Below are 57,671 nucleotides of genomic sequence, written 5' to 3'. Positions count from 1 at the left end.
AATGAAAATGACAACGTTTACAAAAATGTTGCGTCCGGCATCCGGTGCTGCACGCCATCCAGAGGTTGTACCTGATGATACTGCGGTCATTTTATATACGTCAGGAACAACGGGAAAACCGAAAGGCGCGATGCTGACCCACCAGAATTTGTTCAGTAATGCAAACGATGTCGCCGGGTATTTGGGAATGGATGAGAAAGACAATGTGGTTTGCGCTCTTCCGATGTTTCATGTTTTTTGCTTAACTGTCTGCATGAACGCTCCGCTGATGAGCGGCGCATGCGTGCTGATTGAACCGCAGTTCAGCCCCGCTTCTGTTTTTAAACTTGTAAAGCAGCGGCAGGCAACCATTTTTGCCGGCGTGCCTACGATGTATAACTATTTATTCCAGCATGAAGAAGGCAAGGCAGATGATTTCTCTTCTATTCGCCTGTGCATCTCGGGTGGTGCGGCCATGCCGGTCGCGCTGCTTACGGCATTTGAAGAGAAATTCGGCGTTACCATTTTGGAGGGCTACGGGCTTTCGGAAGCATCGCCTGTCACGTGCTTTAACCCATTTGACAGAGGGAGAAAACCAGGTTCCATCGGGACAAGTATTTTGCATGTCGAAAACAAGGTCGTTGATCCGCTCGGCCGAGAGGTCCCTGATCATCAGGTGGGCGAATTGATCGTAAAAGGGCCCAATGTGATGAAGGGCTATTATAATATGCCGATGGAAACGGAGCACGCTTTAAAGGACGGGTGGCTTTATACGGGAGACCTGGCAAGGCGGGATGAGGACGGTTATTTTTACATTGTTGACCGGAAAAAAGACATGATTATTGTAGGCGGCTACAATGTGTATCCGCGTGAAGTGGAAGAAGTGCTGTACAGCCACCCGGACGTAAAGGAGGCTGTGGTCATCGGCGTGCCTGATGCTGAAAGCGGCGAAGCGGTAAAGGGATATGTCGTACCGAAACGGTCTGGTGTCACAGAAGAAGAAATGATGGCGCATTGCGAAAAGCATCTGGCAAAATACAAACGGCCTGCCGAGATCATCTTTCTTGATGAGATTCCGAAAAATGCGACAGGCAAAATGCTCAGACGGGCGCTCAAAGATATGCTGCCTCATTAATGTGAAAAAAGCGAAGCCAGTGAGCTTCGCTTTTTTCATTGTTAATCCTTTGCTTCTTTTTTAATGATAGTTTGCAGCGCTTTGGTATCGTTTCGCGTTAATTTGTAATACGTGCCGTCTTTCAAAAAAATGGCCTGCTGGCTGTCGTCAATCCATAATCTGAATGAGTCAAATCTGTCTTTATGAAATTTAATCGTGCCTTCGTAATCAGGAGCTGATGTTTTTTCAGTTTTCAGCTGTTTTCCCTGATTCATAATGTCCAGCATATCTTTGACGTGCTGTCTTTTTTCGATTTCAATCTTTTCCCGCCCGTCTGCAGACAGGGTGATCAATTCCGCATCAACCGATTGATATACATCGCCTGACCGGCTGTAAAGGTAGAAAAATGCAATAAACACAAGACCGATAACCACGATGGCTGCTACTATTTTTTTCATCTGCATCACTCCAAACATTTGCTAGTTTCTCCAGCAAAGGGCGATTCCATGCGAAAAAGTCCGAACTCACAGCTTGGTTCTAAGAAATTGAATTTATGATTACAATAGAAGTAATGGGTCTAGATGTGAGGAGTGAGGCGTTATGCGCAAGTGGATTGCGGGTGCAGGGCTTGCATATGTGCTGTATGGGCTTTTTTTCTATTGGTATTTCTTTATGTCCGGCGATTCCGCTGTGCCGGAGGCCGTGAAAGGAACACAGGCTGACCCGGCTTCTTTCATGAAGCCGTCTCAATTGGCTGTCGCCGAACAGTATTCTGACGTGAAGAACTTTTTATTTTTTATCAGTATTCCTCTTGATTGGTTTCTGTTTTTTGTATTGCTGATCAGCGGTGTTTCAAAGAAAATCAAGCAATGGATGGAAGCGGCTGTGCGTTTTCGTTTTTTGCAGATCATCGGTTTCGTGTTTGTGCTTTCGCTCATCACGGCTCTGGTGACACTGCCTTTAGATTGGATAGGCTATCAGGTATCACTTGATTACAATATTTCGACGCAGACAGCCTCCAGCTGGGCTAAAGATCAAGTCATTGATTTTTGGATCAGTTTTCCGATCTTTACACTTTGCGTGCTGGTGTTTTATTGGCTGATCAAAAAGCATGAAAAAAAATGGTGGTTTTACGCCTGGCTGTTAACTGTGCCGTTTTCGCTGTTTCTGTTTTTTATTCAGCCGGTGATTATTGATCCTTTATACAATGATTTTTATCCGCTGAAAAACAAAGAGCTGGAAAGCAAAATTTTAGCACTGGCCGAAGAAGCCGATATTCCGGCTGATCATGTATATGAAGTGAATATGTCAGAGAAAACAAACGCGCTTAATGCCTATGTGACAGGAATTGGGGCTAATAAGCGGATTGTTCTATGGGATACGACGCTTAATAAACTCGATGATTCGGAAATTCTCTTTATTATGGGGCACGAAATGGGCCATTATGTCATGAAGCACGTGTATATCGGATTGGCTGGCTATTTAATTGTGTCGCTAGCGGGATTTTATGTGGTTGATAAGCTTTACAAGCGGGGGGTACGCTTTGCACGCCATCTGTTTCATGTAGAGGACCGGCGTGATCTTGCGGCATTGCCGCTGTTATTGCTTATCGTGTCTGTTTTGAGCTTTGCTGTTACGCCTTTTTCTAATGCTGTTTCCCGCTATCAGGAGAATAAGGCTGACCAATATGGGATTGAGCTGACAGGGGACAGCGAAGCCGCAGTCAGAACGTTTCAGGATTTGGCTGTTACGGGGCTGAGCCAGGTTGATCCGCCTTTTCTCGTGAAACTTTTCAGAGGGAGCCATCCTTCGATCATGGAACGGATTCAACATGCGGAAACCGAAGAAAATACCTCAGAACACCCGGCCTCAGAACAGGGGGACGACCAATAAAAAAAGAAGCAGGTATGGAGTGACCTGCTTCTCTTTTATCTTATTGTGCAGCTGCTTGTACGTTGATTAACCCTTTTCCATAGTAGAAAGAGCTGCCAAGGTTTGTCGCAGTGCTTTCTAAACGATCACGGACTTGTGCATTTGACCAAGTCGGATGTTTAGAAAGGATTAAAGCTGCTGCTCCGGCAACGTGAGGAGTCGCCATTGAGGTTCCGTTGTAAGAGCCGTATGTGCCGCCAGGAAGTGTGCTTTGGATCGACACGCCTGGAGCCATAACGTCAAGCTCAGAACCTGCGCTTGAGAAAGAAGCTCTTTGGTTGCTGCTGTTTACTGCGCCTACTGCAATAGTAGAAGGATATTTTGCAGGGTAGCCGACTGTGCTTGTGCTTCCTGAACTTCCTTCGTTTCCGGCTGCGGCAACAACGACGACACCGCTTGCAACCGCTTTATCGACTACTGTTTTCAACGCTGTAGACCCAGAAGGTCCGCCAAGACTCATGTTGATGACATCCATGTTGTTAGAAATCGCCCATTCAATGCCGTTAATAATCCAGCTGTATTGGCCGCTTCCTGTAGAATCAAGCACTTTTACTGCATATAACGATGCGCTAGGCGCTACGCCCAGAACACCAATTGTGTTATTAAGAGCGGCAACAGTACCGGCTACATGCGTGCCGTGAGAACTGCCGTCTTGGTATGGGTTTGTTTCAGAAGGTACGAAGCTTGCTCCGCCTCGAACGTTTAAGTCAGGATGAGAAGAGTCAATTCCGCTGTCGATGACAGCTACTTTAACATTAGAGCCTGTGTAGCCTTGAGAGTGAAGAGCCGGCGCTTTAATTTGAGAAATGCCGTAAGGAACAGATTGCGCATATTCATGTGCAACATGATCTTCTTCCACATAAGCAACACTCGGATCTTTTTTCAGTTCTTTTACAGCTTTTTCATCCAATGTCGCTGTGGCTGCATTTACATACTTAAATTGCTTTTGAACTTTCCCGCCTTTTTCAGAAATAACATCTTTTTTCTTGGCGGTGCTCATAGCTCCCATTGTCTGTTTAAACCCGACAATGTACTTCTTTTCTTCACTGTTTTTTCCGGCAGCCTGTGCAGACATGTTGCTGAATGCCATCGTGAAGATTAGCGTGAACGCAAACAACAAGCTGATCCACAATTTTTTGCTTCTCACTCTTTACCCTCTCCTTTACAATTTCAGAGCAGCCTATTAATAGACTATTCTGTGAATTTATTGTAATAGATTGGATACTATTTTAGTAGACCCATTTTTTTGAGATTGTTTTATTTCTATTTAGGTATATCATCTCTCGTTATTTCTATAGAGACTCGAAATAACTGCATTCATACAGAAAAGAACGAAAATAGACATGAGTAAATAATCATTATGTTGAAATTTCATGTTTTTTCAGGTTAAATCCTCCCGCGACCAGAAAAAAACCTGTCGAATAAATCAGTTCCATTGACCTGCATGTTTTTCTATGAGATCAATGGATATTATCGTGATATTTTTTCCATGCATGCTGAAAAAAGTATTCTGATCAATATGGTTTACAGAAAATTCTATTAAATATAAAATCTAATTCTTAACAGCATATAGAGAGAAGGAAACGAGATGAACATTCGTCAAGCTTTACCGGCAGATGCGGCAGCTATAGCACCGCTGTTTAATCAGTATCGGGAATTTTATAAGCAGGCGTCGGATCTGGAAGGAGCAGAGGCTTTTTTGAAAGCTCGCCTGGAAAATGAAGAGTCTGTTATTTTTATCGCAGAAGAAAATGGGAAATTCATAGGTTTTACACAGCTTTATCCAGCCTTTTCTTCCGTGGCTATGAAAAGAATCTACATATTAAATGATTTATTCGTCGCTTCTTCTGTACGAAAAAAGGGAGTTGGCCGGCGGCTGCTTTCCGCTGCAAAGGATTATGCCGCGGAAAACGGAGCGAAATGTTTAAAGCTGCAGACGGAACATCACAACCGGACGGCAAGAAGTTTATATGAGCAAAACGGCTATGAAGAGGAAACCGCATTTGTGCATTACAGCCTTAATGTGCCGGAGAAGTGAAAATAGAGGCCTCATGATTTGGTTTTTTGGCCGATGTTCGGTTACGATAAAGATGAAAAGGAGTGTGCCGAATGTCAACGTTATTTCAAGCATTGCTGGCAGAAAAAAATGCAGATGATGTTTCAGTCAATATCAAAACCATATCAACAGAGGATTTGCCGAAAGACGGCGTGCTGATTAAAACAGCATATTCAGGCATCAACTACAAAGACGGCTTGGCCGGAAAAGCGGGCGGCAATATTGTCAGAGAATATCCGCTTATTTTAGGCATTGATGCTGCAGGTACGGTTGTCTCTTCAAATGATCCGCGTTTTGCCGAAGGGGATGAAGTCATTGCGACAAGCTATGAGCTTGGTGTCTCACGTCATGGCGGATTAAGCGAATATGTTTCAGTGCCTGGCGACTGGCTGGTGCCTTTGCCAAAGAACCTTTCGCTGCAGGAAGCGATGGCGTACGGAACGGCGGGGTTTACAGCGGCGTTATCTGTGCATCGTCTTGAACAGAACGGACTCTCTCCTGAAAAAGGGAGCGTGCTTGTCACCGGAGCAACCGGCGGTGTCGGCGGAATTGCAATAACGATGCTCAGCAAACGCGGCTACAACGTGGTCGCAAGCACAGGAAACCGGGAGGCGGCTGACTATTTGAAGCAGCTCGGTGCTAATGAAGTAATCAGCAGGGAAGATGTCTATGACGGTAAACGTAAGGCGCTGTCCAAGCAGCAATGGCAAGGAGCCGTTGATCCTGTCGGCGGGAAGCAGCTTGCCTCGCTTTTAAGCAAAATCCAATATGGCGGATCTGTCGCGGTGAGCGGTTTAACGGGCGGGGGAGAGGTTCCTGCAACGGTGTATCCGTTTATTCTTCGCGGAGTCAGCCTGCTGGGGATAGACTCAGTCTATTGTCCAATGGATCTTAGAGCGGCGGTTTGGGAGCGCATGGCATCCGATCTTAAGCCTGAACAGCTTCTGACAATCATAGACAAGGAAGTCTCATTAACAGAAGCACCTGATGCGCTAAAAGATATTTTGCAAAATCACATTCAAGGAAGAGTCCTTGTAAAACTGTAAAATTGAAGTTTCAGCTTGCAGAAAAAACGATGCTTTTTCTGCAAGCTTTTTTGTTTGATTCTAGAATATGCAAGTGCATCTAGCAACAGAGAAACGTTCCTTCGATGTGAAACTTTCTATACTGATTTTCAATAATAATAGTGATAATGATTATCATTCCGTGTTATACTATCTTTTGGACATCTTAATTGAGAAACTACATACAGGAGAGACTGGAATGTTATGAAAAAAACACTGATTATTCTTACAGTTTTACTTCTTTCTGTTTTGACTGCGGCTTGTTCTTCTTCAGCCGGCCATCAAAACAGTGAAGAAAATAAAGCAGCGGTAACACATGATTTAGGGAAAACGAACGTGCCTGAGCATCCGAAGCGGGTCGTTGTGCTTGAGCTTGGCTTTATCGACACTTTGCTTGATCTCGGCATTACGCCTGTTGGAGTGGCGGATGACAATAAAGCGAAGCAGCTGATCAACAAGGATGTACTGAAAAAAATTGACGGCTACACCTCTGTCGGCACACGGTCGCAGCCAAGCATGGAAAAAATCGCTTCGCTAAAACCGAATTTGATTATTGCAGACACGACCCGTCATAAGAAGATATATGATCAGCTGAAAAACATCGCGCCGACGATCGCGCTTCATAATTTAAATGCTGATTATCAGGATACAATTGACGCTTCGCTTACCATTGCCAAAGCAGTCGGCAAAGAGAAGGAAATGGAGAAAAAGCTGACAGCGCATGAGGAAAAAGTAAATGAAACAAAGAGAAAGATCAGTGCGAACAGTCAATCTGTGCTTTTGATTGGAAATACAAATGATACAATTATGGCCAGAGATGAAAATTTCTTCACATCGAGACTTTTAACACAAGTCGGCTATCAATATGCGATCAGCACGTCCGATAACAAAAAAACCGATAATGGCGGCGACTCTGTGAACATGAAAATGACACTTGAGCAGCTGCTGAAAACAGACCCGGATGTAATCATACTGATGACAGGAAAAACAGACGACATTGACGCGGACGGCAAACGCCCGATCGAAAAAAATGTTCTGTGGAAGAAGCTGAAGGCAGTGAAAAACGGGCATGTGTACCATGTTGACCGTCAGGTATGGTCTCTGCGCCGCAGTGTGGACGGAGCGAATGCGATTTTAGATGAGCTTCAAAATGATATGGCAGCAGAAAATAAATAAGAAAAGACAGGCAAACGCCTGTCTTTTCTTATTGAATAAAACCGGATAAGTGGCTATTGATGTTATAATCTTTAATTTTCCATTTTTCTTCTGCAAATTCAATGTTACTGAGGCAGGCATTGACAAGGCGCGTATTTTGAAGCTCGGCATCACCGCCGGAAATCTCTGTCAGCAGTGCGTGAATCGCTGCGCCGTGCGCGACAATCAGTACCTTTTGATTTGGATATGCGCGGTTTACTTTCACCAATCCGCCCATCAGCCTGTCCGTGAGCTCTTTTAGCGTTTCCATGTTTGGGTAGTTCTTGTCCGGATAGCGCTTTGTCCGTTCTTCAAGCGGCATGCCCTCCGCGTCCCCGTAATCACGCTCCTTAAAGTCATCCATCTCGACGATAGGAAGATTGAGGTATTCATTAATAATGTCCGCGGTTCTTCTGGCTCTTTTCAGCGGGCTGGTGACAATGATATCCCAAGAGAAATCTTTTAAGTATTCTCCGGTTTCTTTTGCTTGGCGTTCGCCTGTCGCGTTCAGCGGGATATCTGTTTTCCCTTGGCATTTTTGCTGCAGGTTCCAATCGGTTTCTCCGTGTCTTACTAAGCAAACGGCTGTCATAAAATCCCCTTCCTGACTTTGATCTTATCGCTATTATACTAAATCAGAGGCATGCATCCTATGAAAAAGCCTATGCCAAAACCTCAAATAATAAAGCCAAGCCGATTCCGCCGCCGCTTCCGATGGCGGCAACAGCATATTGACAGCCTGTCCGTCTCTGCGCTTCATAAAACAATCTGGTGACCAGTGCCGCCCCGGAAGCGCCGTAAGGATGGCCGAGAGCTAACGCGCCGCCCCGCACATTGATCTTCGTATAGGGAATGCCAAGTTCTTGTGAGCAGACACATATTTTAACGGCAAAGGCTTCGTTGATTTCGTATAAACCGATATCGTCACTTGTCAACGCGTTTGCAGCTAAAAGCTTTTTGATCGCTTCAATCGGCGCAGCGGACGGATAGTTGGGATGAATGCCGCTAACGGCGCTTCCGATAAAGCGCAGCACAGGTTTATAGCCGAGGGATGCAGCTTTTTTCTCTTCCATGACAAGGAGTGCAGCCGCTCCATCTGAAATGCCGCTGCTATTGGCGGCTGTAACCGTTCCGGAGCTGGTGTCAAACACCGGCTTTGCACGAGAAATGATCGATTCCATCGGCCGTCTTTTCAGAAAAGCTTCGTCTGTTTCCAACTCCCCGAGAGGAACAATCTCTTCACGGTACAATCCTTCGGTATGAGCACTCCAGCTGCGTTGATAGCTGAGAAGTGTGTATTCGTCCTGCATGTTTCTTGGGATGGCATAGCGTGCTGCTGTATATTCGGCCGCCATGCCCATATCGGGATCACCAACAGTGTCCGGCGAAAAGCGGGCTCTTTCTGAAAAAGGCGACCGGCTGCTGCTTTCTGCGCCGCCTGCGATATAAATGTTTCCGGCACCCGCTTTGATAAGATTGCATGCGGAACGCACTGCTTCAAGCCCGGAGCCGCATTGTCTGTCAATCGTCATGCCGGGAACAGATAAAGGAAGTTCAGCTTGAAGTGCTGACAGCCGGGCGAGGTTGCCGCCTCTGCCAGTGGCGTTTCCCAAAATCACCTCGTCAATTTGATCCTCTAACTTTCGGCCGAGACAGCTGATGAGAGGAGCGGCCAAATCCTCCGGCAGAAACTGCTTCAGCAGTCCGTTTTCTTTTCCGAAAATCGTTCGTTTTGCATCTGCAATAACCGCGTTCAATCCACCATACCCCGCAGCCATTTTTTTACGCTGGAACGGGCGATTTTGCCGCTGCTTGTTTCCGGCATACTGTCAGTGAATACCCATTTTTTCGGGATTTTGTAGGATGCCAGTTTTTGCTTGCACCAGGCTTTCAGCTTTTTGGCGTCTGTATTCCCGCAAATGACGGCCGCGGGGGTTTCTCCCCAATACTCGTCCCGAATGCCTGCCACAGCTGCTTTTTCAACCTCTGGGCAGGAGAGAAGCACGCGCTCAACTTCTTCAGGGAAAATATTTAATCCGCCATATACGATCATCCCGTTTTCCCGTCCTGCTATGTACAGAAATCCCTCTTCATCAACATAGCCCATGTCATCTACTGTCATCCATTCCGGTTGATCTGGTGTGCGGCTGTTTACATAGCCTGAGAACTTCATCGGGCTTTTGACGAATATTTTCCCGATTTCCCCCGGCTGACAGAGGTCCCCTGCGGCGCTGCGGATCTCTATGCGGACATTATGAAAAGGGCGGCCCGCTGAATGAGGTTTTCGTTTGCTGTCTTCTGGTGAGAGATACGCAACAAAGCTAAGCTCAGATGTGCCGTAAAAATCGTACAGCTTCAAATGAGGCCATTTGGATGCAAGCTTCTCCTTGGATGCTGCCGGCCAGTCCGCTCCCGAAGAAATGATTTTAACGGAGCTGTCAGGAAAAGCGTGAATGTTGGCGAGGGCATCTGTCATTGTCGGTACGGTATAGAGTACGCTGATGGATTTCTGTGTTAGCCACTCCTTCGTTTGAGCGGGAATGAATTTTTTAAGCAAACAAACGGTTCCCCCGAGATACAGAGTGCTGACAGCACCGTATAAAAAGTGAGAGGACAGTAATGTTCCCGGAATCAGAACTTTGTCATTTGAAGAGACCAAAAAATCAGTTTTTGTACAATGAAAGCTTTCAACCCAAGAGCGATGAGAGCGCGTAAATGCTTTCGGCTTGCCTGTTGAGCCTGACGTAAAACCCATATAAAAGGGAAGCTCCGGATCAACGGCTGGGGCCGGGGCAGCGGATGTCTCAGCGATATGCGCCATACAGTCTTCCAGCCAAACTACGGGTGTCAGACAATCTGTCAGTTTGTTTTTAAAAAGAGATGAAGCCACCACAAAATCAGCACCGCTTAATGCCAGCCGCTCACCGCATTCAGCCGCACTCCAGCGTGTATCAATGGGAACCGCCGTACATCCGGCCGCGGCAGCTCCGGCAAACAGCTGTAAAAATGCAAGGCTGTTTGGGAGCAGGATGGCTACACGTTTTGGAACGTTTGGCTGCGCCCGCAGCCAATTGGCAGTTTGGGTGACGAGCCGGTTCCAATCCCGATATGTAATATGTTCAGATTCAGTCTGGATCGCAATCCGGCTTGGATTTTTATCGGCAAAGGATAGATATGTATGTGTAATGGTCACAGAATGTCAACCTCCTCTTGTATACATCGTATCAGAAAGAGACAAGGCTTGGGTGATCTTAATAGCAAGCAGCGCAGATGCTGCCGCTTTTAATAAATCGCCTGGCACAAATGAAAGACTTATAAAACCGGCCTGTAACAGATCAATATGCATGATAAAAGCCTGTACAGGAATGCCAAGCAGGTAAATAAAGAAGATGCCGAATACAATATGAATGAAAAAGAGACGGAACACTGTCACCTTACGCAGTCTGTGAACGGTTAGGCTGATCAGCCATGAGGCGAACGGATAAGCAATCAGAAAACCCGCACTCGGTCCGAAAAAAACGCCAAACCCGCCGCGGCCGCCGGGCAATAGCGGCGCTCCAAAGGCGACGAGCAGCAAAAAGACAAGCTGGCTTAAAAAAGCGGCTTTGGGTCTGAGAATGCTGCCGGCCAGCATGACACCGAGCGTCTGCAGTGTAATGGGAACAGGTGTAAAGGATAAGAAAAGAGGGGGGATAAAACCAAGCACTGCCATCAGTGCAGTAAAGATTGCAATGTGCATCATGTCTAGTAATTTCATATGAAATCCTCCAACTAACGAATAAAATATGGTTATACAATAAATGCAGACAGCTTTTATGTCAACTTAATTTTAATGGAGGTTTACAAACGAGTCGCAAAAAAACCGGCCCTGCTGCGGTCGGCCGGTTTTTGATGATTATTCTTCTGTAAGAATGACAAGCGAATCAACAGAAGCAGCCACATGAGAAACGGCGCGGCTGACCTCCTGGAGCCCTCCGAGAAAGGCCTGCAGATCGACGTCAATTTTCCCTGATTGTTCTTTGCTGACTTTCATGCTGTGAACGATTTCATCGAATAAACGGTTAATTTGTGTCATTTTTTCTTTGCTTTCGCTGACAAGCCCGTTCACGTCTTTAATATGCTTCGACACGATGTTGATTTGTGTATTGGTGTTGTTCACAAGCTCGGACACTGTAGAAACGGTTTTTTTCGTATCTTCAGACAGCTTTCGCACCTCATTTGCCACAACGGCAAAGCCTTTGCCGTGTTCGCCTGCACGGGCTGATTCAATAGATGCGTTTAGCGACAGAAGATTCGTTTGTTCGGCGATGCCTGTGACGATGCCGAAGATTTTTTCAATTTGCTGTGCGATTTCATCCAGCTTGACCATTTCTTTTTCGATTTGGACGAGGCTTGTATCGATCTGGTTCATCTGTTTTTGCTGGATTTCAAGCTCTTTTTTCCCGCCGATCGACTTTTCTTCAACGGTGCTGGATGTCACTGTGCCGGCTTTGGATGCTTCGGAAATGCCTTCAGATTTGTCAACAAGCTCTTGAACGGATCGGCTCGTTTCTGAAAACAGATTTGCGATCGACCCGGAGGTTTCTTGGATTCTCTGATGCAGAAGATTTTTCCTTTCTTCTTGTTCATCTCGGGTTTGGTTGTACTCATTCTGAAACGCTTCAAGGACAAGCTGCTGTTCTAAGTTCAAGATTTTAGTTGTTGCTTTGATTGCTTTCAGCAGTTCCTGGTGATCTGTTATTGATTTTTCATAAATGTCAATCATTGATAGAAGCAATTCCTGAAACGCCCCCATGTACCATTTTGGCAGAAGGCCGATTCGTAAATGGATAGAAGCAATTTTATTTCGTTTTTCAATAAATTCATCATCAATGACACCGGCAAACATTTCTTGAATATGCCGTTTTAACGTTTGTTTTAAGCGGTCAACTGAGCTGTGGTCGTTAATGATATCCATTAATGAGCTTTCATGATCGAGATTTTTATAGAAAGCGTCAACGATGTAAACAATGTTTTCTTGGATTAAGGGCTGTAGCTCCTGCAGCACGTGCAGCTCTGGATCTCCCAGTCTGACCATTTTGAGCTGTTTTTTCACATCTGAGAACTTGTTTGTGAGCTGAATGCGGTTTTTTTGCTGGTTGTTTGAATCTGAAAAATAAGCCGTTTCTTTTTTTCTATCTTTTTTAAATAACAATACAGTGATCCCCCTTGGGAAAATATAATTTTATCTTTTGGCTTTTTAAGCCTTTTTCTTTTTTATCGGTCAAGGGAAGCACGAATGAAGACGGCAGATAGAAATTATTTATAAAAAAACCGTTCAGTTATATGAACGGTTTAATCAAGGTCAATTTGTTTTAGTGGTTTGATGGCCGGTCCTTCGACTACCTCGCCAGTTGGTTTAAAGCGTGATCCGTGGCACGGACAATCCCATGTGTGCTCTCCATCGTTCCATTCCACTTCACAGCCTAAATGGGTGCAGGTTGTATCAACAAGATGCAGGCAGCCCGTTTCATCTCTGAATGCCCCCGCGCGTCTGCCGTTAATGGTGACGGCTTTTCCTTCACCTGGCGCGATCTCTTCAAACTCGACGTCCGGTTTTTCAAGCTTCCCTTTAATGAAATGCTTAGCCACATCTGCATTGTAAGAAATCACCTTTTGCAAGCCGGGATTCAGATGGAAACGAGATGGTGTAAAAATGCTCTCATATGGATTGTCTTTTTTCTCCACAAGGTCTGACAAAAGCTGAGCTGCGACAGCTGATGATGTCATGCCCCATTTTTTGAAGCCGGTCGCAACGAGAATATTGTCTTCGTTTTCAGACATAGGCCCGATGAATGGGATTTTATCGATTGTCACGAGATCTTGTGTGGACCAGTAATAGGGAATGCTTTCGATTCCAATTGTGCTTTCTGCCAATTGTCTCAGCGTTTCGTAATGGGTCGACATGTCTTTGCCTTGGCCTGTTTTATGGCTTACTCCGCTGAAGAGAATCAGCTTTTCTCCGTTTACAATGGTGTAGCGAAGCGCAACTGACGGCTGGTCTATACTTAAATACATGCCCTCAGGATAGTCGATCTTCGGCTTGACGGCGAGGACATAGGATCTGTCAGAATACATTCTTGTTGCATATAATCCGCCCCCGTCATAAAAAGGGAAATGGGAGCAGCATACGATAAATCGGCTTTTAATGGCGTGCCGGCTTTTTGTAACAACTTCAGGCATTTCTCCTTTTTTAATATCAAGCGCAACAGTCTCTTCATAAATCCGTCCGCCTTTTTGCACGATCTGATCAAGGAGCGCGGTTAAAAAGTGAAGCGGGTGAAATTGGGCCTGATTCTTCATCACGAGCGCCAGCTTAGAGCCGACGGGAAGCGGAAGATCTTTTATGAGATCCCTTTCAATCCCGAGTTTTGTGTATGCCTCATGCTCAGTGCGGATTTTTTGTACAGCATCTTCACTTGTTGTGTAAAGGTAAGCGTCTTGTTCGGTCCATTCGCAATCGATCTGAAGTTCATCAACAATTCCTTTTATATAATCAATTGCATTCTGGTTCGCTTCATAATAAAGCCTTGCGTGGTTTAGTCCGAAATTGCGGATAAATTCATCATAAATCATGTCGTGCTGCGCTGTAATTTTTGCCGTTGTGTGGGCCGTTGTGCCATTGAGAACCTGATTCGCTTCAATCAGAACGACACGGAAGCCTCTTTTGGACAGCTCATAGGCCGTCGTGATTCCTGTAATGCCTCCTCCAATAATGGTGACATCACATTCCGTATCTTCTTGCAGCGCCGGAAAAGAAGGCAAGTCCGCCGATGTTCTCCAATATGTTTCGGGAGCTTCTTTTGAAAAAGGTTGATTAGCCAAACCATTGTACCTCCAATATCATTTATTCTTAATTTTTCCATTTTCTATCTTTTCATACATAGGAAGCAGGCTTTGTTCATACCATAATAGGGTTGAAAAGGAGTGATTGCATTGGCGAATGAGAAAAAGAAAACATTGCCGCCGCAGCATCAGGACCAGCAGCCGGGATTCGAATATCTGATGGATCCCCGTCCGGTATTTGATAAGCCGATGAAGGCAAAAAAACTAGCGGGCAAAACGGCCATTATTACAGGCGGAGACAGCGGGATCGGACGCGCTGTATCGGTGTTATTCGCAAAAGAAGGGGCGAATGTGGTCATTGTGTATTTTAATGAACATCAGGACGCCGAAGAAACAAAGGAGTATGTGGAGAAAGAAGGGGTGAAGTGCCTGCTGATTGCAGGAGATGTCGGAGATGAAGCTTTTTGTAATGAAGTGGTAAGACAGGCCAGCCAGGCTTTTCCAACCATAGATATTTTGGTTAATAATGCCGCTGAGCAGCATGTGCAGCCGAGCATTAAAAAAATCACTAGCCACCAGCTGATCAGAACCTTCCAGACGAACATTTTCTCTATGTTTTATTTAACGAAGGCTGTGCTGCCTCATTTGAAAAAAGGAAGCAGTATTATCAATACAGCATCGATCACCGCGTACAAAGGCAATAAAACACTGATCGATTACTCAGCGACGAAAGGAGCCATTGTCTCTTTTACGAGATCTCTTTCCCAATCGCTTGTCCAGCAAGGCATTCGTGTCAATGCGGTTGCGCCGGGGCCAATCTGGACACCGCTCATTCCGGCCAGCTTTGCTGCAAAAGATGTGGAAGTGTTTGGTTCGGATGTGCCGATGGAACGGCCGGGCCAACCGGTGGAAGTGGCACCGAGCTATTTATATCTTGCCAGCGATGATTCTACTTACGTCACCGGTCAGACCATTCATGTCAACGGGGGAACGATTGTAAATGGGTAATTAAAAAAGCCAATCCTTAAGGATTGGCTTATTCGCTCTGTTTGAGCGCTGCATATTCTTTAGAGAGCGTAAGAAACGCATCTTTATCTTTTTCGTCCAAGGCTTTGTTGATTTCGTCAGTCAGCATGGTCAACCGACGCTTAAACAAGGATTCATCGAGCACCATTTGAATGTAAATATCCATCATTGTTACATCAAATTCTTTTGTTTTTTGCGTGTTGCGGGACTTCATGAGCTCAGTGTACGACTTTTTCTCTTTCATAAAGAATCCCCCCAATGCCTTTTTTATAGTATATGGATAACGGTCGAAAAAATCAATAAATTTTTATAATCTTTAGACAACTAATACTTGGCAATCTACCGACATATCCTGCGAAATGCTGTGATCTGAAATCATGCAGTAAAGTAAAATCGGGTTATTACTAGTAAAATAGAACTAAAAAATATAAATAAAAGATGATTTTAGTTCATTTGTTAAAAAATCCTGTCGTTTTATAAACACAGATGATAGATTATTAGTATAAATTTTGCAGAAAAAGGATGGAGGCCATAACATGAGTCAGAAAACTGACGCACCATTAGAATCGTATGAAGTAAACAGCGCAACAATTGCCGTTTTGCCAGAAGAAATCGACGGCAAAATCTGTTCAAAAATCATTGAAAAAGACTGTATGTTTTACGTCAGCATGAAGCCGCTGCAAATTGTCGACCGAAGCTGCCGATTTTTCGGATCAAGCTACGCGGGAAGAAAAGCGGGAACTTATGAAGTGACAAAAATTTCTCACAAACCGCCAATCATGGTGGACCCTTCGAACCAAATCTTTTTATTCCCTACACTTTCTTCGACTAGACCCCAATGCGGCTGGATTTCCCATGTGCATGTAAAAGAATTCAAACCGACTGAATTCGACGATACGGAAGTGACGTTTTCAAACGGAAAAACGATGGAACTGCCGGTCTCCTGCAATTCGTTCGAGAATCAGGTATACCGGACAGCCTGGCTCAGAACCAAATTTCAGGACAGAATCGAACACCGTGTCCCGAAACGGCAGGAATTTATGCTGTATCCGAAGGAAGAGCGGACGAAGATGATTTATGATTTTATTTTGCGTGAGCTTGGGGAGCGGTATTAGAAGGATAAAAGTGGATTTGAGAGTGCTTTGCAATGTTGATGCAACATAAACTTTTTAAGGGAAATTTAGCTAAGGCATTCCAGAAATAAAAAAGTGTTGGTGAAATAAAAGAGCTCAATACGTTAAAATGTATTGAGCTCTTTATTAAATGATCAATTGTTAAAGGGAAATTGAGTCACTTCCGCAGGTGTACCAAGTTCCATTTGCTGCTTGCGCCCATCCATAAATTCTTGTTCCAGTACCCAATTTTCTTTTTACTTCATCAAGGGATAAAGTGATAGACGTTGTATCTCCGGCTCTTTTAGTTGCTAAGATATTGCTTTTCGTGCTGTCAGGTTGGCCGCCATCAGTTGTCCAAGCTACCATATTATAGTATTTGGATGTGAATGGGTTTGATAGTCCGTTGATTGATAAGGTAACCTGATTGTTGCTAGCCGTTACGGTTGTATAAGCAGCACTCATCGGTTTAATTGAGGATGCTTTTTGTGCTGGTGTGTGGTTTTCAGCTGCAAAAACATTTGTGCCTCCTGTCACTAGTAGTCCGACAGCTAATGCTCCTGAAAGGATTTTTTTATTCATTGTTATTCCTCCTTTTTTTAATACATAGTTAAATTACTTCAATTAATTGGAAAATCCTTTTTGTTAGCAAGAAGTTAACAAAATTTACAAGTTTCCAAACGTGATTAATATGTAACCTCAAATTGTAGAGTCTGGATATCGATATTAAAAAGGAGCACTCCAGTAAAATAAGGAGAGCCCCTTCTAACGATCAGGCCGTCGGAATTCCGCCGGTGATGCCGTATATTTGAGATGTCACATAGCTTGAATTCTCTGAAGCTAAGAATACATAAACATCTGCCAGTTCCGCCGGCTGTCCCGCGCGGTTTAATGGTGACGGCGGCGTCCCTTTGCCGAATTTCGGAATGTTTTCAGTTGGCTGTCCGCCGGAAATTTGCAGCGGAGTCCAGATTGGTCCTGGCGCAACAGAGTTCACTCTGATGCCTTTGGGCGCCAGCTGTTTTCCGAGCGCAACGGTAAAGCCGATAATGGCGTTTTTCGTCGCCGCGTAATCTAACAGCATCGGGCTTGGATTGTAGCCTTCAACTGAAGTTGTGGTAATAATAGACGCGCCCTCCGGCAAATACGGAAGTGCCGCTTTAACAACCCAATATAGCGAGAAGACGTTCACTTCAAACGTCTTATAGATTTGTTCAGTAGGAAGGTCTTCGATGTTTTGCACTGCTTGCTGTTTACCGGCAACGAGCGCTAACACATCCAGCCCGCCGAGTTCGTTATGCGCTTGTTTGACTAAATCGTGACAAAACGATTCGTCACTCAGATCACCTGGAATCAGGACTGCCTTGCGTCCTTCTGCTTCAATCAGTTCTTTTACTTCTTCTGCATCAGGCTGTTCCGCGGGCAAATAGTTGATTGCCACATCGGCGCCTTCCCGCGCATATGCGATGGCGGCAGCGCGGCCAATACCGGAATCACCGCCGGTGACAAGAGCTTTTCGGCCATTTAGTTTGCCAGCTCCTTTATAGCTTTTTTCTCCGCAGTCCGGAACCGGCTTCATTTTTTGCTGCAGACCGGGCGGTTCTTGGTATTGTTCAGGAAATTCATCGTGAAAAAATGCTGTTAAAGGATTGTTTCGTTTTGTATCAGACATCATCAACGCTCCTTTTTGTGTGGTGTACATTCGTATGTGTACCCTTGAGCAAAGTGAGAAAAACATGTTTTGGCAGTTTGCATCTCTGCAAGACAAAGAAAGCAAAAAAACTGCCGCTCCTTCCATATTTATCTTGTAAAATATGACGAATTGAATTATGATAAAATCGCTATAAAACAACTAAATATTGGGTATGGGGGAGTATATTGTCATGAAAAAAGCCGCGGCGCTTTTGCTGTCACTCGGTCTCGTTTTCGGTTTTTCATACGGAGCTGACCATGTGGCGGAAGCCAAAACGAAGGTAAAGACGTATAAGAACTGCAAGGAATTAAACAAAGTGTACAAAGGCGGGGTAGCCCGTACGTCCAAGGTGAAAAATAAAGGCGGAAAAACGAAGTACAAGCCTTACGTATCTAAGGCGCTTTATGACGCCAATAAAAAGAGCGACCGTGATAAAGATTTTATCGCCTGCGAACGCTAAAGAAAAAAGCAATCTGTTGTCGGGACTGACCCCCGTTTTTGAGACAGGGATCAAAACACCTTTTATACAGCCAATTGCCGATAGCTTATCGGTGATTGGCTGTTTAGTTTCGTTTGAATACGAATGTTGTTATAATAATAAATGTATTCTTTGACAGTGCGTTCTACGATGGCGGTCGTGGTTCGATCAATACTGTTAAGATAGAACGTTTCAGACTTTAGTGAGGAATGAAACGATTCGATGGAGGCATTATCAGCGGGCGTCCCTTTGCGGGACATGCTCATGGTAATGCCTTTTGTTTTAACAGCTTTCTGATACTCATAAGATGTATACACAGATCCTTGGTCACTATGTAACACGCAGTTCTGAGGCAGTGTTGGCAGCTGATCAAGTGTGTTTAAGACAAAGTCTGTGTCCTGCTTATCTCCAATCGTGAAAGCAATTACTTCTCCATTGTATACATCCAATATACTGGAAAGGTACAATTGTTTCTGTCCATAAGGCAAATACGTGATATCCGTTACTAGTTTTTCAAGAGGATGATCGGACTGAAAGTTCCGATCTAATATATTATCAACCACGGCATATGGCTGCCCATTCTTCTTGCGCTTTTTCACCTTAACCCGGCACTGCCACTGATTTTTCTGCATGATACGCTGAACCGTTTTATGGTTAATACGCATTTCCTTTTTTAATATAGCTGTAATTTTTCGATATCCATATCGATACTTGTGCTCTCGGCACAACGTGCCGATTTGTTTTTCCAAATGGCACTTGGGATGATCTTTCATCAGGTTCTTCTTCCAACGATAATAAGACGCTCGTGAGATACCTAAATGAACACAGATATTCTGTACGGTCATTGTGCCGTGCAATACTTCTACAAGTTCAACTGACGTTTGGCTATCAACTTCCTTTCCAATTCGTTGTCCTTTTTTAGAACTTCATTCTGTTGTCTCAGATAACGGTTCTCTGCCTGCAGTTTCTCTAATTCGGAAGAATACTCCGGACCTTTTCCGTAAGTGTATTGCTTACCAACAGGCTGTTCGAATCGATGTGTATCCCCAGCCTTATGCCATCTAACCCATGTCTGAACCTGCGTCTTATTCTTGATATTCAATTCCTGCATGATCTCTTTCGTAGGCACGCCTGCCAATCTCATTTCTACAGCCTTCTGTTTGACTTCAATCGGATAACTCACTCTTGTTCCCATACAAAAAACACCTCCAAGTCTTATTTAAGGATAACAACTATCCGTTTTCAAACTTGAAGGTGTTTTTTATTTGTCTCATCTTATGGGGTCAGTCCCGTCCAGATTGCTTTTTTCTTGTTTAAGCGGCTTGATCAGCAGCTGCGCTTTTCGTTTTTCTTGTCACGAGACTGACCGCCATCATGACCGTAACATTCAGCAGCAAAGCGACAATGCCGACGTTTAGGTCTTTCGCCGCTTGCGGCAGCGCCGGAAATAAAGTGCTGATTGTTGTTTCCGTAACCGTAATATAAGAAACCGCTCCGACTCCCGTTATAATGCCGGCAAAGGCTCCTTGTTTGGTCACGATCTTATGCTTGAACAGGCTGAACAGCAGGGCCGGAAATAGCTGTGTGACGAGGCTGTATCCCATAAGGAGAAGCGTAACGATTGTGTTCCCGCCTTTGAAAGTAAAGTACACAGCAATCAGCGCAATCACAGGCACTAAACATTTAGCTAATAATGACACCTGCTGTTCCGTCGTGCGGGGAGCAAACACTTGATAAACATTTTTGGCAAACAAAGTGGAGGCCGACATTAAAATCATGGAACCCGGCACAAGCGCTGTCAGCAGTCCGGCTGCACCGATGATTCCGACAAACCAAGGATCAAAGGTTTGAAGAGACAGTCTCAAAAGTGATAAATCCGCGTCTGCGCCTTTCAGACCGGGAACTTGCAGGATAGCCGCAAAGCCGACGAAAAGGACAAATAGAAGGACCAGCTGGTATAAAGGCATAATAATGGCGTTTTTTCGAAAGACTTTTGGGTTTACTGCTGAATAGGAAGCGGAAAACGTATGGGGCCACATATAAAAGCCCAGCGCCGTCAGCAGCACGGTTGAACTGAACCATGCAGCACTTTGCCCTGTTTCGGGCAGGGTAATAAAACCGGGATTTGCGTTTTCAATCTGCTGAAACATGTCTTGAAATCCGCCGTAATAATGAATCGGCAGATATATGCCTAAGAATAAAACGACGGCCAAAATCATGATGTCTTTGACAACGGATATCCAGGCGGACCCGTGGATGCCGGATACCATAACGTAAACTGTGATTGAAATGACGCCGATCCAAATGGCAGCAGTAGGAGAAATTTTTCCGTAAGACGTTTCCGATACAATCAATCCAAGCCCTTTCAGCTGCAGCACGAGATAAGGAATAAGCGCGGCAATGCCGACAAGTGAGACGAGCACACCAAGCAGCGGGCTGTTGTACTTTTTGATGAAAAAATCGGACTGCGACATCAGCTTATGCTGTTTCGCATAGGACCATACCGCCGGCAGGAGCCAATAAGAAAGAATATAGGCCAGACAGCCGTAGGCGATGATGTAAAAGGCCGGCCCGCCTTTTCCGTAAGCCCAGCCGCTTCCGCCGAGAAATGTAAACGTCGTATAAATCTCTCCTGCCATCAATAGGAAAACAAAAACAGTACCGAAGCCGCGGCCTCCAACCGTCCACTGCTCAAGGTCCATGTCTTTTCCTTTTTGGGCGCGTACGCCGAGAAACATGCTGAATAGCAGGACACCGAAAATGATGATGAGAGCTGCGTTCATTCTGCTTCCTCCCTTTTATTTTCTTTGTCGAGGACATATACGATCGCCATCAGGACAGAGGTCAGCAAAGCCCACATGACGACATAGGCGAGAATGAATGGCATGCCAAACAGATAGGGTGTCACTTTGTTTGCAAAAGGGATGCCAAGCAAAAGTCCGATGAAGGGCAAAGCGGCAAGAATGTGAATCAGTTTCATAAAATCCTCCTTTGATTAAAAGTTGGGCGGTGCGTGTCATGTGCAGGCTGCAAATCATGTCGCTAATTTGGCGGCACATGTCATTTTTTGGGGAGTGAAAGGCTGTGGTACGAATTATAAATAAATTTATTTTGTTTGTATAGTGCGAATTGTCAGAAATTTATTTTTGAGGAGCTAGAAGGGGGGACGGGCGCAAGGAGGGGAATACAGAATGATTCGAAAGACTCATGGCGAGTCCGGCGCAAATAAATAGAATGTTAACAAACTGCTTACTTGCTCCCGGATTCGCGGGTTAAAATAGCGGTGTTTTTCTTCGTAGCCATCGATGACAAATAAATAAAGCGTAAAGGCTTCATCGCGCTCAGCCTCGTGGATGGCGATTTTTCTTTTCCTCAGCTCTTTTCTGACCTCAATCAGATCCTTTTGTGCTATTTTTAATGATTCGTTGATAAGTTGTATATAAGGGTGTTTCAATTTTAATGAGCTTTTCTCAATTCCGCCGAGATCGCGGTTTAAAATGGTAATGACCATAGGCAAAAAGAGAGCCCGCTCTATCAATTCATATCCTTCCGGCTGCAAATGCGCCATGGTAACTCCTTCTTTCTCAAGGGAACGTTTGTTCTTGTTATATTCTATATCGGCTGGTGAAATGTTTCAAGACAGAAAAAATCACCAAAACTTTTTAGTTTTTCGCCGAGAATGTGTAGAATAAGGATAGACAAACCCGGTGAGGAGTATAAACGTTGGAGCAATTTTTATCCTATTTGACAGAGGATCGTTTAACTGAATTATTTCAAAGCTATAGGGCTTTCGGTCCGATTATTGCTGTGCTGCTGCCTTTAGTTGAAGCATTTCTTCCGTTTTTGCCGCTTATCGTTTTTGTGGTGGCGAATACAAATTCGTTTGGATTGTGGGAAGGCTTCATCCTGTCATGGGCCGGATCAACAGCGGGGTCCATTCTCGTGTTTTTCATTGTCCGTCATTATGGACAAAGAAGGGCTCTTGGATTCATCCGCAGGCATCCGTCTGTCAGAAAGCTTATGTTATGGGTGGAAAGACACGGTTTTGGCCCGATGTTTCTTCTGCTTTGTTTTCCATTTACACCGTCTGCCGCGGTGAATGTTGTCGCCGGTTTGTCAAGGATCGGGACGCGGCCGTTTGTTTTGGCGGCAGCCTCGGGAAAGCTCGTCATGATTTTTATGATCAGCTTCATCGGATATGATCTTCACGCGCTGATCACGCAGCCGATTCGCACGGTTATTGCCGTTCTGGTGATTGCTGTCTTATGGTATGTCGGCAAAAGGGTGGAACGGCATCTGCATGTGAGAGCCAGCCAGCGTGAGCATGATGGAGGGAGACAGTAACATGAAAAAACGGTTTTGGTTTCTTGCCGGTGTCGTGTCCGTAGTTCTCGCCATTCAAGTCAAAAATGCCGTCTTTATTGATTACAAAGTAGAAGGCATCAGCATGAACCCGACTTTTCAGGAAGGGAACGAACTGTTGGTCAATAAGTTTTCACATCGATTCAAAACCATCCATCGTTTTGATATTGTTTTGTTTAAAGGCCCTGATCAAAAAGTGCTGATAAAGCGAGTCATTGGATTGCCCGGTGAATCGATCAAATATAAGGACGATCAGCTGTATGTGAACGGAAAACAGGTGGCTGAACCATTTTTGAAACCATTGAAATCTGTATCTGCCGGAAGCCATGTAACGGGAGATTTTTCACTGAAAGAAACGACAGGGAAAAAGACGTTATCGAAGGGGCAATATTTTGTAATCGGAGATAATCGCATATATAGCTTTGACAGCCGGCATTTCGGTCCGATCAGGGAAAAAGACATTGTCGGGGTCATTTCGGATTAGGAAGCTGTACACTGAGAAAAAGGCGCCATTTGAAAGGCGTCTTTTTTTTTTGTTGATTGGAAAAATATGTTGCGAGATCATTTGTCACCCGATATAATTATTTTTGTTACGTGCGTAACGAAATGAAATGTGTAATAACACTTATTTCTTTTTTCTTAGGCTTTTTGTTTAGTTGCAGATAAAACAAAAGGAGTGAGCTCATGATGGATTACGAAACAGTTATTATCGGAGGCGGACCGGTTGGATTGATGCTGGCTTCTGAGCTGGCATTGGCAGGGGTAAAAACATGCGTGCTTGAGCGGCTTGAACAGCCAGTGCCGTATTCGAAGGCGTTGACGCTGCACCCCCGCACGCTTGAGCTTTTTGAAATGAGCGGTCTGCTTGAGCGTTTTACGTCTCGTGGGAAAAAGATATCTTCAGGCCATTTTTCAATGCTCGATACCCGTCTTGATTTTTCCAGTCTGGATACGAGTTGTCCTTATACGCTTTTGCTTCCGCAGGCCAAGACTGAACAGCTGCTTGAGGAACGTGCGCGGAGCCTGGGAGCAGAGGTGTTACGAGGGGCAGAGGTACTAGCGGTAACGCAAAACGAAGAGGAGGTGCAAACCATTTTCAAGGATCGGGACGGCATTGTGCGGACGCTGAGCAGCCTGTTTGCCGTTGGCGCTGACGGAGCAGGGAGCGTCGTTCGGAAACAGGCGGGAATTGCGTTTCCTGGAACAGACAGCACTATTACTGCAACTCTTGGTGATGTGAAGCTGCTTTCTCCGCCGCCATCAGGAGTCTTGTCGCTTTGTACGAAAGAGGGGGGAGTCATGATTGTTCCGCTTTCTCCTGACCGGTACCGCGTTGTGTTGATCAGCCCTTATCGCACGCAGACGCCGAAGGATGCTCCTGTCACAGAAGAGGAGCTGAAAACAGATCTCACCCGGATTTGCGGAACTGATTTTGGCTTAAACGAGCCTACGTGGATGTCCCGATTCGGGAATGCCTTCCGTCAAGCGAAACAGTATCGGAGCGGCAGACTCTTTCTTGCGGGCGATGCAGCGCATATTCATTTTCCTGCTGGCGGCCAAGGGCTGAATGTCGGTCTTCAGGATGCTATGAACCTTGGGTGGAAGCTTGCGGCGGCTGTCGGCGGCTCTGCACCTTCATGGCTTTTGGACAGCTATCACGCAGAGCGGCATCCGGTGGCGGAAGAACTTCTTCGGAACACAGAGGCACAGACGCAGCTGATGGATTTCACGAAGGCCGGTCTCCATTTGCGAAGCATGGTGTCCGATATGCTTGCTTTTCCCGATGTGAATCGCTTTGTAGCGGGCCAAATTTCTGCAATCGATGTCGGGTATGAAGGTGACCAAAACATGCTGCCGCATCGGTTGAACGGCAAAAGACTTCCGGATGTGGAACTGCGGCTTCCTGATGGCAGTATGGAACGCCTCTATAACTGTCTGCATAATGGGTCATACGTTTTGCTGTCACTGAAACAAGGAGCAGATAATGACCATATCCCATTTAAAGGCTTACACACAGTGCGTGCTTCTCTTGCAGAACCGCGTGAAGAGTGGAGAGACGTGCATACTGTATTGGTTAGGCCTGATGGCCATGCCGCCTGGGCAGTCGATGCCGCCGGACCAGATGCGGCAGAAGTGATTCAAACAGGTATCAGGCGGTGGCTGCCGATTGCCAGCCGTGTGTAACACAAATCGATTGTTTCATCTGTAACAAAACGTTATGATATAAGAAACAATTGAATGAAAAAGGTTGGAAAATCCGATGAATACAGACCATACGAAACGCAACATTTTTGAATTATATGCGGAACTCATTCATCAGCAGGAGAAATGGGAGGGGCTCATAAAAGCCTTTTTGGCTGATGAAATGAAGAAGCTGGATCAGGAGCACGGACAAAAATCTCAATTGACGATGACAGAAATTCATGTTCTTTCCTGTGTGGGGGAGCATGAGCCGATCAATGTCACTTCGATTGCCGACAAAATGAATACGACAAAAGCGACGGTGTCACGCATCAGCACAAAATTGCTTGGCGCCGGCTTCCTTCACAGAACACAGCTCAGCGATAATAAGAAGGAGGTCTACTTCCGTTTGACGCCGGCAGGGAAGAAGCTGCACAGCTTGCATCAATACTATCATCAAAAGGTTGAGCAGCGTTTTCTCTCCTTTTTTGACCGTTATACAGAGGAAGAGATTCTTTTTGCGGAAAGGCTGTTCCGGGATCTGGCGACGAAATGGTATCCGTCCTCAGAAGAAATGGAAGAGGGTCTCCATAGCGTTTTTGAATAAAAAACCATACAAAGGATGCGTGGCTCAGCGTGTCGGCAAACTCTGGTTCGTAGTCTGGTCTGCGCGTTGGTGGTGCTTACGAATTAGAACATTTTCTTTGCTTCCATACTCATTTTTTCAGCAACAAGAGTTTTCAATAATGTTTTATTTATATTTAAAATAAAAAAGAGGACAATAAGTCCTCTTCTTACTTACGATATGTCTATTAGTATCTTTCATTTACACGTTTTTTACTGTGTTTTTGAAGCTTTGCTTTCAAGTGAAATAGGGTCTTCTGTTTTAGTCCTCCTAATCTTTACAGAAATACCTACTAGAATGACCGCCATCGTTGTAAATATTCCCATGGTTAATAAGATCGTATCCTGATTTAAGCTCCATCCAATTAAGAAAGAGATGATCGCTCCACCGAAACTTGCCGAAGCAATAAATAAACTTGTCACTTCGTCAACGTACTTCTGAATAATGATTGATGCTAGTGTTAAAGCAATGGGAAATATGCCCGCTATACTTAGACCAATCAAAAATGTGCCACCCAATTGAAGTATGGGGTTACTTATATAAGAGAAGGCGATCAACAAAACAATTAAACAACTGCAACTAAATAGGAGGTACTTAGAAAAATCAAGCCTTCTGCTTACGAAACCAATCAGTATTCTTCCTATGATGATCCCTACCCAGAAAAAGGAGACACTGATAAGACTGATTTGTTCATTGTCTTGGTTTATCATAATTGAAGGTAAAAAGTTGGCGAAATTTGTTTCAATACCAGCATATAGGAAAGCGAAAAATACAAAAAAGCCCAATTGCTTTGATTTTTTTCTATCTCCTATAAAGTATTGAAATGCTCCTGCATCTGGCAAGGCCACTTGCTGGTTAGCATTCTTAGCATACTTTCGGTTCTTGGATAAGAAAATTAACCACCCTGCTAATAGGACGAACAAAAAGGTGAATATGCAGTAATACGGTAAAAACCAGTTATTGATATTGATGAAGGAATTAATTAATAATGGGAAAGTTAAAGCGCCTAATCCAAAGAGGACTTCCAGCTTACTCATTTTTTCTGCATTACTTTCGAAATTAGCAATAACAAAGGAACCAACTGTCGTTTCTAATGTACCTGCTCCATATCCTAAGAGAAAAGCCATTACAACAATATAATACCAATCCTTAGTGAGAAAAAAGATACTTAACGCTACAAGCATTATTGTCAAAGCTAAAGTAAGTGTCCTAAAGTGACTGTATTTCTTAATCATTAACGGTGCGATTAATACTCCGCTTAGGAATCCGGTAAACTGAAAGAAAATGATGATCGAAATATCATCTGTTGTCTTGTTAAAAGACTCTAAAAGAAATGGTGTCAAACTTCCTGTTGATATATGGATAATACCCACTGTGAAAAAGAAAGCATATCCAAATAAATATGTCCCTCTTAACATTCATTACACCCCTATATGAAAAAGCAGGAAAATAAATTCCTGCTTTTTCAGTAACTTATCTCTTCGAAATACTAGTTGACTGCTAAAACAGACATTGTTTGAGAGTTGCTATCTTTCTCAAAGAACATTTCTAATACTTCCTGAGATCTAAAACCATCGTTAAAAGAAGGGATCTCAACCCAATCTTTCTGAGTTGATGAAATCCAATTGATTAACTCGCTTCTAAAAGAATCAGCCCAACCGTAAAATTCGTTTGGCGGATCGTTTAATAGACTTTGCGGCACTGGGCAGTCTGCCACGTTCAAGCCATCTATGAGCTTGTAAACGTGAGGATTGCCTGTGTGGTATTTAAACTCTTTTTTGTGTCCAACTACCTCAATGCTAAAACCGCAGTCTTCAGGTACAGAACATTTTGATGTGATGATATTTACAAATACCTTGTTCTTCAGTTGACCATAAATTTCTGCATAGTCATCTACAAGTACCTGTTTATCCTCTTTTGTTTTTACATTTGTGTTCATCTTTGCCCTTACTGATTCTGTGATGAAATCACTCTCGAACAAATACCATACCATGTCGATAAGGTGAATACCCAAATCCCCCAATGACCCGCTGGTCTTCTTACTATTAGCGTCATCTCTCCAAGTAAACTTCTTACGTCTAAGTGCACTATTTTTCTTGAAGTGTACTTTTATGGACAGGATGTTACCTAATTCATTATTGATAATTAAGCTTTTTAAGATATTTACGTAAGACAAATATCTATAATTAAATCCCATACTAGCTCTTACGTCTAACCTTTCAGCAGTATCTTTCATAATACTTGCTTCCTCAAGAGAAATAGCCATAGGCTTTTCACACAATACATGCTTTTGTTTTGCTAATGCTTGCAAAGCATGTTCTTTATGGCAAAAGTTTGGAGATGCTACAATTAAACCTTCTGAGACATCAATTAGTTCATCTACATTTTCATATGTCTTCCCGCCGAAAGTTTTAACAAAGCTTTCCGCATTTTGTTGATTTATGTCATACACCCCTACTAACTCTGCATTTTTAATTGTAGATAAAGCAGTTGCGTGCGCTCTTGCAATACCACCTGCACCTATGATACCAATCTTCTTCATACTCTATTTCCTCCTCATGATCCAATTAATTTTTTTAAGGTATTCGTAATTCCTTTTGAGTACTCACTATCGGTTATCAGTTGGTGCAGATTTTTGGCTTCTTGTGTTGCATTTTTTAGTAGATATCCATTTCCTACTGCCTGTAACATACGAACATCATTTCCGCTATCTCCAAATGCGATAGCTTTTTCAGTATTTAGGTTGTATTTCTCTAACATAAACTTTACAATTTCATTCTTTCCTGTTCCCATGGGTATAAAATCTACATCATAGCTGTCTTCTGGATCACCAGCTAAGGGATTGCAACGATTTATATTAACTGAAACTCCGTATTCCTCGCAGACCTTTTCAATTGCTAATAAATTTTTCTTGTCGCTTATTTCATCTTGTTCCTGGTAATAAAAATTATGCTTATACCGTGACTTTCCTAATTGAGTTTGGGGATTTAAAAGAATGTTATGATTTTCATGTAACTGTTTCACAAGTATTTCAATCTTTTCTTTACTAAACTCTTCATTTATACGACTGTTCCACTCATTATCTTGCTGTCCGAAATTATGCTCTGAAAAGTACGTAATTTCAGTTCCAAGATCACTAGCTATAAAATGCGGGAAATATCTAAATTTTCCTCGTCCCATTTTATCGAGAATAGATTCTATACTACTCCCGGTAACCCATCCGATAAGTAGTTCCCCAGCTTTACTTTTTTGTTCTAGATAGTCTTCGAGTTCATATATCTCTTGTTGTTTTTGTTCATCGATTGTATGCGGAAAATAAGTTTCATCAAAATCACAAAAAACAATATACTTAGGATGGTCAACCTTGGATAACGTTTTAAACTCTGACTTCTTGCTTAATAACATGAAACAGACCCTCCACTACTCTGTCTTGTTCTTCTAAAGTAAATGACGGATATAATGGCAAATGCAGTACCTGACTATGAGCCTTTTCCGTATGAACCAATTGGAGTTTTGTATACTTGTCCTGTACTAAAGGAGTTTTTTGCATATGAGACAGGATTGGATAATATACATCTGTTTGAACACCAAAATCTTCATTTAATTTCGTCATGATATTTGTCCTATCTTCTGTTCTTACCTTAATAGGAAACAGATGCCACACATGATCTTCACTTAATTCCGGTAATTCAATAAGACCTTTATTCTGTAATTCTGCTAATTGAGTAATGTATCTATCCGCCAAAAACAGTCTTTTGAAGTTGTTTAATGAAAGATACTTCATTCTCTCTAAACCAATAGCTGCCTGTAAATTGTCCATTTTTGAGTTAAGTCCAAAATCGATGACTTTCTTATTTTTCACATTTACTTCAAAACCATGATAACTAAATTGAATGCATTTTTTAGCGAGTTCTTCATTATCAGTTGCTATTGCTCCAGCCTTACCACATACACCAAAATTTTTATATGGATTAAAACTTAATGTAGTTATGTCCGCATCCTTTCCTAAGTCTGTCAGTCCAATTCCTTGGCAAGCATCCTCAATTACTTTCAATTGATAACGATTTGCGATTTGACGGATATGCTTCATGTCTGAATGTTTTCCGTATAAATGCACAGGCAGAATAAATTTTGTATAAGGTGTTATTGCTTCCTCGATTTTGTTAGGATCGATGCAGAATGTTTGCGGGTTAATATCTACATAGACAGGAACGCCTCCCAAAGCTAACACAGCATTTTCAGTAGCTGCAAAGCTATTAGCTGGCATGATCACTTCATCCCCACGATTTAACCCTAAAGCCAATAATCCTATCATAATAGCATCCGTTCCACTGCTGGTTGCAATTACATACCTTTTATGTAAATATGTAGATAAAACATCTTCGAATTGCTCTAAATAGGAACCACTCGTAAATTTTCCAGTTGGCAAAACTGCAGTTAATGTATTTAAGATATCATCCACTTCATCATTGGTTATTAATCTGTCTACAGGCATAAAAGGGACTTTACTGATTTCACGATTTTTTTGGTAGTTGAAAAGGTCGTTTTCAATATCTGTATTTTCTTTTAATACTTGTTTCCACCGTTCGTTTGCAATACTGTCTTCAATAACAAGTTCTTTTCCTTGCATGTCACCTTTTAAGTGTTTTAGCAATAACATGTTTTCTTTACTTTTACCTGAAACTCTAACCTGTTTTTGCATGAACAGTACCTCCAATGATTTTTATAATCTGGAAAATTTGATACAAATTTATCCTAATTTCTGAAACCGATAACATGTCAATAACTTTTTTGAGGAAGGGAAAATATGCCTACAATTGATGAAATAGCAAAATTGTGCAATGTGTCTAAAACCACAGTATCAAGAGTATTGAATAATCATCCTTATGTATCAAAAGAAAAAAGAGATATGATCTTAGAGGCTATTAACGATCTTGACTACACTCCCAATTATTTAGCTCGGAATTTTAGGAGAAATAAGACACAAACGATAGCTTTATCGGTTCCGAGTATCGATCATCCATTTTTTGCTCAATTAATTAAAGGGGTCTCTCATGAAGCACTGTTTAAAAATTACAAGGTCATTGTATTTCAAACCTTTTATGACAAACAGACAGAGCTAGAGCTATTAGAGTTATTGAAACACAAAGAAGTTGACGGCATTATTCTTGGAACTTTAGAAAATGAATGGGATAAGATATCCCCTTTCTTAAAGTATGGTCCTATCTTATTGTGTAATGAATATCATCACTCAGCGGACATAACGATCATTGGGTATGATGAATTTGAAGCCGCATACATGGGGGTAGCACATTTAATTGAAAGAGGACATAAAAAAATTGGATTTTGTTTTGATACTCCATATAGCGAAGCTCAATGTCAGAGGAAAGAGGGTTACTTGAAAGCTTTACAAGATTACAATTTACATCATAAAAACGAATGGATATTCGGCGAATTGTTTAATATCGAGGATGGCTTTCGTGTTTTTCATAAGATAAAGGAACTAAAGGACAGACCCTCAGCAATATTTACAGGAAATGATCAAGTCGCCGCAGGGATTATTAAACAGGCGATAAAAAATGGCTTTAAAGTTCCAGAAGACTTAGCTGTAATTGGTTTTGACAATCAATCGATTTGCCAAGTAGTTACTCCGACCATAACAACAATTGATATTCCCATAATAGAATTAGGTCAACAGGCTGTGTTGAAAATAATCGAGTGTATTTCGGGTAACACTTCTTTAAACAGAAAAATTATTAAACTGCCAACAAATCTTATTATAAGAGAATCAACGTAACTAGAGATTTTCACTTCTTTATCTTTGTATAGAAAAAGAGGTTATTCATATGTAACCTCTTTTTCAATCAGGAATCCTGTTTTTGGGAATTCTTATGGATGCTCTTATACCAAAAGTCGCTCTATTTAAAGATTCTTCATTACTCATTGCTCTATACGCTGTATCCATTTTTACTTATTATTCATTTGTGTCAGCAATTTCAATCAAAGCATTCACAACAACGAAATATCTGGATTGATGCTTTTTACACTTACATTTCCCCATCTTAATGGTTAGCGATTTAAAAGTTCTTGAATCCTTTTATTTCATTTACCTTCTCCATTTGAAGTCTTCCATACTCTACAGAATAGAGTCACCCCAAACCTTTTCTTCCTAAAGACGACCATATGAAGATTTTTTCCAACTAGGCATTGCTGCCGCTTATCGAACTCTCTTTGCCTTTTTTTTCACCGTGAAGATGGTGAAGCAGACGATAAAACGGCGGCAAGAGGGCGATGACAAGGATGACGCGTATGACCTGAACCGCAACGACAAAGGTGGAATCGGCATGCAATGTAACAGACGTCGTCGCCATTTCTGCAATGCCGCCGGGTGCAAATGCCAAAACAGAGGTGATCAGCGAAATCCCTGTCAGTTTGGAAACGATCACCGCGCTTAAAAGCATAGCGGCAATTAAGCCGACTGATGAAATGAAACCGACGATCATGATACGTGTAACGCCGGCAAACATGCTTTTGTACATCTTAGAACCGATTGTAGCCCCCAGAAATATCTGCGAAAGATGGTTGGCCTGTGACGGCCACCATGTAAGCATGTCATGGCCTGTTATTGAAGCGCCGCCTATGTGCACGGCCGCTACACCGAGCATACTGCCGAGCAGCCACGGAGCGGGAAATTTTAAATATTTTGCCGCTTTACAAGCTCCCCAGGCAACGAAAATGAGAACGCCGGTCCACAGTACGGGAGCGAGCCCGATTTCTGTCGTGGCAGCGGATACCGTTTGTGTTGCGGCATTTGCAGGGCCATCTTGTTTAGCGTAAATCAGGATAACCAAAAACGGAATAGACAGGACCACGAGCAGCACCCGCATCATTTGAACGAGACTGACAATAGCGGTATTGGCACCGACCTCCTGAGCAATACTCGGCATGGCGGACAGTCCGCCGGGAGCCGTGCCGACAAAGCTGGTCATCATATCCGTTTTGCTGAAACGCCAAAGCACATAGCCTGACAGCATGGCAAGAAGTATCGATAAAATCAGCATGATGCCGACCGAAAACCAATGATCTTTGAGGACAGACAGAACGGATAGGTTCAGCTTTTGGCCCAATTCAATGCCGAGGATCATCTGCCCGAGAGCGAGCCACCGGCGGTTAATTCCTTTTTGGTCTGGCGCCATCATCAGCCAAGCCGGCCGTATCATAGCAAGACAGCAGGCGACAATCAGCGTTCCGATCATCCACCCGATCGATATTCCGGTTAACGAAAGAATAAACCCCCCGGCTGCACTGATTGCGATAAACCATAGATCTGTGAGGAGATTTTTGTCTTTCTTCAATATAAAACCCTTCTTCCTATTAACTTACAGCTCCAATTGTTCATGTAGTGAATGTATGATTACTATAGTATATTTTTGTTGATAATGAAATTATGAATTTTTTTCTGTCAGCCATTGATTTTTCTTATGACCTTATATTCAATCCTCTCCGTGATATGAGACTGCAAGAAACCGGCGGTGAGAAGACACACGGAAAGAGTGGAAAACATGATTTCTCCGCCAAACGAAGTCAGGATCAGTCCGCCGGCCAGCGGTCCGATTGACCGTGAAATATCCCAATGCAAGCCGTATATCGCATAGAAACGGCCGAGCATATGGGGCGGCGCCAGCCGGGAAATAAAGGTGTGGATATGACTGAGTCCGATGCTTTCTCCAACCGACATCACGGCCGCAGTCAGCATAAGCAGCGTCAAAGATGTTGAGAATGCAAAGCCGGCGGCCGCAAGTGAGTAGCTGATATAGGTGATGAGAAGAATCGTTTTCATCGGAAACTTTTCTGTCCATTTTACTAAAGGGACTTGAAGAACAAAGCTTAATAAAGCTTTTGCCGCCGAGTAGATTGCCAGCATGGACAGGTAATCAGGAAACATACTTTTGCTGAACAGCCTGTATGTCGTTTCTGTTTGCGCGTATAACATGCTGATTGGGAGAGAAAGCAGCAAAAGGATCAAAACAGGCCGATATCTTGTGAAACTCGCGGATAATGCTGCGGGATGATCTGCTTTTAGCGGCTTTGTTTCTGGTAATTTAAAGGCGGCGATAAGAAAATAAATGAACAGCGCCGCGGCATCTAGTGCAAATATCCAAACGGGATCATGAGCGTACAGCAGCAGCCCAAGCAGCGGACCTGCCGTCAAGCCTGCTGAGTAGATGGCATTGATGACGGCAAAAACTTCCGAACGTCTGCTTTCCGGCGTGCTTTCGGCAATCTGTGCGCGTGATGCAGGAATGTACAGGGATCTTCCGATGCCGTTGAGGATATAAAGGAAAGCGAAAAAATATGCATCGTGAGCAAAAACAAAACCCGCCATTGCCGCTGTTTGCAGAAGCAGGGCAGTAAGGATCGCTGTTCGCCGTCCGAGCTGATCTGTCACCCGTCCCGCTATGAGTGTCAGGCAAATATCAGCGAAGGGCTGAAGACTGATGATAAGCATGGGAAGCATCACGCTTCCGTTTAATTGCTCATGCAGATACAGCACCATAAACGGCCCCATCATGGCCCCTGTCAGGCTTGTCAGCATTTCGCCGAAAAATCGGAGCCAAACGGGTGCTGTGTAGCGGGATTTAATTGATTGGAAGAGGATAAACATGTGATTTCCGCCTTTCGCTGTTTGATATAGTAGTAGTGTATAGAAGGGGCGGCTGGCCAAAAAGAGAAGAAAATAAGAGAAAAAGATTCCCCTTTTTTGTCAGGAGGTGCAGGGATTGAAGCTGATTGACCACTATGTGGCGCTCGCAAAAGCTGAGAGCGGCGAACCGGGACAGATGAAGGAAATGCCGCTCAGTGAGATTGCGGCATGTTTATATTGTACAGAGAGAAATGCGAAGCTGATTTTACATAAGATGGAGAGCAAAAAGTGGATCATTCGCGAAAGCGGATCGGGGCGCGGCCATAAATCAAAAATCGCTTTTCTCCGTCATCCGGAAGATTTGCTGCTTCAAACTGCCAAGGAATATACAACAGCCGGAAAGCTTGAAAAAGCAAAAGAACTGCTTGACCATTATCAGCCGGCGTTTCCGGGGATTCAAAATATGTATGACATGTGGTTTTCTGAGGTGTTCGGTTTTGTAACAGAAACCGGACAGGATGGTGAACAGGATGTGCTGCGCTTGTTTATAGCCCCAGCAGCGGTAAGCAGTTTTGATCCGTGCAGGATCTTTCTGCGGTCAGAGGGCCATTTTGTCAAGCAGATTTATGATACACTGCTCCGGTTTGATCGGGAAAAGAGAGAGCCGCAGCCGCATTTAATCCACGGATGGAATAAGGCGGGGAAAAAACGGTGGCGATTTTTTCTTCGGAAAGGCGTTTCTTTTCATAATGGAAAGCCATTGACGTCAAGGGATGTTGTATTTACGTTTCAGCGTTTTATGGATCATGATGATAATCCATATAAATGGCTGCTGAAAGGTGTTGAACGGATTTCAGAGAAAGGGCCTTTTTGTGTGGACATTGAGCTCGATCAGCCGAATGAGCTTTTGCCGTATATCCTTTGTGATGAACGGCTGTCTATCCTGCCGGCAGAAACGAACGGCGGGGTGAATGGGACGGGGCCTTTTTGCCTTGTTCAGCATGACGAACACATGCTCATTCTTCAAGCCAACGAGCGGTACTTTAAAGGCCGGGCATTCTTAGATCGTATTGAGTTTGTGTTTTCTGAGCAAGCAGATGATATATACGGTTTTACCCTTCGAGAAAAACAGAAACATCCTGAGCGGCAAACTGTTTTTGAAGAACGGCATGTTCAATATTTGTCACTAAACCTCAGAAAGAAAGGGCCGCTTCAGCATCCAAGCTTGAGAAAAGCCCTTCGGCTGCTGATTTCATCTGAACAGCTCGTTCGTGAGGCAGGAGGACACAGAAACATTCCGGTATCATCTTTTTTTCACCCGGCACCTTTTGACTGGGGAGACGCTTCACCTGCGGAATTAATGAAAAAAAGCGGATATGCGGGGGAAACGCTGTCACTGTTTACTTTTTCTGAAACGGATCATCGCGAGGACGCAGCATGGATTCAAGAGGTTTGTGAACGGAACGGTATTAGGCTTGACCTGGAATTTTGTACTGCTGCCGATTTGCGCCGCCCGGAAATCGTACAAATGGCTGACATCATTCATGACAGCGCAACGTTTTATGAAGAAAGCGAGTTTGGTTTTTTGCATTTGCTGCTTTCGGAGAACAGCTTTTTGCATCAGCATCTTTCAGATGAACAGAAACGGACATTTTCAGAAATGATAGAACGGTTTTTCTCATTGCCCGACAGGTCTTCCAGAATGAATATAGTAAAACAAATTGACTGTCAGCTTATAGGCGATGTCAGCGCGATTCCGCTGTATCAAAATGTGCTTGAGGTTGCATCGAGTGAAACTGTTGAGGGTCTGATGCTCGATGAAGAGGGGTGGATTGATTTTTACTCTGTATGGCTGTCAAAAGAGTGAAGAGGGCTCTCATTTGACCCCTCTCATGCTTCGTTACGCAGCCATTTTGCGGCAGTGATCGGCGCAGGCAAAACAAGACGCCGCACACGCTTGGCAATGATCATGATCATGCTTTTCGCATTCAGTGCCGCAGGCTTCACAAATATCGGCGCAAAGTGCGCAAATTTCTTTCATAAAGGGGCTGTCCGTTTGCATGGCTTTCACTGCCAGCGCGCAAATATCCGCACATTCCCTGTCAAGCCGGATGCAGCCGCTCAGATCGTGGTGCGCACTTTCTTCCAAACATTTTGTGAAACAATGGTTGCAAGCTTCCATACATTCGATACAAGCTTCAATGGTTTGCTGCATGCTTGATTCCCCCTCATATGTTCGTGTATGATTTTATGTTTCCCGGCTGAGGTTAAGAAAAACAGTGGAGTGTGTTTTAGGGGGAGAGGGTGTAAATATAATCTGATCGTGTCGATCAAAATCGGGTGCTAGCGATCCATCAAATAGTATAAAAACCAGACAGCATGGTTTTGTTCATCTCGTGCGGCGCGCGTAAAGATACCCTTTGCCTTTACATTTGAGGTTTCCTCAGCTGCGCGTAAGTAAAAGTCAACGGTTTTCTGTTCATCTTTAAAAGCGGCATCAAGTCCTCTTGTAAAAGTGTCCGGGCATTTTTCTGTTTGTTTCGGCATGATAGGTTTGCCTGTAATGGCTCCGTATAATGAGGAGAAATCACGGAGATGGCGGATCTCATCGCGCCTGATTTCTTCAATTTGTTTTCTGACATCAGCAGGGTGGGCAAGTTCAGCAAGCCTGCGGTAGCATTGAACCGCGCTGAATTCTCCGTTGATGGCTTTATGGAGATTTTGAATCAAAACAGGGTCTTCCCGGTATTGCGCTGGATAAGGAAAATAGCTGTAATACAAGGGGGTTCAACTCCGTTCTTAAGGAATTGGGCTTCTGTAAAAGTATATGTGAGGCCAGAAAACATGTGCGGAGAAATTCAGCTTCTTATAATGAAAAGGCCGTTTTTACCAATAGATCAGATTGGTCATTTTCGTCAATATTCGATAAAATATAAACAGATAAAAAGAGAGGGGTATTCTAATTTGGGAGCAGAGTTTTTAGTAGGCAGGTCCGGGAGTGGAAAAACGAAGCTGATCATCGACAGCATTCAAGATGAACTGCGCCGGGCTCCATTCGGGAAACCGATCATTTTTCTAGTCCCGGATCAAATGACGTTTTTAATGGAATACGAGCTTGCTAAAACGCCTGATACGGGCGGCATGATTCGTGCTCAAGTCTTCAGCTTTTCACGACTGGCCTGGCGCGTCCTTCAGCATACGGGAGGAATGAGCAGGCCGTTTCTTACGAGCACGGGCGTACAGATGCTCCTGCGGAAGCTCATTGAAGAGCACAAACAGGAGTTTAAAGTCTATCAAAAAGCAAGTGATAAAAGCGGTTTTACCGCACAGGTAGAACGGATGCTGACTGAGTTTAAGAGATACTGTCTGGAACCGGAAGATATTCGCCGGATGGCGGATAGCGGAACAGCTTCCGAGTATCGGGGGGAACGTGTTTTATCTGAAAAGCTTCATGATTTATCGATCCTGTACCAGCAGATGGAAAAAAGCCTTGAGGATCAGTATCTTCATTCTGAGGATTATTTGACGCTATTGGCAGAGCATATCCCGCAGGCGGAAGATTTGAAAGGGGCACATGTCTATGTAGACGGCTTTTATCAGTTTACACCGCAGGAATTCAGGGTGTTAGAGCAGCTTATGCTTCAGGCAGAGCATATCACGTTTTCACTCACAGCGGACAAGCCGTCACATGAGGGGGAGCCGCAGGAACTTGATTTGTTCAGAATGACGGGAAAAACGTATTATCGCCTGCACCAGACGGCAAAGGAACTGAATCTGGACATCACCTATAAAGAGCTTGATGAATCAAAGCGGCATAAGCGCACACCGGAATTAGCCCATTTAGAAGCACAGTATGAAGCGCGTCCGGTTATTCCGTTTGCTGAGAAACAAGAGGCTTTTACCGTGATGCAGGCCGCTAACAGACGAGCAGAGCTGGAAGGTATTGCCCGGGAAATCCACAGCCTTGTCAGAGAGAAGGGCTACCGTTACAAGGATATGGCGATTCTAGCGCGTCAGCCGGAAGACTATAAGGATATGGTCAAGGAAGTATTTGCAGATTACGAGATTCCTTATTTTATTGACGGGAAAACATCTATGCTGAACCACCCGTTAGTAGAATTTATCCGGTCAAGCCTTGACGTATTAAAGGGAAATTGGCGTTATGAAGCGGTGTTCCGCTGCGTGAAAACCGAACTGTTATTTCCGCTTAACCAGCCGAAGGCCAAGGTAAGAGAGCAGGTTGATCAGCTGGAGAATTACTGTATCGCTTACGGCATCAAAGGCGATCGCTGGACAAAGGGCGATCGTTTTCATTACAGACGTTTTGTGTCGTTAGATGATGAATTTGTGCAGACCGATCAAGAAATCGAAATGGAAAACATGCTGAATGACACGCGCGATTGGATTGTTCCTCCGCTGTTCCAGCTGCAGAAACGAATGAAAAAAGCAAAAACGGTTCAAGAGAAGGCGGAGGCGCTTTACCGTTATTTAGAAGAGACGGATGTGCCGCTGAAGCTGGATCAGGAAAGACAGCGGGCTGAGGAAGACGGCAGAATCATTGAAGCGCAGCAGCATCAGCAGGCGTGGGATGCAGTCATTCAGCTGCTTGAGGAGTTTGTGGAAATGATGGGCGAAGATGACATTTCTCTCGATTTGTTTCAGCAAATGATGGAGACCGGTGCAGAGTCGCTGACATTCTCTCTCATCCCTCCGGCGCTTGATCAGGTGTTTGTCGGCAATATGGATTTGTCCAGAATATACGGCACCTCATGCACCTTTGTGATTGGGGCAAACGACGGCGTCCTGCCGGCTCGCCCTGACGAAAACGGGGTGCTGTCGGATGATGATCGTGAGTGGCTGAAGACGATAGGTATTGAGCTTTCCTCCGGCGGGCGGGAGCGTCTGCTTGATGAGCATTTCCTCATCTATATGGCGCTTTCAAGCCCGTCTGACCGCCTTTATGTGACGTATCCGATTGCTGATGCTGAAGGAAAAACGCTTTTGCCGTCGATTGTAATCAAGAGGCTGGAAGAACTGTTTCCGCAGCATCGTGAGCGTCTATTGACAAATGAACCGGAGCAGGTCAGCGATGAGGAACAGCTTATGTACCTTGTCAATAAAAGCGTGGCACAATCATACACCGCTAGCCAGCTCAGATTATGGACGAGGGAATATGAGATCAGTGATGTCTGGTGGAGCGCGTACAATGCGCTGATGAATGAACCTGACAGGCTGGAGTCGAAAAAGCTTTTCTCTAGCCTGTTTTTCCGAAATGAAGTCAAGCAGCTTGAACGCTCTGTATCGAGACAGCTCTATGGTGAACGCATTCAAGGGAGTGTGTCGAGGATGGAAACCTTTAACGCTTGCCCGTTCTCCCATTTTGCGTCCCACGGGCTGCATCTGAAGGAACGTCAATTTTTCAAGCTTGAAGCACCGGATATCGGGCAGCTCTTTCATTCGAGTTTAAAACTGATTTCAGATCGGCTGCGTGAGCACAAAATAGATTGGCGCGACCTAACGAAGGAGCAGTGCGAGCTGTTTTCTTATGATGCGGTCGAGCGGCTGGCGCCGAAACTGCAAAAAGAAATTCTGCTCAGTTCAAACAGGCATTATTACGTGAAGGAAAAACTGCAAAAAATTGTCACGCGCGTGTCCGGCATTTTAAGCGAGCATGCGAAAGCGAGCGGATTCGTGCCGATCGGCCTTGAATTGGGCTTTGGCGGAAAGGGCCCGCTCCCGCCGCTCACCTTTAAGCTGAAAAACGGCTGTACGATGGAGCTCGTCGGGCGGATTGACCGCGTGGATAAAGCGGAAAGCTCTAAAGGCCTGCTCCTCCGAATTGTCGACTATAAATCCAGCGATAAAGGCCTTGACTTGGCGGAAGTGTATTACGGACTTGCGCTGCAAATGCTGACGTATCTGGATTTATCGATTACACATTCGTTAGACTGGCTAGGAATGAAAGCCACGCCGGCCGGAGTGCTGTATTTCCATATTCATGACCCGATGATACAATCGAATCTTCCGCTCGGACTTGATGAAATTGAACAGGAAATTTTTAAGAAATTTAAGATGAAGGGCCTCCTCCTCGGTGATCAGGAAGCGATTCGCCTCATGGATACAACCCTTCAAGAAGGAAGATCAAATATCATCAATGCGGGCCTGAAGAAAGACGGCTCACTCAGATCGGATTCAGCGGCAGTCGGTGAAAAAGAATTTGAGCTGTTGACGAAGCATGTGCGCCGCACCTTCCAAGAAGCAGGCGAGCAAATCACTGACGGGCGCGTATCCATTGAGCCGTATAAAATGAAGAACAAGACGCCTTGCACATACTGTGCGTTCAAATCAGTATGCCAATTTGATGAATCATTAGAAGAAAACGAGTATCGCCTGTTAAAGGCCGAAAAGGACAAGACGGTACTTGATTGGATAAAGAAGGAGGCTGATGGCAATGAACATTCCTAAACCGGCAGACAGCACATGGACAGATGACCAGTGGAATGCCATCGTCTCAACCGGCCAGGATATCCTTGTGGCAGCGGCGGCAGGCTCCGGTAAAACCGCTGTTCTTGTCGAAAGAATGATCCGGAAAATTACGGCGGAAGAAAATCCGGTTGATGTAGACCGGCTTCTCGTTGTCACCTTTACAAACGCCTCAGCGGCAGAGATGAAACACCGGATCGCGGATGCACTGGAAAAAGAGCTGGTAAAACGCCCAGGATCACTGCATATCCGACGCCAGCTGTCCCTATTAAACCGGGCCAGCATTTCAACGCTTCATTCGTTTTGCCTGCAGGTGCTGAAAAAATATTACTACCTGATTGATCTTGATCCGGGCTTTCGGATTGCTGATCAGACAGAAGGCGAGCTTCTCGGGGACGAGGTGCTGGATGAGCTGTTTGAGGAGGAATATGCAAAGGGTGATAAGGCGTTCTTTGAGCTTGTCGACCGCTACACGACTGACCGGCATGACTTAGATCTGCAATATCTCGTGAAACAGGTGTACGAGTATTCCCGTTCCCACCCTGATCCGGAGACATGGCTGAAAAGTTTTGTTCATTTGTATGATGTAACAGAAAAGAGCGCGATCGAGGAACTGCCGTTTTATCCGTATGTCAAAGAAGATATTGCGATGGTGCTGGACGGAGCAAAGGAAAAGCTCCAGCGTGCCCTTGAGCTGACAAAAGTGCCGGGCGGACCGGCGCCGCGCGCTGAAAATTTTCTAGATGATCTCGCGCAGATTGATGACCTGATTCAGCATCAGGATGACTTCAATGAACTTTATCAGCGCGTGCCCGCTGTCTCCTTTAAGCGTGCAAAAGCGGTGAAAGGGGACGAGTTTGATCCCGTCTTGCTTGATGAAGCGACAGACTTACGAAATGGCGCAAAAAAACTGCTTGAAAAACTCAAAACCGATTACTTCACCAGAAGCCCGGAGCAGCATGTAAAAAGTTTGGCTGACATGAAGCCTGTCATTGAAACACTCGTCCAGCTTGTTATCAGCTACGGGAAACGGTTTGAAGCCGCGAAGCAGGAGAAATCGCTCATTGATTTTTCTGATTTGGAGCATTATTGCCTGTCCATCTTGACCGCTGTGAACGAAAAAGGCGAACGTGAGCCGAGTGAGGCGGCAAGATTTTATCAAGAGCAGTTTCATGAGGTGCTTGTCGATGAATATCAGGACACCAACCTGGTGCAGGAATCCATTCTTCAGCTCGTCACAAGCGGGCCGGAAGAGACAGGAAACCTGTTTATGGTAGGAGATGTCAAACAGTCAATTTATCGATTCAGGCTTGCGGAGCCGCTTCTTTTTCTCTCCAAGTACAAACGGTTTACAGAGAGCGGAGAAGGTACGGGCCGGAAAATCGATTTGAACAAAAACTTTCGAAGCAGGGCTGATATTTTAGACAGCACAAACTTTTTGTTCAAACAGCTGATGGGCGGCAAAATCGGCGAGGTCGATTATGATGATCAGGCTGAGCTGAAACTCGGAGCGGCGTATCCGGAAAACAACGAAACGGAAACAGAGCTGCTGCTGATTGACAAGTCAGAGGAGGCGGACGCAGGCGAGGAAGCGGAAGAGCTGGAAACGGTGCAGTTCGAAGCAAAAGCGATCGCCAAGGAAATACGCAAGCTGATCTCATCGCCATTTAAGGTATATGACGGGAAAACGAAAACACACCGCAATATTCAATACCGCGATATCGTGATTTTGCTGCGATCCATGCCGTGGGCGCCGCAAATCATGGAGGAACTGCGAGCTCAGGGCATACCGGTTTACGCCAATTTAACATCAGGCTACTTTGATGCGGTGGAAGTGTCTGTGGTGCTTTCTGTCCTGAAGGTGATTGATAACCCGTATCAGGATATTCCGCTTGCTTCCGTTCTGCGTTCACCGATTGTCGGTGCTGACGAGAACGAGCTGTCTTTGATCCGGCTTGAAAACAAAAAGGCGCCGTACTATGAAGCAATGAAAGACTATCTGGCAGCCGGCGACCGAAACGATGAGCTCTACCAAAAGCTGCAAACGTTTTACGGACATTTGCAAAAGTGGCGCGCATTTTCGAAAAACCATTCGGTGTCCGAGCTGATCTGGGAAGTGTACCGCGACACAAAATATATGGATTATGTCGGCGGGATGCCGGGCGGAAAACAGCGCCAGGCTAACTTGCGTGTCCTTTATGACCGGGCGCGCCAATATGAATCGACGGCATTTCGCGGCCTGTTTCGCTTCTTGAGGTTTATCGAACGCATGCAGGAACGCGGCGATGACCTGGGAACGGCGAGAGCGTTAAGCGAACAGGAGGATGTTGTCCGTTTAATGACGATTCACAGCAGCAAAGGACTCGAATTTCCAGTCGTCTTCACAGCGGGACTCGGCCGGAATTTCAACATGATGGATCTCAACAAATCCTACCTGCTGGACAAGGAGCTTGGGTTTGGCACGAAATTTATCCATCCTGAATGGCGCATCAGCTATCCGACGCTTCCGCTCATCGCGATGAAGAAAAAAATGCGCAGGGAACTGCTGTCTGAGGAATTGCGTGTCCTCTATGTTGCTTTAACGAGGGCAAAGGAAAAGCTGTTTCTTGTAGGCTCATGCAAGGATCATCAGAAACAGCTGGCAAAATGGCAGGCATCCGCATCCCAAGCTGACTGGCTTCTGCCGGAATTTGACCGCTATCAGGCGAAAACGTATTTGGATTTCATCGGACCTGCTCTTGTCAGACACAGAGACTTGGTGTCTTTGGTTGAGGGCGGCGCGGCAGCGGTTTCTGATATATCAGGCCATCCGGCCCGCTTTGCTATTCAATTGATCCATTCATATGATCTGCTTGATGATGAGCTGGAAGAGAGACTGGAAGAAAAAAGCGAACGTCTTGAAGCGATCCGCCGTGGTGAACCGGTTCCCGGCCCGTTTGCATTTGAGGAAAAAGCTCGCGAGCGGCTGGCCTGGAAGTATTCGTATCACGAGGTGACACAAATTCGCACGAAGCAGTCCGTTTCTGAGATTAAGAGAAGAAGAGAGTACGAAGACGAATACAGCGGACGGGCGCCCGTTAAACCAGCTGATGGAAGCATTCTGTACAGACGCCCGGCTTTCATGATGAAAAAAGGCCTGACAGCAGCAGAAAAAGGTACAGCTATGCATACGGTCATGCAGCATATTCCGCTGACACATGTGCCGACGATAGAAGAAGCGGAGCGGACAGTGCAGCATCTTTATGAAAAAGAGCTGCTCACTGAAGAACAGCAATCCGCTATCAATATTGAGGAAATCGTTCAATTTTTCCATACGGAAATTGGCGAAAAACTGATCGGCGCTAAATGGAAGAACCGCGAAGTTCCATTCAGTTTGGCGCTTCCGGCAAAAGAGATTTATCCTGATGCGAAAGAGGCGGATGAGCCGCTATTGGTGCAGGGGATCATCGATTGTCTCTATGAAACAGAGGATGGCTTATATTTGCTGGACTATAAAACAGACCGGATTGAGGGTAAATTCCAGCACGGCTTTGAAGGAGCAGCCCCGATCCTGAAAAAGAGATATGAAACGCAAATTCAGCTGTACACAAGGGCCGTTGAACAAATTGCTCAAACGAAGGTAAAAGGGTGTGCGCTTTATTTCTTTGACGGAGGGCACATTCTGACTTTATAACGAGATCCATAAGCTCCGGGAATTCAGACGGAGCGGATCTCGTTTTCTATACAAAAGAGAGGTGAACGCATTTGCGGATTTTACATACGGCTGACTGGCATCTAGGAAAAACCCTTGAAGGAAGAAGCAGGCTGAGTGAACAGGCGGATGTATTGGACGAACTGAATACAATCGTAAAGGAAGAGCAGATCGATGCTATTGTGATGGCGGGAGACGCGTTTGATACCGTGAACCCGCCGGCTTTAGCCGAGCAGTTATTTTATGAAAGCCTGTCCGCTTTCAGTGACAGAGGAAAGCGCCCGATTGTTGTCATTGCCGGAAACCATGATAATCCTGACAGATTGTCCGCTGCTTCACCGCTGACACATGAGAACGGCATTTATTTAATCGGCTATCCGACAACTGAACCGCTTCATATAGAAGTGCCTTCAGCAGGTGAGCTTTTGGCTATCGGAGCGCTGGCATACCCGTCTGAGGCACGGTTAAATGAAGTTCTTTCCGATACATTTGATGAGAAACTTCTCCGTGATCACTATGATGTGAAAATCAGGCAGGCGTTTGAACAGATTACAAGCCGCTTCCGAAAAGACGCCGTAAAGATTGCGGCCAGCCATATTTATGTTGCGGGCGGCAACCAAACGGATTCGGAGCGGCCGATTGAAGTCGGCGGCGCTTATACGGTGGCCGCTGAAAGCCTGCCGGCGGATGCCGCTTACGTGGCGCTTGGCCATTTGCATCGGCCGCAAACGATTAAACGAGCGCGAACGCTTGCGCGGTATTCTGGATCTCCGCTGGCCTACAGCTTTTCTGAGGCAGGCTACGCCAAATCGGTGACCATTGTAGACGCAAAGCCGGGCGAAGAGGCCTCTTGGCATGAGGTTTTATTATCAAGCGGCAAGTCTCTTGTAAAATGGAAAGCGGCAAATGGTTTAAGCGAGGTATACAGCTGGCTCGATGAAGGCAGGGATCAGAATGCCTGGATTGATCTTGAAATCCGTGTGACGGACCAGCTGTCACTTGAAGACATTCACCGACTGCGAAAAGCACATCCGGGCTTTATCCATATCAGGCCGGTCTTTGAAGAACAAAATAGTGAGCGCGAACGGATCGAGGTTAAGCAGGTGTCCATCGAAGACCGTTTCAAGAAATTTTATGAAAAACAGACAGGCGGCGCAGTGCCGGATGATGAAATGGTGAAGCTGTTTTTAGAGCTTGCATCAGGCACAGAAGATGAGGAGGAAGCAAGATGAAGCCGATCGCCTTAACGATAAAAGGGCTCCACAGCTTTAGGGAGGAGCAGACGATAGATTTTGACAGCCTTTCCGGGGCAGGTGTCTTCGGTATTTTCGGGCCGACAGGAAGCGGTAAATCCTCGATCCTTGATGCGATGACCCTTGCTTTATACGGAAAGGTAGAGCGGGCGGCGAACAATACGCACGGGATCTTAAATCATGCGGAAGATTCGCTGACTGTTTCCTTTACCTTTGCGCTTCAGACCAACCATCAAATCTCTTACAAAGTCGAGCGTGTGTTTAAGAGAACGGATGAAATGAAAGTGAAAACAGCGCTTTGCCGTTTCATCGAGATCAAGGATGAGCAAACTGTGCTTGCTGATAAGGCCAATGAAGTGAACAAAAGAGTCGAGGAGCTCTTGGGGCTGACCATCGACGACTTTACGAGAGCGGTTGTGCTGCCGCAAGGGAAGTTTGCTGAATTTCTTTCCTTAAAAGGGGCGGAACGCAGGCATATGCTTCAGCGTTTATTCAATTTGGAACAGTATGGAGACCGCCTTGTGAAAAAGCTGAGACGGCAGGCGCAGGAAGCCAATGCGAGAAAAAACGAAATGCTTGCAGAGCAATCCGGTCTCGGCGAGGCGAGTTCAGAAGCGGTTGAACAAGCTGAACAAGCGCTTGAACAAGCGGAAGCCAAACTGGAATCAGTGAAAAAAAATCGTGATCAAATAAAAGAACGGTTTGCGGAGCATCAAGAGATCTGGAATGTCCAAAAGGAAAAAATCGTTTATGAAGCAGAGAAAAAGCGGCTTGAAGAGGAAGAACCGCATGTCAGCAGCATGCAAAAACGCCTGGCGGAAGCGGAAACAGCAGCCGCTCTAAAGCCGTATGCGGACCGGTACTTGGAAGCGGTACAGCATGAGGAGAAGGCCGCGAGGGAAGAAGTGCTTGCCCAAAAGGATTTAACAGAACGCACCGCTTTCTTTCAGCAAAAGAATGAAGAATATGAAGCGTGGCGCCGCCATAAAAACGAGAAAGAGCCAGAGCTTTTAGCTGAGCAGGAACAGCTCTTCCGCTTGCGGGAGATCGAAATCAAATTGAGAGAGGCCCAGCAGGAGGCAGAGCGCAAACAGGCTGAACTTCAGCAGAAGGCCGAAAATCTTCAATCTGTCATGAAGGAATTAGAAACCGTAACTGACCGTCTTACAAGGGGACAAAACAGACAGACGGAATTAAAACAGCAGCTCAAAACCTTGCAGGTAACCACTGATGAGCGGAAAAGCTGCCAGCAGGCCGCTGAAATGGCTTTGCGGATCAGACAGACTGAGGAGCAGCTGGGAAAAGAGAAAAAACGCATTGACGCATTGAACCTTGTATTACAGAAGATGAATGAGGAAAAGAACACATTTGTTCAAAAGGCTGAAGCGGAAGAAAATAAAATCATACAGGCATATGAGGCTGTTCAAGCTGTGTATCATATGGTCTGCGAGACGGAACGATCCCTTACGCGTACTGCTGATCAGGCAAAACAGCGACAAAACACACTTCATACTCAGCGTGAGAAAGCAAGAATGGCGGCACTTACCAAGGAGTTATCGGAAAAATTGATTGCCGGAAAACCTTGCCCGGTCTGCGGTTCAACCGATCATGATCCGTCTGCCTCAGCACATGGGACATATGAGCCGGATCGCAACGTTGAAGCAGAAATCAAACAGACAGAAGATTTGCTGTCAGAAGCGGCGGCGCTCAGTCAGGAGATTCTTTCTGCCAAAATCACACTTGAAGAACAGTCCGCCCGCTTTCTCGAGCAGTGTCCGTTTTTGAAATCGATTCAAGCGCCGACTCTTGAGGCAGCAGCTTCCTGTGAGAATCAGCCGGTGCAGGAAGCATTTCATGGCGCACAAATAGAATGGAAGCAAATCAAACAGGACATCCTGTCAGTCAAAACACGAATGACCCAAATGATCGGCACATATCAGGAATCATTAAAAAAAGCTGAACAGCTGAACGAGAGAATGAGTTTTGAAAAAAGAGAGGCTGACCGTATTCGCAGCATGATCGCAGAGCTTCAGTCCTCGATGGACAGCCAGCAGAAGATGTTTCATGAAGCATTTGAAGGCCAATCTCTGGATGAAGCGGAAAAATGGCAGCAAGCCATCGAAGAAAAGGACCGAGCCGCGGAAGAATGCGAGAAACGAATTGAACGCAGTATCGCTTTTCTTTCTGAGCATGAGTCACAAAAGGATCAGCTGCGGGAATCGAGCCATCAGCTTGAAAGGGAAAAACTGGAGCTTCACTATGCCGCAGAACGTACGAAGGGCACCATAGCTGATTATAAGCAGGAACTCGGAGACTATGTAAAAGAGGATTCCATCCAAACGAAGCTCCGCTCAGTTCAGCAGGATCTGAAGTGTTTAAAGGAAAAAGAGCAATCTCTATATGAAGAGCTGCAAAGCGCCCAAATGATGCTCAATCAGGCAAAAAGCCGCGCTTCAGCAAGCGAGCATACGCTTAAGGAAGCGGAAGAAAGGTTGAAAAAAGCGGAAGCGGATTGGCTTGAACATGCGAAAAGCACCCGCTTTGTCCGGGCTGACGAGGTGGAGCGCAGTCTCATCCCAGCCGATGAGCTTGAAAAGATCAAAGGCAGCATTGACCAGTTTCTGGATAAATGTAAGCAAAATGCCGCAAACTTAAAACGTGTGTCTGATAAGCTCGCCGGCAGATCCTTATCCGAAAGTGAATGGAACGAAACCGTCACGTCCTTAAAAGAAGCCGAGGAGGCATTTGGGACTGCTATGGAAGAAAAAGGAGCGGCGGCCAAAGCACTGACTGTGATCCGCGACCATCACAAACGTTTCAATCAAATTGAAGCTGAGCTAAAAAAATGGCAGACCCATATCGACAGGCTGGACAAGCTTCAAGCAGTGTTTAAAGGCAATACGTTCGTTGAATTTTTAGCTGAGGAACAGCTTGAAAGTGTTGCACGGGATGCGTCAGCACGGCTCGGCGTGCTGACAAGACAGCGTTATGCCATTGAAGTGGATTCAGAAGGCGGATTTGTGATGCGGGATGATGCCAATGGAGGTATTAAGCGCCCGGTATCAAGCTTGTCAGGAGGGGAGACCTTCCTTACCTCGCTTTCTCTTGCTCTCGCGCTGTCTGCGCAGATTCAGCTTCGCGGTGAATACCCGCTTCAGTTCTTTTTCTTGGATGAAGGGTTTGGAACGCTTGACCAAGATCTGCTTGATACGGTTGTCACCGCCTTGGAAAAACTGCAATCAGACAATCTGTCTGTCGGCGTGATCAGCCATGTGCAGGAACTGCGGGCGCGGCTTCCGAAAAAGCTGATCGTACATCCGGCTGAACCTAGCGGACGCGGCACAAGGGTAACACTTGAGATGATGTAAGGGGGACGCGGATGTGGCAAAACAGACTGTCGGGATATGTGAGCTATGCGGCCGGAGCGATGTCCAGCTGACAGAGCACCACCTCACACCGAAGGAAGAAGGCGGAACGTTCCTGCCGACTGCGATGCTTTGCATCCCTTGCCATAAACAGATCCACGCCTTGTATACAAATCAGGAGCTGGCAGTTCGACTGTCCGGAATAGAAGAGCTCAGAAACGATCCGCAGCTTGCCCGATTTGTTAAATGGATCAGAAAACAGCCGCCTGAAAAGCTGATTAAAACAAAGAAGTCCAATGAACGGAAAAAGAAAAAATAAAAAGCAGCCCTCTCTTTGCAGAGCGGCTGCTTTTTATCCGTTTCCAACCATATCCTGATCGCTGACATCGGGGTCTATATAATTTGTCGCGTTGACTGCATTGTTTAAAAGAAGGAAATCTCCCGTGTTTCCTGCTCCCGAACCGAGCGCAGATTTTGAAGAGCTTTTCGGAGAAAGGTAAAAGGAATCACCAAAGTTCACGACTCCGCCCGATATGGAATTGATAGCTATAGGCCCGACAATTGCTGGCATAGACGACACCCTTTATAGAAGTCTCTGTTTATTATATGCCCGTGCCGGACGATTGTGAGTTTGGAGGGAGAATCTGACGGATATGTTTAATCCGCGCGTCGCCGCGTACGACCGAAGCTGAGCCTGCATGAAAAACGGAAGAGGATGAGACCCCTTGAATTTTGATGTTGCGGACATGAATGACAGGCATCTCATGGCAAAAAGCGGTTTGCACGCCCGTTTCCGGAAGAAGCTTCACAGCGTGCTGATCAAAAATAGGGTACTCCTTTCTGTTAAATGAGCCCTCATTTTCATAAAACGTTGAAAGCGAGCGCTGAACAGCGAGCACTTTTATTTTCATATCAATTTCGTTTGTATCGCCTGCTTGAAATACGCTTGATATACCGAGCGAGTTAAATTTAATCTGTCTGATGCGTGATATACGCTTAAGCATGATTCGACGGCAGCGGAGCAAACGGACCGATAATAAGAGATTCAGGCGGCGTATCGAAAATAGACGATAAATAGATGGATTCTGCGTCTCCAATTTGGAAAACAGAGGAACTGGATACACCGTTCATTCGGATATCTCCGACTTCCAGGCTGCGGTTGACGACGGTAAAGATCATGCTTGCTCATCTCCTTTCATCTCGGAGGGGATATGTTCGAGAAAATGTTCCACAGCACGGATTACGTCACGCTTCACATGCTCAGCGATATGTTCCGCATATTGTTTGGGCGGCGTGTTTTCTTCTTTTTTGATATGGGACATATAATAGTGAATCCGGCTGTCTATTTGTTTTCTGATGTCCTCAATTACATGATGCCGATTTGTATCGTCAAGCCTGCTGTCATATTGGTTTTCTAGCTGCTCCAAAACAGCCGGGATTTCCTCGGTTAAGTACATGTCGACGTTCTGCCGGATTTGCTGCATGAGCTGGGCGCTCTCTTCCTGCTGCATCATTCCGATTTCCGGTGTAGCCTGGCTCACTTCAAAGTTATGAACGCTGTTCGGGTCTGTCGGATTTAAACCGATATTCAGCGTGCCGTCGAGCCGTTCGATTTTCAGCTGATCAAATTTATATTCCACACGCTCAATGGTTGTGGCCGGCCGCTGTTTCATCGTATTCATTTCAGTTTGCATCTCTTTCAGCTGGCGTTCGAGCTGCTGAATATGCAGCGCCTGCTGCTGAACGAAGGAATTCAAATTTTGCAAGTAAGAGGAAATGGATTGATCATACATGTTCTTTCACCTCTCATCTTATTATTAACGGCCAGGGGGCTGGAGCGGCACCAATGATCCTGTATCGGGCCCTTCCGATTCAACCTGTTCCCCCAAAGCGGAAACCTCAGGTGCGGGTTCCACATAGCTGCCCGTATTATACAAGTTTGAAAGAGACTTAATAGATCCGGCGCTCCCGATTTGCAGTATGGAGGAGTTGCTGATTGATTCCAGCCGGAGATAGTTAATTTGGATGGTTTGATTGATATAAAAATTCATGAAGCACCACTCCTTTACGCATTGCCTGCGATCGGCTGATCAACCACATCATTGTCGTACACATTCGTTGCGTTTTTATAATTCATCACCTTCAGACTGTCACCGGTATTAAAGCTGCCTGCCCCGGCAAACGTTCTGACCTCGGCTTGAGGAGAAATGGTAATGCAGTCTCCGATATGAACGACTCCGCTCGTACCGACTGCATTAATTTTAAACGCTCCGACGATTGCCGGCATACGAGCACATCCTTTGTTGTAAAATTGAAAAAAGGCAGGTAAAGTAAGGACAAGATTTGTTTCTGCTGGGCTATTCACGATAGCTTATGACAAACGCACATTTGTGTGAGAGAAAATTAAATGGGGACATGCCGGAGAGATGTATAAAAAAATCCGTTTATTTTTTCCAGATGAAGGTTTACACATTTCAGAAGCTGGGTATTGTATATGGCCAAGCGGAAATGCGGCGATGCTGCCGCTGTCCGCCTGCGTGATTGTATAGTGTGTTGCGTTGGTGTATGTGCAAAAGAGGTACAGGAAATGTCTTTCGGAGTAATTCGTGCTGCTGGAGTGTTATCTGCCGTGATGTTTCATGCTGATCCTGAAAGGGTCTGCTGAATTGTTCTTGTTTTCGGACGGCAAATTCTCGCCCTGAAGCATATCTCAGGATGTTGATGAGCAATAGCGGCGGGTGAGGCGGGAAGCCTTTAAATACATATCATATGATCACACACGGGCGTTTTGCCCCCAAGAGGTGATTTCTTCTTTAATTCGAATATTGAGCAGACTGTCCAGCTCTTGGCTGCATTGAATCGTTTCTTTCGAATTCATACCGTATTTTTGTGCTGTTTCAATTAGCATAACTCTCATTTCTTCAATTTTTGTATTCATGAAACAATCTCCAATTCTAGATTTTATTTTGATGCATACAGGATATAGATAGTATAACCTATTTTGGCTGAAAAGGTTGCCTTTCGTCAATTTGACTAAAAAAGCGACAATTTTTGCTGCGGTCTTTTTAACTTGCTCTGGTTGAGAAAGGACTATAGTCTCGCCAGGTGTACTTGTAAAAAGTCCTGCCGCTCTTCGATTTCGCGCAGGATATTTGCTTGCTCCTTCTCTAATTGTAAGGGGCTTTTTTTCATGTGCGGATCATCGCTTGCTCTTTGACAAATGTCAAAATGCCAGTCTCTGATAAACGGAGACAGACGGTCGATCGTAAACTCCCGGCTCAGCACGTTTTTCATTAGCGCGTGATATTGTGCCCGGAAAGCTGGGATGGAGAGAAGTCTTGACGCAAGTGTACGGCCGTTTGCCAATAGAGGGTCTTCTTCTGTAAATCCGTATGCGGCAAGCGCTTTTGTTTCCATTGGAGTGATGTGAAAGCGGCCGGCCTCGTTCAAACAAAAGCCGTAATAAAAGGCTTGGCGGGTGCAGGCGCTGCCGATCAGCCACAGGAAAAACAGCTTTACATCAAGATACAATTTAATTCGTTCGGCAAATTCGTCATCCTCCGCTGTGCAGATCAGCGTGAGAAATTCACGTAAGTATGCGGTGCGCTGTCTGTTTTCAATGGTAGCGTCGTGGTTGAAAACAGACAGCGGAACCCTCGGATCGGTATCCTTCACTTCATAAATGGCTCCTTTCGGAAGCCGGCGATTCTCATCGAGCCCATCAATTTTTAAATAAATGCCTTCCCTTTGACCATTGATGATCAGAAAGATGTAAGAAGCATCCTGGGAAGCGACGCCGATTTGATGAAAAAAACAATAAGCAAGCCTGCGCCGCATCAGTGAAGGATCATCTTGTTCCGCATTCAGATAAAACTTTTTTTCACCGAGCGGAGACTGATCACAGTTTATTTCATAGGACGCCTTTTGCAGGCTGTCACGCTGTGTGAGAAGAATGGGAGAAACGATTCTGTCTGTCATCATCAGTCCCTTGGCAGTCCCCGTTCTGTTAAGCTGCTGCCGACGAAAAAATAAATGTATGCTTTCCATATTCTTTCCTCCTCCTCAGAAGCCATTTGTATGATATGTACAGCGAGCCAGTCCCGAAACGGGAATGAAAACACGCATTTGATAAAAAGGAATTTCAGCATTCGACAGAGAATAATTGAAGTAGAACTCTGATTTAAAAGATGATGGAGGAATAACATGAAATTTGCGACAGGGGAACTTTACAACCGAATGTTTGTCGGCCTGATCATTGAAGATGATAAAATTATGGACTTGCAAAGGGCTGAAAAAAAACTGTTTGAACTTGAGACGATTCCGGGTTCGCTGATTGAGTGTATCGCAGAAGGGGATAAATTTGTTGCGCATGCAAGGCAGCTGGCCGAGTGGGCGAAGAAACCAAATGATGAGCTTGGATCATTTATTTACTCATTATCTGACGTGAAGCTCCATGCGCCTATTCCTAAGCCGTCAAAAAATATCATGTGCATCGGCAAAAACTATAGGGATCACGCAATTGAAATGGGCAGCGAGGCTGATATTCCGGAGCATCCGATGGTATTTACAAAATCGCCTGTAACAGTCACTGGCCACGGTGATGCGGTAAACAGCCATGAGGAGGTCACCTCTCAGCTCGATTACGAAGGAGAGCTTGCTGTCGTCATCGGAAAAAGCGGCACCCGCATTTCAAAAGAAGAAGCTTATGACCATATTTTCGGATATACGATTGTGAATGATATCACGGCGCGGGATCTGCAAAAAAGACATAAGCAGTTTTTTATCGGAAAAAGTCTGGATACGACATGTCCGATGGGACCTGTGCTTGTACATAAATCGTTAATTCCCGATCCGGAGCGCCTTAAAGTTGAAACGAGGGTCAACGGCGAGCTGCGCCAATCCGGCTCGGCAAGCGATATGATTTTCTCTGTCGCGGAATTAATCGAAACCCTTTCAATGGGGATGACGCTTGAAGCGGGGGACATCATTGCCACCGGCACGCCGTCTGGTGTAGGAAAGGGCTTTACACCGCCGAAATTTCTGCGGCGAGGCGATCAAATCGACATCACGATTGAACCCATCGGAACGCTGTCAAATCAAATCAGCTGATCATAAGGAGGGCGGCACAGGAACCGCCCGCTTTTTCTGTGAATCATCTTTTGTAGCCAGGGACAAGATCGTGGTACTATAAGTGGGGTAATGTTATCTGATAGGGGGAACATGTATGACACACATGCATATTACATCATGGGTGGTAGCGCTGATCCTGCTTTTCGTCAGCTACTCGCTGTATTCATCAGGAAGTGCGAAGGGCGCCAAAATCACTCATATGATTCTGCGGTTATTCTATATCATTATTATTTTGACAGGTGCTGAGCTGTTTGTCCGTTTTGCCAACTGGAACGGGGAATACGCTGGAAAAATGCTGCTTGGCATTATCACCATCGGACTGATGGAAATGCTATTGATCCGCAAGAAAAAAGAAAAATCAACTGGCGGACTGTGGATCGGCTTTATCATTGTCCTTGTGCTGACAGTGCTGCTCGGTCTTCATCTGCCGATTGGATTCCGATTATTTTAATAGAAAAAGCTTGAACCCGGTTCTAAAGAGAATCGGGTTTTTTTTATATGGTTCCTCCCTGATATTCCAAATCATTTAAAATAACCTTAAAATTCCCTGTAAGCGGTATCTCGGCCTATGAAATTATGATACTCTTCAAAAAGATTCATTATTTTACAGGAGGGATAACATGAAACGAAGAAAATTCAGCTCTTTTTTGGCGGCAGTGCTCATTTTCGCACTGATCTTCAGCCTTTTTTCTCCAGGCACCAAAGCAGCTGCTGCCGGAACCATTGATGTAGCCGGTGTGCTGGAAAAAGGCAAAGAACAAACGGGAACCATGAAGGAACCGGAGCAGGCGAAATGGTATCAAGTGAATCCTGGAAAGGCAGATATTCAGAAAGACTCGCATATGGCACTGACTGTTAAGAGTGATGCTGTTCTGAATGTATCTGTCTATTCAAGCAAGGAAAAAGCGCTTAAAGATGAGACGTTTGACATGTACCGTTCCTACACAGCAGAGGATGGAAAGAGCGAAATTGTTTTTCCTTATGCATGGAGCGGCCCTTACTATGTAAAGGTTGAGAACCTTGGGGAAGAGGAAACGGAAGACGGAGGAAGCGCAGAAGCAGCTGCCGAAGCCAAATATACGATTGGATATACAGGCACCAAAAAACAGCCCTCAGATCTGGAAGAGGAAGAAGCCTGCCCGGTGGAAATGAGTGTCGATCAGAAAAAATCGGGAAAAGGCATTCTGGCAAAGCTGAGAGCGATTCGTGATGAGCAGCTCAGCCAAACAGCAGAGGGCAAAGAACTGACAAGCCTTTACTACAAAGCGGCTCCATTTATTGCTGCAAAACTCGCACTCAATAAAACAGAGAGAAATGAAGTCTATCAAGATCTTGTGACGTTAAAACCGATGTTTGACGATGTGTCAGAAAATGGCGCAGCGTCTGCATATAAGGTAACCGAAAAGGATCAAAAAGCAATCAATCGGTTATACGAAACGGTTTTACAATCCGTTCCGTCTTTCCTGAAAGGGGATATAAAGAAACAGGCGGAGCGATTAAACATCACAAAGCTTGAAGGCAAGACGGCAGGAGCGGTTTTATCTGAAAACAGCCTGGCGGCAAAAAGCGAAGCTCAGACAACAAAGGTGATTTTTAAGGTAAAAGACAATAAAAGCCTCTCATCAGTACATAACGAAATGAAGGGCTTTTCTGCCAGCGCGCAATCGAAACAAGACATTTCCAATGTGAAAAAGGCAAAGAAACTGTTTGACAACCTCTACTCTTTTGAACTGCCGAAGGATCAAAAGCAAAGCGGGACATACACGGCAAGCGCAAAACGTGTGAAAAGCGCTGCCGCGACATTATCCAAAATGTCTAACGTAGAATTTGCTGAACCGGTTCAGGAATACAAAAGCCTGTCTAACGACGTTCAGTACTCTTACCAGTGGCCGCTTAGAAACAATGGTGAAAACGGCGGCATCAAAAATGCAGATGTCAAATATGAGCCTGCCAGCACATTGCTGTCCAAGCGCAAGCTGAACGATACATTGATTGCGGTTGTGGACACAGGTGTAGACAGTACGCTTGCTGATTTAAAAGGGAAAGTAAGAACCGATCTGGGACACAATTTTGTGGGACGGAATAACAATGCAATGGATGATCAAGGGCATGGAACGCATGTCGCCGGCATTATCGCCGCCCAAAGTGATAACGGCTATTCCATGAGTGGCCTGAACGCCAAAGCGAAAATTATACCGGTTAAGGTGCTTGATTCAACAGGCTCCGGAGATACTGAACAAATTGCCCTCGGCATCAAATACGCAGCTGACAAAGGAGCAAAGGTCATTAACTTAAGCTTAGGCGGAGGCTACAGCCGCGTGCTTGAATTTGCTTTGAAATACGCGGCTGACAAAAACGTCCTGATTGCGGCAGCCAGCGGAAATGACGGAGCCAATTCCTTATCTTACCCAGCTTCCTCTAAATATGCCATGTCAGTCGGAGCGACGAACCGCATGGATATGACAGCAGACTTCTCTAACTACGGGAAAGGTCTCGACATCAGTGCGCCGGGTTCTGATATCCCGAGCTTGGTGCCGAACGGAAATGTGACGTACATGAGCGGAACGTCCATGGCGACGCCTTATGCTGCAGCTGCGGCAGGGCTGCTGTTTGCGCAAAATCCGAAGCTTAAAAGAACAGAAGCAGAGGATATCCTGAAAAAGACAGCGGACGATATTTCCTTTGAAAGTGCCGATGGTGAAGAAGAGGAAATGTATGACGATAATGGCGATCCAATCGAAATTCCCCGCATTCCAGGAGTTGACTGGCATTCCGGATACGGCCGGCTGAATGTGATGCAGGCTGTCAGCGCTGTTGATTTACAGGTGAAGGTCAATAAGCTGGAAAGCACGCAAACAGCCGTCAGAGGAAAAGCGAAAGAAGGCACGCTGATCGAGGTGATGAGCGGCAAGAAAAAACTCGGCAGTGCCAAAGCGGGAAAAGACGGTACATTTAAAGTCAGCATCCCGACTCAGAAACAAGATAAAGTCCTGCATGTGAAAGCCACTAAAGGCGATGCAAAAACATCCTTACAAGTGGTTGTCGTGAAAGGAAAACCATCCGGCACACCGAAAGTAAAGGCTGTCAAAACGAAAGACACAGCAGTAAAAGGCACGGCCAACATCAAAGCGGTGATCAAAGTGAAAAACAAATCGAAAAAAGTGATCGCCTCTGGTAAAGCTGACGCAAAAGGTGCCTTTACGGTAAAAATCAAAAAACAAAAAGCCGGTACGGTGCTGTACGTCACGGCAGCTGATTCAGATAAAAAAGAAAGCAAGGCTGTAAAGGTTGTTGTAGAAAAATAAAGAAAAAGCGGTGCTGAAGCACCGCTTCAGGCTGTCGAGAAAATCTCGACAGCCTTTATTTTTTCTTAAAATATCCATTCTCATGTAATAAAATAAAAGAAAGACTTACAAGGACGGTGTCTTTCTCATGTTGCACACAAGAAATTCTTCTCAAAATGC

The 57,671-nt window shown here is 45.1% G+C and carries 53 protein-coding genes and 1 pseudogene (1 of these 54 running past the window's edge); 22 read left to right on the top strand and 32 right to left on the bottom strand.

Annotation, left to right across the window (positions count from 1 at the left end; all coding sequences use genetic code 11):
* Positions 1 to 1,114, top strand: the 3' portion of a protein-coding gene (locus WA325_RS16305; protein ID WP_202852688.1) for a fatty acid--CoA ligase family protein. 428 nt of this gene lie to the left of the window's left edge; only the last 1,114 of its 1,542 coding nucleotides appear in the window; the start codon falls outside the window, past its left edge; it ends in the stop codon at positions 1,112 to 1,114.
* A gap of 41 nt (positions 1,115 to 1,155) precedes the next feature.
* On the opposite strand, the gene WA325_RS16300 is transcribed toward WA325_RS16305, so the two are convergent.
* Positions 1,156 to 1,551, bottom strand: a complete 396-nt coding sequence (locus WA325_RS16300; protein WP_059352655.1) for a hypothetical protein — start codon at positions 1,549 to 1,551, stop codon at positions 1,156 to 1,158.
* A gap of 142 nt (positions 1,552 to 1,693) precedes the next feature.
* Between WA325_RS16300 and WA325_RS16295 the strand changes: the two genes are divergently transcribed.
* Positions 1,694 to 2,986 (top strand): M48 family metallopeptidase, encoded by a 1,293-nt coding sequence (locus tag WA325_RS16295; protein ID WP_202852687.1) that lies wholly within the window; start codon positions 1,694 to 1,696, stop codon positions 2,984 to 2,986.
* Between the two features lie 40 nt (positions 2,987 to 3,026).
* Here WA325_RS16295 and aprE read toward each other — a convergent pair whose 3' ends face one another.
* Positions 3,027 to 4,172, bottom strand: a complete 1,146-nt coding sequence (aprE, locus tag WA325_RS16290; protein WP_202852686.1) for a subtilisin AprE — start codon at positions 4,170 to 4,172, stop codon at positions 3,027 to 3,029.
* Positions 4,173 to 4,613: 441 nt separating this feature from the next.
* Between aprE and WA325_RS16285 the strand changes: the two genes are divergently transcribed.
* The 3 genes from WA325_RS16285 (at position 4,614) to WA325_RS16275 (ending at position 7,321) form a co-directional block, all read left to right on the top strand.
* A complete protein-coding gene (locus WA325_RS16285; RefSeq protein WP_105990536.1) occupies positions 4,614 to 5,063 on the top strand; it encodes a GNAT family N-acetyltransferase in 450 nt (149 codons plus the stop codon).
* A gap of 71 nt (positions 5,064 to 5,134) precedes the next feature.
* Entirely contained in the window at positions 5,135 to 6,127 is a 993-nt protein-coding gene (locus WA325_RS16280; protein WP_095713693.1) for an NADPH:quinone oxidoreductase family protein, read from the top strand.
* Positions 6,128 to 6,349: 222 nt separating this feature from the next.
* Complete coding sequence (locus WA325_RS16275) at positions 6,350 to 7,321, top strand: ABC transporter substrate-binding protein (RefSeq protein WP_336183951.1); 972 nt, start codon at positions 6,350 to 6,352, stop codon at positions 7,319 to 7,321.
* Positions 7,322 to 7,349: 28 nt separating this feature from the next.
* Here the strand turns inward: WA325_RS16275 and WA325_RS16270 are convergent, their stop codons facing one another.
* The 7 genes and pseudogenes from WA325_RS16270 to WA325_RS16245 form a co-directional block, all read right to left on the bottom strand.
* Positions 7,350 to 7,931, bottom strand: a complete 582-nt coding sequence (locus WA325_RS16270) for a histidine phosphatase family protein (protein WP_044156517.1) — start codon at positions 7,929 to 7,931, stop codon at positions 7,350 to 7,352.
* Positions 7,932 to 8,001: 70 nt separating this feature from the next.
* A complete protein-coding gene (locus WA325_RS16265; RefSeq protein ID WP_336183950.1) occupies positions 8,002 to 9,096 on the bottom strand; it encodes an acetyl-CoA C-acyltransferase in 1,095 nt (364 codons plus the stop codon).
* Entirely contained in the window at positions 9,093 to 10,532 is a 1,440-nt protein-coding gene (locus WA325_RS16260) for an acyl-CoA synthetase (RefSeq protein WP_336183949.1), read from the bottom strand. Before WA325_RS16260 ends, WA325_RS16265 begins: the two co-directional genes overlap by 4 nt.
* 6 nt (positions 10,533 to 10,538) lie before the next feature.
* Positions 10,539 to 11,096, bottom strand: a complete 558-nt coding sequence (locus WA325_RS16255) for a biotin transporter BioY (RefSeq protein ID WP_105990540.1) — start codon at positions 11,094 to 11,096, stop codon at positions 10,539 to 10,541.
* 138 nt (positions 11,097 to 11,234) lie between these two features.
* A complete protein-coding gene (locus tag WA325_RS21480; protein ID WP_373271219.1) occupies positions 11,235 to 12,029 on the bottom strand; it encodes a methyl-accepting chemotaxis protein in 795 nt (264 codons plus the stop codon).
* A 9-nt stretch (positions 12,030 to 12,038) separates the two neighbouring features.
* Positions 12,039 to 12,416, bottom strand: a pseudogene (locus WA325_RS21475) (protoglobin domain-containing protein); the annotation flags it as partial.
* A gap of 257 nt (positions 12,417 to 12,673) precedes the next feature.
* Positions 12,674 to 14,203, bottom strand: a complete 1,530-nt coding sequence (locus WA325_RS16245) for an FAD-dependent oxidoreductase (protein ID WP_336183947.1) — start codon at positions 14,201 to 14,203, stop codon at positions 12,674 to 12,676.
* 111 nt (positions 14,204 to 14,314) lie between these two features.
* Between WA325_RS16245 and WA325_RS16240 the strand changes: the two genes are divergently transcribed.
* Positions 14,315 to 15,172 carry an SDR family oxidoreductase gene (locus WA325_RS16240; protein ID WP_248338376.1) on the top strand — a complete coding sequence of 286 codons (858 nt, stop codon included), beginning with the start codon at positions 14,315 to 14,317 and terminating at the stop codon, positions 15,170 to 15,172.
* A 28-nt stretch (positions 15,173 to 15,200) separates the two neighbouring features.
* Here WA325_RS16240 and WA325_RS16235 read toward each other — a convergent pair whose 3' ends face one another.
* A complete protein-coding gene (locus WA325_RS16235) occupies positions 15,201 to 15,434 on the bottom strand; it encodes an IDEAL domain-containing protein (RefSeq protein WP_248338374.1) in 234 nt (77 codons plus the stop codon).
* 292 nt (positions 15,435 to 15,726) lie between these two features.
* Here WA325_RS16235 and comK point away from each other — a divergent pair, with 292 nt between their 5' ends.
* Positions 15,727 to 16,305 (top strand): competence transcription factor ComK, encoded by a 579-nt coding sequence (gene comK, locus WA325_RS16230; RefSeq protein WP_024120818.1) that lies wholly within the window; start codon positions 15,727 to 15,729, stop codon positions 16,303 to 16,305.
* Positions 16,306 to 16,464: 159 nt separating this feature from the next.
* On the opposite strand, the gene WA325_RS16225 is transcribed toward comK, so the two are convergent.
* Both WA325_RS16225 and WA325_RS16220 read right to left on the bottom strand, forming a co-directional pair.
* Positions 16,465 to 16,884 carry a hypothetical protein gene (locus WA325_RS16225; protein ID WP_095713685.1) on the bottom strand — a complete coding sequence of 140 codons (420 nt, stop codon included), beginning with the start codon at positions 16,882 to 16,884 and terminating at the stop codon, positions 16,465 to 16,467.
* 190 nt (positions 16,885 to 17,074) lie between these two features.
* The gene (locus WA325_RS16220; protein WP_202656869.1) at positions 17,075 to 17,974 is read right to left on the bottom strand and encodes an SDR family oxidoreductase; all 900 of its coding nucleotides are present in this window, start codon (positions 17,972 to 17,974) and stop codon (positions 17,075 to 17,077) included.
* Between the two features lie 211 nt (positions 17,975 to 18,185).
* Between WA325_RS16220 and WA325_RS16215 the strand changes: the two genes are divergently transcribed.
* The gene (locus tag WA325_RS16215; protein WP_010333640.1) at positions 18,186 to 18,455 is read left to right on the top strand and encodes an excalibur calcium-binding domain-containing protein; all 270 of its coding nucleotides are present in this window, start codon (positions 18,186 to 18,188) and stop codon (positions 18,453 to 18,455) included.
* Between the two features lie 62 nt (positions 18,456 to 18,517).
* Here the strand turns inward: WA325_RS16215 and WA325_RS16210 are convergent.
* From WA325_RS16210 to WA325_RS16195, 4 genes are all read right to left on the bottom strand, one after another.
* Positions 18,518 to 19,668 (bottom strand): IS3 family transposase gene (locus WA325_RS16210; protein ID WP_336183946.1). Its coding sequence is split into 2 segments (ribosomal slippage): positions 18,518 to 19,386 and positions 19,386 to 19,668, totalling 1,152 coding nucleotides; the frame shifts between segments, so codons are not numbered across the junction.
* A gap of 118 nt (positions 19,669 to 19,786) precedes the next feature.
* Entirely contained in the window at positions 19,787 to 21,256 is a 1,470-nt protein-coding gene (locus tag WA325_RS16205) for a sodium:solute symporter family protein (protein ID WP_202852679.1), read from the bottom strand.
* A complete protein-coding gene (locus tag WA325_RS16200) occupies positions 21,253 to 21,453 on the bottom strand; it encodes a DUF3311 domain-containing protein (RefSeq protein WP_010333642.1) in 201 nt (66 codons plus the stop codon). Before WA325_RS16200 ends, WA325_RS16205 begins: the two co-directional genes overlap by 4 nt.
* 225 nt (positions 21,454 to 21,678) lie before the next feature.
* On the bottom strand, positions 21,679 to 22,041 hold the full coding sequence (locus WA325_RS16195) for a hypothetical protein (protein WP_105953788.1): 363 nt from the start codon (positions 22,039 to 22,041) through the stop codon (positions 21,679 to 21,681).
* A gap of 155 nt (positions 22,042 to 22,196) precedes the next feature.
* Here WA325_RS16195 and WA325_RS16190 point away from each other — a divergent pair, with 155 nt between their 5' ends.
* From WA325_RS16190 to WA325_RS16175, 4 genes are all read left to right on the top strand, one after another.
* The gene (locus tag WA325_RS16190; protein ID WP_105953787.1) at positions 22,197 to 22,817 is read left to right on the top strand and encodes a TVP38/TMEM64 family protein; all 621 of its coding nucleotides are present in this window, start codon (positions 22,197 to 22,199) and stop codon (positions 22,815 to 22,817) included.
* Between the two features lies 1 nt (position 22,818).
* Positions 22,819 to 23,319, top strand: coding sequence for a signal peptidase I (gene lepB / locus WA325_RS16185; RefSeq protein WP_105953786.1), 501 nt, complete (start codon positions 22,819 to 22,821; stop codon positions 23,317 to 23,319).
* Positions 23,320 to 23,519: 200 nt separating this feature from the next.
* On the top strand, positions 23,520 to 25,019 hold the full coding sequence (locus tag WA325_RS16180; protein WP_336183945.1) for a monooxygenase: 1,500 nt from the start codon (positions 23,520 to 23,522) through the stop codon (positions 25,017 to 25,019).
* Positions 25,020 to 25,095: 76 nt separating this feature from the next.
* On the top strand, positions 25,096 to 25,623 hold the full coding sequence (locus tag WA325_RS16175; protein ID WP_185848114.1) for a MarR family transcriptional regulator: 528 nt from the start codon (positions 25,096 to 25,098) through the stop codon (positions 25,621 to 25,623).
* Positions 25,624 to 25,853: 230 nt separating this feature from the next.
* On the opposite strand, the gene glcP is transcribed toward WA325_RS16175, so the two are convergent.
* The 4 genes from glcP to WA325_RS16155 form a co-directional block, all read right to left on the bottom strand.
* Positions 25,854 to 27,059, bottom strand: a complete 1,206-nt coding sequence (gene glcP / locus WA325_RS16170) for a glucose/mannose transporter GlcP (RefSeq protein ID WP_202852677.1) — start codon at positions 27,057 to 27,059, stop codon at positions 25,854 to 25,856.
* A gap of 71 nt (positions 27,060 to 27,130) precedes the next feature.
* Positions 27,131 to 28,183 (bottom strand): glucose-6-phosphate 3-dehydrogenase NdtC, encoded by a 1,053-nt coding sequence (gene ntdC / locus WA325_RS16165; RefSeq protein ID WP_185848113.1) that lies wholly within the window; start codon positions 28,181 to 28,183, stop codon positions 27,131 to 27,133.
* 14 nt (positions 28,184 to 28,197) lie between these two features.
* The gene (locus tag WA325_RS16160) at positions 28,198 to 29,046 is read right to left on the bottom strand and encodes an HAD-IIB family hydrolase (RefSeq protein WP_322009815.1); all 849 of its coding nucleotides are present in this window, start codon (positions 29,044 to 29,046) and stop codon (positions 28,198 to 28,200) included.
* Positions 29,018 to 30,343, bottom strand: a complete 1,326-nt coding sequence (locus WA325_RS16155; RefSeq protein WP_284560441.1) for a DegT/DnrJ/EryC1/StrS family aminotransferase — start codon at positions 30,341 to 30,343, stop codon at positions 29,018 to 29,020. Before WA325_RS16155 ends, WA325_RS16160 begins: the two co-directional genes overlap by 29 nt.
* A gap of 105 nt (positions 30,344 to 30,448) precedes the next feature.
* On the opposite strand from WA325_RS16155, the gene ntdR reads away from it, so the two are divergent.
* Positions 30,449 to 31,438, top strand: coding sequence for a LacI family DNA-binding transcriptional regulator (ntdR, locus tag WA325_RS16150; protein WP_248338346.1), 990 nt, complete (start codon positions 30,449 to 30,451; stop codon positions 31,436 to 31,438).
* A 403-nt stretch (positions 31,439 to 31,841) separates the two neighbouring features.
* Here ntdR and WA325_RS16145 read toward each other — a convergent pair whose 3' ends face one another.
* Positions 31,842 to 32,996 (bottom strand): AbrB family transcriptional regulator, encoded by a 1,155-nt coding sequence (locus tag WA325_RS16145; protein ID WP_248338344.1) that lies wholly within the window; start codon positions 32,994 to 32,996, stop codon positions 31,842 to 31,844.
* Between the two features lie 107 nt (positions 32,997 to 33,103).
* Positions 33,104 to 34,306 (bottom strand): MDR family MFS transporter, encoded by a 1,203-nt coding sequence (locus WA325_RS16140; RefSeq protein WP_336183944.1) that lies wholly within the window; start codon positions 34,304 to 34,306, stop codon positions 33,104 to 33,106.
* Between the two features lie 115 nt (positions 34,307 to 34,421).
* Here WA325_RS16140 and WA325_RS16135 point away from each other — a divergent pair, with 115 nt between their 5' ends.
* On the top strand, positions 34,422 to 36,152 hold the full coding sequence (locus WA325_RS16135) for an SgrR family transcriptional regulator (RefSeq protein ID WP_336183943.1): 1,731 nt from the start codon (positions 34,422 to 34,424) through the stop codon (positions 36,150 to 36,152).
* 33 nt (positions 36,153 to 36,185) lie between these two features.
* Here the strand turns inward: WA325_RS16135 and WA325_RS16130 are convergent, their stop codons facing one another.
* A complete protein-coding gene (locus WA325_RS16130) occupies positions 36,186 to 36,500 on the bottom strand; it encodes a four-helix bundle copper-binding protein (RefSeq protein WP_202852672.1) in 315 nt (104 codons plus the stop codon).
* A 128-nt stretch (positions 36,501 to 36,628) separates the two neighbouring features.
* Complete coding sequence (locus tag WA325_RS16125; RefSeq protein ID WP_336183942.1) at positions 36,629 to 37,066, bottom strand: ferritin-like domain-containing protein; 438 nt, start codon at positions 37,064 to 37,066, stop codon at positions 36,629 to 36,631.
* A 183-nt stretch (positions 37,067 to 37,249) separates the two neighbouring features.
* Between WA325_RS16125 and addB the strand changes: the two genes are divergently transcribed.
* The 5 genes from addB to WA325_RS16100 all read left to right on the top strand — a co-directional run bounded on the left by addB (position 37,250) and on the right by WA325_RS16100 (position 49,396).
* Positions 37,250 to 40,750, top strand: a complete 3,501-nt coding sequence (gene addB, locus WA325_RS16120; RefSeq protein WP_336183941.1) for a helicase-exonuclease AddAB subunit AddB — start codon at positions 37,250 to 37,252, stop codon at positions 40,748 to 40,750.
* Positions 40,737 to 44,441, top strand: a complete 3,705-nt coding sequence (gene addA / locus WA325_RS16115) for a helicase-exonuclease AddAB subunit AddA (protein ID WP_336183940.1) — start codon at positions 40,737 to 40,739, stop codon at positions 44,439 to 44,441. The genes addB and addA overlap by 14 nt, the downstream gene beginning before the upstream one ends.
* Positions 44,442 to 44,512: 71 nt before the next feature.
* Positions 44,513 to 45,691, top strand: coding sequence for an exonuclease subunit SbcD (gene sbcD / locus WA325_RS16110; RefSeq protein WP_336183939.1), 1,179 nt, complete (start codon positions 44,513 to 44,515; stop codon positions 45,689 to 45,691).
* Positions 45,688 to 49,080: an exonuclease subunit SbcC gene (gene sbcC / locus WA325_RS16105; protein WP_336183938.1), complete on the top strand. Its 3,393-nt coding sequence runs from the start codon at positions 45,688 to 45,690 to the stop codon at positions 49,078 to 49,080. Before sbcD ends, sbcC begins: the two co-directional genes overlap by 4 nt.
* Positions 49,081 to 49,093: 13 nt before the next feature.
* A complete protein-coding gene (locus tag WA325_RS16100) occupies positions 49,094 to 49,396 on the top strand; it encodes a hypothetical protein (RefSeq protein ID WP_024120842.1) in 303 nt (100 codons plus the stop codon).
* Between the two features lie 33 nt (positions 49,397 to 49,429).
* Here the strand turns inward: WA325_RS16100 and WA325_RS16095 are convergent, their stop codons facing one another.
* The 8 genes from WA325_RS16095 to WA325_RS16060 all read right to left on the bottom strand — a co-directional run bounded on the left by WA325_RS16095 (position 49,430) and on the right by WA325_RS16060 (position 53,124).
* Positions 49,430 to 49,648, bottom strand: coding sequence for a spore germination protein (locus WA325_RS16095; RefSeq protein ID WP_010333667.1), 219 nt, complete (start codon positions 49,646 to 49,648; stop codon positions 49,430 to 49,432).
* A gap of 31 nt (positions 49,649 to 49,679) precedes the next feature.
* Positions 49,680 to 50,081, bottom strand: a complete 402-nt coding sequence (locus WA325_RS16090; RefSeq protein WP_105953771.1) for a spore germination protein GerPE — start codon at positions 50,079 to 50,081, stop codon at positions 49,680 to 49,682.
* Positions 50,074 to 50,256, bottom strand: a complete 183-nt coding sequence (gerPD, locus tag WA325_RS16085; protein WP_024120844.1) for a spore germination protein GerPD — start codon at positions 50,254 to 50,256, stop codon at positions 50,074 to 50,076. The genes WA325_RS16090 and gerPD overlap by 8 nt, the downstream gene beginning before the upstream one ends.
* Positions 50,253 to 50,870, bottom strand: coding sequence for a spore germination protein GerPC (locus WA325_RS16080; RefSeq protein WP_336183937.1), 618 nt, complete (start codon positions 50,868 to 50,870; stop codon positions 50,253 to 50,255). The genes gerPD and WA325_RS16080 overlap by 4 nt, the downstream gene beginning before the upstream one ends.
* Before the next feature lie 24 nt (positions 50,871 to 50,894).
* The gene (locus WA325_RS16075) at positions 50,895 to 51,128 is read right to left on the bottom strand and encodes a spore germination protein GerPB (protein ID WP_105953769.1); all 234 of its coding nucleotides are present in this window, start codon (positions 51,126 to 51,128) and stop codon (positions 50,895 to 50,897) included.
* 14 nt (positions 51,129 to 51,142) lie between these two features.
* A complete protein-coding gene (locus WA325_RS16070) occupies positions 51,143 to 51,364 on the bottom strand; it encodes a spore germination protein (RefSeq protein ID WP_010333672.1) in 222 nt (73 codons plus the stop codon).
* A gap of 486 nt (positions 51,365 to 51,850) precedes the next feature.
* Positions 51,851 to 52,015, bottom strand: coding sequence for an aspartyl-phosphate phosphatase Spo0E family protein (locus WA325_RS16065; protein WP_024120848.1), 165 nt, complete (start codon positions 52,013 to 52,015; stop codon positions 51,851 to 51,853).
* 152 nt (positions 52,016 to 52,167) lie between these two features.
* Positions 52,168 to 53,124: a CotH kinase family protein gene (locus WA325_RS16060; RefSeq protein ID WP_105990555.1), complete on the bottom strand. Its 957-nt coding sequence runs from the start codon at positions 53,122 to 53,124 to the stop codon at positions 52,168 to 52,170.
* A 156-nt stretch (positions 53,125 to 53,280) separates the two neighbouring features.
* Between WA325_RS16060 and WA325_RS16055 the strand changes: the two genes are divergently transcribed.
* The 3 genes from WA325_RS16055 (at position 53,281) to WA325_RS16045 (ending at position 57,512) form a co-directional block, all read left to right on the top strand.
* Positions 53,281 to 54,186 carry a fumarylacetoacetate hydrolase family protein gene (locus WA325_RS16055; RefSeq protein ID WP_105953767.1) on the top strand — a complete coding sequence of 302 codons (906 nt, stop codon included), beginning with the start codon at positions 53,281 to 53,283 and terminating at the stop codon, positions 54,184 to 54,186.
* 115 nt (positions 54,187 to 54,301) lie between these two features.
* Positions 54,302 to 54,658, top strand: coding sequence for a YisL family protein (locus WA325_RS16050; protein ID WP_044156468.1), 357 nt, complete (start codon positions 54,302 to 54,304; stop codon positions 54,656 to 54,658).
* A 169-nt stretch (positions 54,659 to 54,827) separates the two neighbouring features.
* Complete coding sequence (locus WA325_RS16045) at positions 54,828 to 57,512, top strand: peptidase S8 (RefSeq protein WP_336183936.1); 2,685 nt, start codon at positions 54,828 to 54,830, stop codon at positions 57,510 to 57,512.
* The last annotated feature ends 159 nt before the right edge of the window (positions 57,513 to 57,671 follow it).

This window comes from Bacillus sp. 205(2023) (assembly GCF_037027485.1).
Classification (GTDB): Bacteria; Bacillota; Bacilli; order Bacillales; family Bacillaceae; genus Bacillus; species Bacillus halotolerans.
The sequence above is the reverse complement of the archived record's forward strand: the minus strand, read 5'-3'. Positions and strand labels throughout refer to the sequence as shown.

Coding starts and splice junctions, on each gene's coding strand:
- WA325_RS16155 (WP_284560441.1), bottom strand. CDS start 30,343: ATGCAAAAACAGGTTAGAGTTTCAGGTAAAAGTAAAGAAAACATGTTA.
- WA325_RS16160 (WP_322009815.1), bottom strand. CDS start 29,046: ATGTTATTAAGCAAGAAGTCAGAGTTTAAAACGTTATCCAAGGTTGAC.
- WA325_RS16300 (WP_059352655.1), bottom strand. CDS start 1,551: ATGAAAAAAATAGTAGCAGCCATCGTGGTTATCGGTCTTGTGTTTATT.
- WA325_RS16255 (WP_105990540.1), bottom strand. CDS start 11,096: ATGAAATTACTAGACATGATGCACATTGCAATCTTTACTGCACTGATG.
- lepB (WP_105953786.1), top strand. CDS start 22,819: ATGAAAAAACGGTTTTGGTTTCTTGCCGGTGTCGTGTCCGTAGTTCTC.
- WA325_RS16075 (WP_105953769.1), bottom strand. CDS start 51,128: ATGAATTTTTATATCAATCAAACCATCCAAATTAACTATCTCCGGCTG.
- glcP (WP_202852677.1), bottom strand. CDS start 27,059: ATGTTAAGAGGGACATATTTATTTGGATATGCTTTCTTTTTCACAGTG.
- WA325_RS16090 (WP_105953771.1), bottom strand. CDS start 50,081: ATGCTTAAGCGTATATCACGCATCAGACAGATTAAATTTAACTCGCTC.
- WA325_RS16270 (WP_044156517.1), bottom strand. CDS start 7,931: ATGACAGCCGTTTGCTTAGTAAGACACGGAGAAACCGATTGGAACCTG.
- WA325_RS16130 (WP_202852672.1), bottom strand. CDS start 36,500: ATGCAGCAAACCATTGAAGCTTGTATCGAATGTATGGAAGCTTGCAAC.
- WA325_RS16180 (WP_336183945.1), top strand. CDS start 23,520: ATGATGGATTACGAAACAGTTATTATCGGAGGCGGACCGGTTGGATTG.
- ntdC (WP_185848113.1), bottom strand. CDS start 28,183: ATGAAGAAGATTGGTATCATAGGTGCAGGTGGTATTGCAAGAGCGCAC.
- WA325_RS16295 (WP_202852687.1), top strand. CDS start 1,694: ATGCGCAAGTGGATTGCGGGTGCAGGGCTTGCATATGTGCTGTATGGG.
- WA325_RS16205 (WP_202852679.1), bottom strand. CDS start 21,256: ATGAACGCAGCTCTCATCATCATTTTCGGTGTCCTGCTATTCAGCATG.
- WA325_RS16285 (WP_105990536.1), top strand. CDS start 4,614: ATGAACATTCGTCAAGCTTTACCGGCAGATGCGGCAGCTATAGCACCG.
- WA325_RS16200 (WP_010333642.1), bottom strand. CDS start 21,453: ATGAAACTGATTCACATTCTTGCCGCTTTGCCCTTCATCGGACTTTTG.
- WA325_RS16235 (WP_248338374.1), bottom strand. CDS start 15,434: ATGAAAGAGAAAAAGTCGTACACTGAGCTCATGAAGTCCCGCAACACG.
- WA325_RS16280 (WP_095713693.1), top strand. CDS start 5,135: ATGTCAACGTTATTTCAAGCATTGCTGGCAGAAAAAAATGCAGATGAT.
- WA325_RS16140 (WP_336183944.1), bottom strand. CDS start 34,306: ATGTTTATCCTCTTCCAATCAATTAAATCCCGCTACACAGCACCCGTT.
- WA325_RS16060 (WP_105990555.1), bottom strand. CDS start 53,124: ATGGAAAGCATACATTTATTTTTTCGTCGGCAGCAGCTTAACAGAACG.
- WA325_RS16070 (WP_010333672.1), bottom strand. CDS start 51,364: ATGCCGGCAATCGTCGGAGCGTTTAAAATTAATGCAGTCGGTACGAGC.
- ntdR (WP_248338346.1), top strand. CDS start 30,449: ATGCCTACAATTGATGAAATAGCAAAATTGTGCAATGTGTCTAAAACC.
- addA (WP_336183940.1), top strand. CDS start 40,737: ATGAACATTCCTAAACCGGCAGACAGCACATGGACAGATGACCAGTGG.
- comK (WP_024120818.1), top strand. CDS start 15,727: ATGAGTCAGAAAACTGACGCACCATTAGAATCGTATGAAGTAAACAGC.
- WA325_RS16225 (WP_095713685.1), bottom strand. CDS start 16,884: ATGAATAAAAAAATCCTTTCAGGAGCATTAGCTGTCGGACTACTAGTG.
- WA325_RS16175 (WP_185848114.1), top strand. CDS start 25,096: ATGAATACAGACCATACGAAACGCAACATTTTTGAATTATATGCGGAA.
- WA325_RS16065 (WP_024120848.1), bottom strand. CDS start 52,015: ATGAATACAAAAATTGAAGAAATGAGAGTTATGCTAATTGAAACAGCA.
- WA325_RS16055 (WP_105953767.1), top strand. CDS start 53,281: ATGAAATTTGCGACAGGGGAACTTTACAACCGAATGTTTGTCGGCCTG.
- WA325_RS16215 (WP_010333640.1), top strand. CDS start 18,186: ATGAAAAAAGCCGCGGCGCTTTTGCTGTCACTCGGTCTCGTTTTCGGT.
- sbcC (WP_336183938.1), top strand. CDS start 45,688: ATGAAGCCGATCGCCTTAACGATAAAAGGGCTCCACAGCTTTAGGGAG.
- WA325_RS16045 (WP_336183936.1), top strand. CDS start 54,828: ATGAAACGAAGAAAATTCAGCTCTTTTTTGGCGGCAGTGCTCATTTTC.
- WA325_RS16275 (WP_336183951.1), top strand. CDS start 6,350: ATGAAAAAAACACTGATTATTCTTACAGTTTTACTTCTTTCTGTTTTG.
- WA325_RS16195 (WP_105953788.1), bottom strand. CDS start 22,041: ATGGCGCATTTGCAGCCGGAAGGATATGAATTGATAGAGCGGGCTCTC.
- gerPD (WP_024120844.1), bottom strand. CDS start 50,256: ATGATCTTTACCGTCGTCAACCGCAGCCTGGAAGTCGGAGATATCCGA.
- WA325_RS16080 (WP_336183937.1), bottom strand. CDS start 50,870: ATGTATGATCAATCCATTTCCTCTTACTTGCAAAATTTGAATTCCTTC.
- WA325_RS16220 (WP_202656869.1), bottom strand. CDS start 17,974: ATGTCTGATACAAAACGAAACAATCCTTTAACAGCATTTTTTCACGAT.
- WA325_RS16095 (WP_010333667.1), bottom strand. CDS start 49,648: ATGCCAGCAATTGTCGGGCCTATAGCTATCAATTCCATATCGGGCGGA.
- WA325_RS16050 (WP_044156468.1), top strand. CDS start 54,302: ATGACACACATGCATATTACATCATGGGTGGTAGCGCTGATCCTGCTT.